Annotated in this window: 47 protein-coding genes, 2 pseudogenes and 1 riboswitch (1 of these 50 running past the window's edge); of the genes and pseudogenes, 32 read left to right on the top strand and 17 right to left on the bottom strand. The window is 75.2% G+C overall.

The features are described 5' to 3' along the window. From metE to FVA95_RS06725, 4 genes are all read left to right on the top strand, one after another. Positions 1–1,871 carry the 3' portion of a 5-methyltetrahydropteroyltriglutamate--homocysteine S-methyltransferase gene (gene metE / locus FVA95_RS06740; RefSeq protein WP_240051317.1) on the top strand. The gene continues 430 nt to the left of window position 1, outside the view, so only the last 1,871 of its 2,301 coding nucleotides appear in the window; its start codon lies off the left edge, out of view; the stop codon is at positions 1,869–1,871. A gap of 155 nt (positions 1,872–2,026) precedes the next feature. After that, positions 2,027–3,553 carry an ABC transporter substrate-binding protein gene (locus FVA95_RS06735; RefSeq protein WP_149663427.1) on the top strand — a complete coding sequence of 509 codons (1,527 nt, stop codon included), beginning with the start codon at positions 2,027–2,029 and terminating at the stop codon, positions 3,551–3,553. Continuing rightward, complete coding sequence (locus tag FVA95_RS06730; RefSeq protein ID WP_149663426.1) at positions 3,550–4,494, top strand: ABC transporter permease; 945 nt, start codon at positions 3,550–3,552, stop codon at positions 4,492–4,494. Before FVA95_RS06735 ends, FVA95_RS06730 begins: the two co-directional genes overlap by 4 nt. A gap of 8 nt (positions 4,495–4,502) precedes the next feature. Continuing rightward, the gene (locus FVA95_RS06725) at positions 4,503–5,303 is read left to right on the top strand and encodes an ABC transporter permease (protein ID WP_149663425.1); all 801 of its coding nucleotides are present in this window, start codon (positions 4,503–4,505) and stop codon (positions 5,301–5,303) included. Between the two features lie 2 nt (positions 5,304–5,305). Here FVA95_RS06725 and FVA95_RS30765 read toward each other — a convergent pair whose 3' ends face one another. Next, on the bottom strand, positions 5,306–5,443 hold the full coding sequence (locus tag FVA95_RS30765) for a hypothetical protein (RefSeq protein ID WP_161992217.1): 138 nt from the start codon (positions 5,441–5,443) through the stop codon (positions 5,306–5,308). A gap of 86 nt (positions 5,444–5,529) precedes the next feature. Here FVA95_RS30765 and FVA95_RS31360 point away from each other — a divergent pair, with 86 nt between their 5' ends. After that, on the top strand, positions 5,530–6,534 hold the full coding sequence (locus FVA95_RS31360; RefSeq protein WP_149663424.1) for a hypothetical protein: 1,005 nt from the start codon (positions 5,530–5,532) through the stop codon (positions 6,532–6,534). 6 nt (positions 6,535–6,540) lie between these two features. Here the strand turns inward: FVA95_RS31360 and FVA95_RS06715 are convergent, their stop codons facing one another. Beyond that, complete coding sequence (locus FVA95_RS06715; protein WP_161992216.1) at positions 6,541–7,218, bottom strand: TetR/AcrR family transcriptional regulator; 678 nt, start codon at positions 7,216–7,218, stop codon at positions 6,541–6,543. An 81-nt stretch (positions 7,219–7,299) separates the two neighbouring features. Here FVA95_RS06715 and FVA95_RS06710 point away from each other — a divergent pair, with 81 nt between their 5' ends. Genes FVA95_RS06710 through FVA95_RS06695 form a run of 4 tightly spaced genes read left to right on the top strand, consistent with a single transcriptional unit; the run spans position 7,300 to position 12,540 of the window. Next, positions 7,300–8,265, top strand: a complete 966-nt coding sequence (locus FVA95_RS06710) for an ABC transporter substrate-binding protein (protein WP_149663422.1) — start codon at positions 7,300–7,302, stop codon at positions 8,263–8,265. Further along, positions 8,262–10,061: an ABC transporter ATP-binding protein gene (locus FVA95_RS06705; RefSeq protein ID WP_149663421.1), complete on the top strand. Its 1,800-nt coding sequence runs from the start codon at positions 8,262–8,264 to the stop codon at positions 10,059–10,061. Before FVA95_RS06710 ends, FVA95_RS06705 begins: the two co-directional genes overlap by 4 nt. Beyond that, positions 10,058–11,695, top strand: a complete 1,638-nt coding sequence (locus FVA95_RS06700; protein WP_149663420.1) for an ABC transporter ATP-binding protein — start codon at positions 10,058–10,060, stop codon at positions 11,693–11,695. Before FVA95_RS06705 ends, FVA95_RS06700 begins: the two co-directional genes overlap by 4 nt. Next, a complete protein-coding gene (locus FVA95_RS06695; RefSeq protein ID WP_149663419.1) occupies positions 11,692–12,540 on the top strand; it encodes a siderophore-interacting protein in 849 nt (282 codons plus the stop codon). Before FVA95_RS06700 ends, FVA95_RS06695 begins: the two co-directional genes overlap by 4 nt. Here the strand turns inward: FVA95_RS06695 and FVA95_RS06690 are convergent. From FVA95_RS06690 to FVA95_RS06675, 4 genes are all read right to left on the bottom strand, one after another. Further along, complete coding sequence (locus FVA95_RS06690) at positions 12,530–13,678, bottom strand: HoxN/HupN/NixA family nickel/cobalt transporter (protein ID WP_149663418.1); 1,149 nt, start codon at positions 13,676–13,678, stop codon at positions 12,530–12,532. The two genes, FVA95_RS06695 and FVA95_RS06690, sit on opposite strands and share 11 nt — an antisense overlap. A 205-nt stretch (positions 13,679–13,883) precedes the next feature. After that, on the bottom strand, positions 13,884–14,972 hold the full coding sequence (locus FVA95_RS06685) for a ribonucleotide-diphosphate reductase subunit beta (protein WP_149663417.1): 1,089 nt from the start codon (positions 14,970–14,972) through the stop codon (positions 13,884–13,886). Beyond that, on the bottom strand, positions 14,969–17,863 hold the full coding sequence (locus FVA95_RS06680; RefSeq protein ID WP_149663416.1) for a ribonucleoside-diphosphate reductase subunit alpha: 2,895 nt from the start codon (positions 17,861–17,863) through the stop codon (positions 14,969–14,971). Before FVA95_RS06680 ends, FVA95_RS06685 begins: the two co-directional genes overlap by 4 nt. A 130-nt stretch (positions 17,864–17,993) precedes the next feature. Further along, positions 17,994–18,197: riboswitch (cobalamin riboswitch) on the bottom strand. Between the two features lie 75 nt (positions 18,198–18,272). Beyond that, positions 18,273–18,659, bottom strand: coding sequence for a hypothetical protein (locus tag FVA95_RS06675; RefSeq protein WP_149663415.1), 387 nt, complete (start codon positions 18,657–18,659; stop codon positions 18,273–18,275). A 169-nt stretch (positions 18,660–18,828) separates the two neighbouring features. Here FVA95_RS06675 and FVA95_RS06670 point away from each other — a divergent pair, with 169 nt between their 5' ends. Further along, positions 18,829–19,191 carry a four-helix bundle copper-binding protein gene (locus FVA95_RS06670; protein ID WP_149663414.1) on the top strand — a complete coding sequence of 121 codons (363 nt, stop codon included), beginning with the start codon at positions 18,829–18,831 and terminating at the stop codon, positions 19,189–19,191. Between the two features lie 94 nt (positions 19,192–19,285). Here FVA95_RS06670 and FVA95_RS06665 read toward each other — a convergent pair whose 3' ends face one another. Continuing rightward, positions 19,286–20,857 (bottom strand): ABC transporter substrate-binding protein, encoded by a 1,572-nt coding sequence (locus tag FVA95_RS06665; protein ID WP_149663413.1) that lies wholly within the window; start codon positions 20,855–20,857, stop codon positions 19,286–19,288. Positions 20,858–20,956: 99 nt separating this feature from the next. Next, on the bottom strand, positions 20,957–22,087 hold the full coding sequence (locus tag FVA95_RS06660) for a GNAT family N-acetyltransferase (RefSeq protein ID WP_149663412.1): 1,131 nt from the start codon (positions 22,085–22,087) through the stop codon (positions 20,957–20,959). A gap of 158 nt (positions 22,088–22,245) precedes the next feature. Here FVA95_RS06660 and mftA point away from each other — a divergent pair, with 158 nt between their 5' ends. From mftA to mftE, 5 genes are all read left to right on the top strand, one after another. After that, positions 22,246–22,332 (top strand): mycofactocin precursor MftA, encoded by an 87-nt coding sequence (gene mftA / locus FVA95_RS06655; RefSeq protein WP_149663444.1) that lies wholly within the window; start codon positions 22,246–22,248, stop codon positions 22,330–22,332. After that, positions 22,322–22,633, top strand: a complete 312-nt coding sequence (mftB, locus tag FVA95_RS06650) for a mycofactocin biosynthesis chaperone MftB (RefSeq protein ID WP_043280690.1) — start codon at positions 22,322–22,324, stop codon at positions 22,631–22,633. Before mftA ends, mftB begins: the two co-directional genes overlap by 11 nt. A 37-nt stretch (positions 22,634–22,670) precedes the next feature. Continuing rightward, positions 22,671–23,906, top strand: a complete 1,236-nt coding sequence (gene mftC / locus FVA95_RS06645; RefSeq protein ID WP_193564309.1) for a mycofactocin radical SAM maturase — start codon at positions 22,671–22,673, stop codon at positions 23,904–23,906. After that, positions 23,834–28,153, top strand: coding sequence for a mycofactocin system FadH/OYE family oxidoreductase 2 (locus tag FVA95_RS31925; RefSeq protein ID WP_205015776.1), 4,320 nt, complete (start codon positions 23,834–23,836; stop codon positions 28,151–28,153). The genes mftC and FVA95_RS31925 overlap by 73 nt, the downstream gene beginning before the upstream one ends. A 109-nt stretch (positions 28,154–28,262) precedes the next feature. Next, a complete protein-coding gene (mftE, locus tag FVA95_RS06625) occupies positions 28,263–28,985 on the top strand; it encodes a mycofactocin biosynthesis peptidyl-dipeptidase MftE (RefSeq protein ID WP_149663410.1) in 723 nt (240 codons plus the stop codon). A 7-nt stretch (positions 28,986–28,992) separates the two neighbouring features. Here mftE and FVA95_RS06620 read toward each other — a convergent pair whose 3' ends face one another. Then, positions 28,993–30,126 carry an alkaline phosphatase family protein gene (locus FVA95_RS06620; RefSeq protein ID WP_149663409.1) on the bottom strand — a complete coding sequence of 378 codons (1,134 nt, stop codon included), beginning with the start codon at positions 30,124–30,126 and terminating at the stop codon, positions 28,993–28,995. 97 nt (positions 30,127–30,223) lie between these two features. Between FVA95_RS06620 and mftF the strand changes: the two genes are divergently transcribed. The 7 genes and pseudogenes from mftF to FVA95_RS06585 all read left to right on the top strand — a co-directional run bounded on the left by mftF (position 30,224) and on the right by FVA95_RS06585 (position 38,151). Then, on the top strand, positions 30,224–31,717 hold the full coding sequence (mftF, locus tag FVA95_RS06615) for a mycofactocin biosynthesis glycosyltransferase MftF (protein WP_240051316.1): 1,494 nt from the start codon (positions 30,224–30,226) through the stop codon (positions 31,715–31,717). A 381-nt stretch (positions 31,718–32,098) separates the two neighbouring features. After that, the gene (locus FVA95_RS06610; RefSeq protein ID WP_149663407.1) at positions 32,099–32,617 is read left to right on the top strand and encodes a (2Fe-2S)-binding protein; all 519 of its coding nucleotides are present in this window, start codon (positions 32,099–32,101) and stop codon (positions 32,615–32,617) included. A 1-nt stretch (position 32,618) separates the two neighbouring features. Next, a pseudogene (locus FVA95_RS06605) lies at positions 32,619–35,102 on the top strand (xanthine dehydrogenase family protein molybdopterin-binding subunit). Beyond that, positions 35,099–35,950, top strand: a complete 852-nt coding sequence (locus tag FVA95_RS06600; protein ID WP_075309902.1) for a xanthine dehydrogenase family protein subunit M — start codon at positions 35,099–35,101, stop codon at positions 35,948–35,950. Before FVA95_RS06605 ends, FVA95_RS06600 begins: the two are co-directional and overlap by 4 nt. Before the next feature lie 84 nt (positions 35,951–36,034). After that, a complete protein-coding gene (locus FVA95_RS06595) occupies positions 36,035–36,754 on the top strand; it encodes an SRPBCC family protein (protein ID WP_149663406.1) in 720 nt (239 codons plus the stop codon). A 75-nt stretch (positions 36,755–36,829) separates the two neighbouring features. Further along, complete coding sequence (locus FVA95_RS06590) at positions 36,830–37,846, top strand: P1 family peptidase (protein WP_149663405.1); 1,017 nt, start codon at positions 36,830–36,832, stop codon at positions 37,844–37,846. Next, on the top strand, positions 37,843–38,151 hold the full coding sequence (locus FVA95_RS06585; protein WP_149663404.1) for a hypothetical protein: 309 nt from the start codon (positions 37,843–37,845) through the stop codon (positions 38,149–38,151). Before FVA95_RS06590 ends, FVA95_RS06585 begins: the two co-directional genes overlap by 4 nt. Before the next feature lie 140 nt (positions 38,152–38,291). On the opposite strand, the gene FVA95_RS06580 is transcribed toward FVA95_RS06585, so the two are convergent. Next, positions 38,292–38,813 (bottom strand): PepSY domain-containing protein, encoded by a 522-nt coding sequence (locus FVA95_RS06580; RefSeq protein ID WP_149663403.1) that lies wholly within the window; start codon positions 38,811–38,813, stop codon positions 38,292–38,294. Between the two features lie 146 nt (positions 38,814–38,959). Here FVA95_RS06580 and FVA95_RS06575 point away from each other — a divergent pair, with 146 nt between their 5' ends. The 4 genes and pseudogenes from FVA95_RS06575 to FVA95_RS06560 all read left to right on the top strand — a co-directional run bounded on the left by FVA95_RS06575 (position 38,960) and on the right by FVA95_RS06560 (position 47,007). Continuing rightward, positions 38,960–40,420, top strand: coding sequence for a hypothetical protein (locus FVA95_RS06575; protein ID WP_149663402.1), 1,461 nt, complete (start codon positions 38,960–38,962; stop codon positions 40,418–40,420). Then, positions 40,417–41,154: pseudogene (locus FVA95_RS06570) on the top strand (hypothetical protein); the annotation flags it as partial. The gene FVA95_RS06575 and the pseudogene FVA95_RS06570, both read left to right, overlap by 4 nt. Positions 41,155–41,476: 322 nt before the next feature. After that, complete coding sequence (locus tag FVA95_RS30760) at positions 41,477–45,985, top strand: hypothetical protein (RefSeq protein WP_161992215.1); 4,509 nt, start codon at positions 41,477–41,479, stop codon at positions 45,983–45,985. Further along, positions 45,982–47,007 carry a hypothetical protein gene (locus tag FVA95_RS06560; RefSeq protein ID WP_149663401.1) on the top strand — a complete coding sequence of 342 codons (1,026 nt, stop codon included), beginning with the start codon at positions 45,982–45,984 and terminating at the stop codon, positions 47,005–47,007. The genes FVA95_RS30760 and FVA95_RS06560 overlap by 4 nt, the downstream gene beginning before the upstream one ends. A gap of 78 nt (positions 47,008–47,085) precedes the next feature. On the opposite strand, the gene FVA95_RS06555 is transcribed toward FVA95_RS06560, so the two are convergent. Both FVA95_RS06555 and FVA95_RS06550 read right to left on the bottom strand, forming a co-directional pair. After that, on the bottom strand, positions 47,086–48,366 hold the full coding sequence (locus FVA95_RS06555; RefSeq protein WP_149663400.1) for a HAMP domain-containing sensor histidine kinase: 1,281 nt from the start codon (positions 48,364–48,366) through the stop codon (positions 47,086–47,088). Next, positions 48,366–49,076 (bottom strand): response regulator transcription factor, encoded by a 711-nt coding sequence (locus FVA95_RS06550; protein ID WP_149663399.1) that lies wholly within the window; start codon positions 49,074–49,076, stop codon positions 48,366–48,368. Before FVA95_RS06550 ends, FVA95_RS06555 begins: the two co-directional genes overlap by 1 nt. Before the next feature lie 104 nt (positions 49,077–49,180). On the opposite strand from FVA95_RS06550, the gene FVA95_RS31690 reads away from it, so the two are divergent. Continuing rightward, complete coding sequence (locus FVA95_RS31690; RefSeq protein ID WP_193564308.1) at positions 49,181–49,663, top strand: hypothetical protein; 483 nt, start codon at positions 49,181–49,183, stop codon at positions 49,661–49,663. A 54-nt stretch (positions 49,664–49,717) separates the two neighbouring features. On the opposite strand, the gene FVA95_RS06540 is transcribed toward FVA95_RS31690, so the two are convergent. The 3 genes from FVA95_RS06540 to FVA95_RS06530 form a co-directional block, all read right to left on the bottom strand. Then, the gene (locus tag FVA95_RS06540; protein ID WP_149663398.1) at positions 49,718–49,990 is read right to left on the bottom strand and encodes a MoaD/ThiS family protein; all 273 of its coding nucleotides are present in this window, start codon (positions 49,988–49,990) and stop codon (positions 49,718–49,720) included. Positions 49,991–49,992: 2 nt separating this feature from the next. Next, complete coding sequence (moaA, locus tag FVA95_RS06535; protein ID WP_149663397.1) at positions 49,993–51,117, bottom strand: GTP 3',8-cyclase MoaA; 1,125 nt, start codon at positions 51,115–51,117, stop codon at positions 49,993–49,995. A gap of 152 nt (positions 51,118–51,269) precedes the next feature. After that, positions 51,270–52,490, bottom strand: a complete 1,221-nt coding sequence (locus FVA95_RS06530; protein WP_149663396.1) for an acyl-CoA dehydrogenase family protein — start codon at positions 52,488–52,490, stop codon at positions 51,270–51,272. Between the two features lie 95 nt (positions 52,491–52,585). Here FVA95_RS06530 and FVA95_RS06525 point away from each other — a divergent pair, with 95 nt between their 5' ends. The 4 genes from FVA95_RS06525 (at position 52,586) to FVA95_RS06510 (ending at position 56,337) form a co-directional block, all read left to right on the top strand. Next, on the top strand, positions 52,586–52,990 hold the full coding sequence (locus FVA95_RS06525; RefSeq protein ID WP_020627631.1) for a molybdopterin-binding protein: 405 nt from the start codon (positions 52,586–52,588) through the stop codon (positions 52,988–52,990). Between the two features lie 95 nt (positions 52,991–53,085). After that, positions 53,086–53,859 carry an ABC transporter permease gene (locus FVA95_RS06520; RefSeq protein ID WP_149663442.1) on the top strand — a complete coding sequence of 258 codons (774 nt, stop codon included), beginning with the start codon at positions 53,086–53,088 and terminating at the stop codon, positions 53,857–53,859. After that, positions 53,856–54,971 carry a sulfate/molybdate ABC transporter ATP-binding protein gene (locus FVA95_RS06515; RefSeq protein ID WP_149663395.1) on the top strand — a complete coding sequence of 372 codons (1,116 nt, stop codon included), beginning with the start codon at positions 53,856–53,858 and terminating at the stop codon, positions 54,969–54,971. The genes FVA95_RS06520 and FVA95_RS06515 overlap by 4 nt, the downstream gene beginning before the upstream one ends. 175 nt (positions 54,972–55,146) lie before the next feature. Beyond that, on the top strand, positions 55,147–56,337 hold the full coding sequence (locus tag FVA95_RS06510; RefSeq protein WP_149663394.1) for a S8 family peptidase: 1,191 nt from the start codon (positions 55,147–55,149) through the stop codon (positions 56,335–56,337). A 7-nt stretch (positions 56,338–56,344) separates the two neighbouring features. Here the strand turns inward: FVA95_RS06510 and FVA95_RS06505 are convergent, their stop codons facing one another. After that, positions 56,345–57,007 (bottom strand): hypothetical protein, encoded by a 663-nt coding sequence (locus FVA95_RS06505; RefSeq protein WP_149663393.1) that lies wholly within the window; start codon positions 57,005–57,007, stop codon positions 56,345–56,347. A gap of 48 nt (positions 57,008–57,055) precedes the next feature. Here FVA95_RS06505 and FVA95_RS06500 point away from each other — a divergent pair, with 48 nt between their 5' ends. Continuing rightward, entirely contained in the window at positions 57,056–57,253 is a 198-nt protein-coding gene (locus tag FVA95_RS06500; protein WP_149663392.1) for a hypothetical protein, read from the top strand. A 26-nt stretch (positions 57,254–57,279) separates the two neighbouring features. Here the strand turns inward: FVA95_RS06500 and FVA95_RS06495 are convergent. Continuing rightward, positions 57,280–57,671, bottom strand: a 392-nt coding sequence (locus FVA95_RS06495; RefSeq protein ID WP_193564307.1) for a transposase, incomplete at its 5' end; no start/stop codon positions are given.

The raw sequence follows: 57,671 nt of genomic DNA, 5'->3' as shown, positions 1-57,671 counted from the left end.
TCGACGAGTTCCGTGAGGCCCTGCGCATCGGGATCACCACCCGCCCGGTGCTGGTCGGACCGGTGACCTTCCTGCTGCTGTCGAAACCGGCCGACGGCGCACCGGAGGGCTTCCGTCCGCTGGACCTGCTCGGGCCGCTCGTCGAGGTCTACCGAGACCTGCTCGCCGAGCTCGCCGAGGCAGGCGCGGAGTGGGTGCAGCTCGACGAGCCCGCCTTCGCCGCCGACCGGACGCCCGAGGAGATCGCGGCGCTGCGCCGGGCCTACGACCGGCTCGCCTCGGCGACCCGGCGGCCGAAGATCCTCGTCGCGTCGTACTTCGGGGAGCTGGGCCCGGCGCTGCCCGTGCTCGCCGCCACGGCCGTCGAGGGGCTGGCGCTCGACCTCGTCGCGGGGGATGCCGACCTCGATGCCCTCGACCCGGCGGTCCCCGGGCTGGACCGGAAGGTGGTGCTGGCCGGCGTCGTCGACGGACGCAACGTGTGGCGCACCGACCTGGACCGGGCGCTGGCGACGGCGCAGCGGCTGGTCGGCGTCGCGGGGCGGGTCGAGGTCTCCACGTCGTGCTCGCTGCTGCACGTCCCCTACGACCTGACCGTCGAGACGGCCCTGCCCGGCGACGTCGTCGACATGCTGGCGTTCGCCCGGCAGAAGGTCGAGGAGGTCGTGCTCCTCGGGCGCGCCCTGCACGAGGGACCGGACGCGGTCGCGGCGGAGTTCGAGGCCGCACGAGCGACCAGGAAGCGGGTCGCGGCCACCGCGCGCCGCGACGAGCGGGTGCGCTCCCGGCTCGACGCGCTCGGCCCCGACCACTACCGGCGCAGCCCCGGCGACGTCCGGGCGAAGGCCCAGCGCGAGGCGCTCGGCCTGCCCGTCGTGCCCACGACGACGATCGGCTCCTTCCCGCAGACCGCGCAGATCCGGCGCGACCGGGCCGCGCACCGCTCCGGCGCGATCGACACCGGCACCTACACCGAGCGGATGCGTCAGGAGATCGTCCGGGTGGTGCGGCTGCAGGAGGACATCGGGCTCGATGTCCTGGTGCACGGCGAGCCCGAGCGCAACGACATGGTCCAGTACTTCGCCGAGAACCTCGACGGATTCGCCACCACCGACCACGGCTGGGTGCAGTCCTACGGCTCACGCTGCGTGCGCCCGCCGATCCTGCACTCCGACGTGTCCCGGCCCCGGCCGATCACCGTCGGCTGGGCGGAGTTCGCGCAGTCGCTGTCCGAGGCGCCGGTCAAGGGGATGCTCACCGGGCCGGTCACCATCCTCGCCTGGTCGTTCGTGCGTGACGACCAGCCGCTGGGCGACACCGCCCGGCAGGTCGGGCTGGCCCTGCGCGACGAGGTCGTCGACCTGGAGGCGGCCGGGATCCGGATCGTCCAGGTCGACGAGCCCGCGCTGCGCGAGCTGCTGCCGCTGCACGAACGGGACCGGGCCGCCTACCTGGACTGGGCGGTGGACGCGTTCCGGCTGGCCGTCGGGGCCGTGGCCGACACCACCCAGATCCACACCCACCTCTGCTACTCCGAGTTCGGCGAGGTGGTGGGGGCGATCGACGGGCTCGACGCCGACGTCACCACGGTCGAGGCGGCCCGGTCGCGGATGGAGGTGCTGGCCGACCTCGGCCCGGGGGTCCCGCGCGGGCTCGGCCCGGGCGTCTACGACGTCCACTCGCCCGAGGTCCCCGCCACCGACGAGCTGGTCGACCAGCTCCACGCGGCCCTGCGCCACATCGGGCCCGACCGGCTGTGGGCCAACCCGGACTGCGGGCTCAAGACCCGCGCGGAACCCGAGACGGTCGCGGCGCTGACCAACCTGGTCGCCGCGGCCCGCCGCGTCCGTGAGGCGACCGCGACCGGCTGAGCCCGGTCCGCGCCGACCACCCGTCACGGGTGACGAGCGGGCCGTGCGTGCGGAGGTTCGGCACGGACGGTCCGCTCGTGCGGGGACTCGTGCGGGGACGAGGACGTTGCTCACGCCGCGTTGATTGAACAGGTGCTCAGATGTAGGCATACGGGGTGATCGCACGACAGATGGCCGCACTGCTCGCGGCCGCCGCCCTCCTGCTCGCCGGATGCGGCGCCGGCGGGAGCGGCGGCGCCGCGACCCCGGACCCGTCCGGCGAGCTGACCGTGGCCCTGCAGTTCCCGCCGCGCGCCGACTACGCCTTCGACGCCGACGACGGTGCCCGGTTGCAGTCCCTCGGCGTCGCGGAGACCCTGACCACCGTCGACGCCGACGCCCGGCCGGCGCCGATGCTCGCGACCGCGTGGCAGCAGCAGGGCAACGCCTGGCGGTTCACCCTGCGCCAGGGCGTGCGGTTCCACGACGGCTCCCCGCTCACCCCGGACGCCGTCGTCACCGCGCTGCGCTACGTCGCGGGCGTCGAGGCCCCGCCGCGGGCGATCCGCGGCATCGGCTTCGCCGTCGCCCCCGACGGCCCGGACGCCGTGCGCATCACCACCACCGAGCCCGACCCGGTCATGCCGCTGCGCCTGTCCAGCGGCAACCTCGGCATCCTCGCGCCCGCCGCGTACACCGGCGGCGGGGCGCCGGAGTACCTGCGCACCGCGACCGGCCCCTTCGTGCTGGAGTCCGTCAGCGGCACCGACTCCGCGCAGCTGGTCCGCAACGACGACTACTGGGGCGAGCCGGCGGGCGCCGCCCGGGTCACCGTCCGCTACGTCGAGGACCCGCAGGCCAGGGCGCTCGCGATCCAGTCCGGTGACGTCCAGTTCGCCGAGGGCCTGCCGCAGGCCCAGCTCGACCAGGTCCGCTCGGCCGGGGCCGAGGTCGTCGAGTACCCGAACGCGCGCACCGTGCCGCTGCAGCTCAACCAGTCCGCCAAGCCGTTCGACGACCTGCGGGTGCGCCAGGCCGTCACCGCGGCGATCGACCGCCCGGTGCTGGCCCGGCAGGTGCTCGCCGGTGGGGCCGCGCCCGCGGCCGACCTGTTCGGCGGGGCCGTCCCCTGGGGCGAGACCGCTCCGCCGCCGGGCGCCGACCTCGCCCGGGCCCGGCAGCTGCTCGCCGAGGCCGGCTACACCGAGCAGAACCCGCTGACCGTGCGGCTGTGGACCTTCCCGAACCGGCCCGAGCTGCCCGCACTGGCGAACGCGATCCAGGCGATGCTCGCCTCCGTCGGGGTGCGCGTCGAGATCACCGTCGGGAACTACGACGCCCAGGAGCCGAAGGTCCTCGCCGGTGACTACGACATGTTCCTCAACTCGCGCAGCTACCTGTCCGACTTCCCGGACGCGGCGAGCACGCTGACCTCGGACTACACCTGCGACGGCAGCTACGCGATCGACCAGTACTGCAGCCCCGCCTACGACGCTCTGGTCGCCCGGCTCAACTCCACCGTCGACCCGGCGGCCCGCCAGCAGATGTTCCGTGAGGCCGCGGCGATGCTGACCCGCGACGCCGTCGGCGTCATGGTCGTGCACCCGCTCAACACCGCCGTCCTGCGCGGGGCGACCGGCTTCGTCCCCGACCCGCTGCAGATTCGCCCGGTGCTGCCGCAGCTCACCCCGACCACGGGGTGATCGGGCTCCTGCTGCGCCGGCTCCTCGTCGTCGGGCCGGTGCTGCTGGCCGCGTCGGTGCTGGTGTTCGCGCTGCCGCGGCTGGTCGGCGTCGAGCCGGCGCGGGCGATCCTGCGTGCCCGCAGCGCCGAGGCGGTGCCGGACCCGGCGACCGAGGCGCGGCTGCGGTCCTCGCTCGGGCTGGACGCGCCGGTCACCGAGCAGTACCTGCGCTGGCTGGGCGGGGTGCTGCGCGGCGATCTCGGCTACGGCTACGTCGCACGGACCCCGGTCGCCGGCCAGATCGCCGACGCCGCGGTGGTCTCCGGGCTGCTCGCGGCGCTCGCCCTCGCCCTGGCCGCGGTCGTCGGCATCCCGGCCGGGGTGTACGCGGCGCGCCGTCCCGGCGGGGCGCTCGACCGGTTCCTCGGGTTGGGCACGGTCGCCGGGGTCGCGGTGCCGGAGTTCGTGCTCGCCCCCTGGCTGGTGCTGGTGTTCGCGGTGTGGGCCGGGGCGCTGCCCGCGCTCGGCTGGGGCGACCCCGCCCACCTGGTCCTGCCGGTGCTGACCCTGGCCGCCTACCCCGGGGCGCTCGCCGCCCAGCTCGTCCGCGCCGAGACCGCCGGGGTGCTGACCCGGCCGCACGTGCTCGTCGCGCGGGCCAAGGGTCTCGGTGAGCACCGGGTCCTGTGGCGGCACGGCGCCCGGCTCGCGACGACCTCGGTGACCGCGCTGGCCGGGATGTTCGTCGCCGGGCTGCTGGGCGGCTCGGTGGTGGTCGAGGTCGTGTTCGGCATCCCGGGGCTGGGGCGCCTGCTGCACCGGGCCGTCGTCGCGCAGGACCTGCCGGTGGTGCAGGCGGGCACGCTGCTCGTCGTCGCGGTCGCGGTGGTGGCGGGGGTGCTGGTGGAGGTGCTGGCGACGGCGCTGGACCCGGTGCTGCGCTCGGCGGGGGCGCGGTGAGGGCCCGGGTGCGGACCGCGTGGTGGGTCACGGCCGGGGTGGCCGCGCTGACCGTGCCGGTGCCGATGCTCGCTCCGGCGGGCCTGCTCTCGGTGCTCCTGCCCGACCCGGACGCCGTCGACTTCGCCGGGATGCTCGCCGGCCCGTCCGCGGCACACCCGCTGGGCACCGACCAGCTGGGCCGGGACCTGCTCGCGCGCACCGTCCACGGCGGACGGCTGACGGTCGGGCTGGCGCTGTCCGCGGTGCTGGTCACCGGGGTGGTCGGGGTCGCCGTCGGGTCGCTCGCCGCGGTCGCGGGCCCGGTCGGGCGGGCGGTGATGCGGGTGGTCGACGTCCTTGCCGCGATCCCGGTGGTGCTGTTCGGGCTGCTCGCCGCGGTCGCGCTGGGGCCGGGCGTCGGATCCCTGCTGGTGGCGGTCACGGTGATCGCCTGGACGCCGTTCGCCCGGCAGGCCCACCTGCTCGCCCTCGCCGAGCGCGAACGGGAGTACGTGACGGCGGCGGTCGCCCTCGGCGCGGGGCCCGGGCGGGTCCTGACCCGGCACGTCGCGCGGAACCTCGTCCCGCCGCTGGCCGCGCACGCCTGCGTCCGGTTCGCGAGCACCCTGCTCACCGTCTCCGGGTTGTCGTTCCTCGGGCTCGGTGTGCAGCCGCCGACCGCGGAGTGGGGCGCGATGGTGGCCGAGGGCCGCGAGTACCTGTTCGGTGCGCCGCAGGTGGTGCTCGTGCCCTCGCTGGCGGTCGTGCTGACGGCCGGGACGGCCCTGTGGTGGGGCCGCCGATGGGAACGGGTGGGTGCCCGGTGAGCTCAGGCTGCGTGCACCTGGCCGCGCCCGCCCGCCGGGTCGAGGGGCCTGCCCAGCTCGGGGAACCAGCGGAACGCCTCCGGCCTGCCCTCCCAGTCGCAGCCGGCGCACTCCTGGCCGTGGTGCGGGTGCTCGTCCATGATGCCTCCCGATCGTTGTTGCCATCACTGTGCGACAGGTCGTGTCGGGGTGTGAACCCTCCCGTCGGAGGGGCAGGGTGAGAGGCGTGGACGTGGACGACGTGGCCGGGGACGACGCGACCGGGCTGCTGGGTGCGTACCTGGCCGACCCGTACGCGGGCTGGAGCATGGGTGCGCCCGGCGCGATCGCCGAGTTCGTCCGGACCCCCGACGAGGCCGTCGTGCCGTCCGGGCCGGGTGCGGTCGTCACCGCCCGCGGCGGGATCCGGATCGCGGCGCACCCGGCGACCCGGCCGCTGGCCTACCGGACGCCGGTCGGCCCGCACGAGCACTGGAACCACGCGGTCGCGTTCTGCCTGCCCGCGGCCGCGGCGCGCGGGGCCGCGCGGACCTCGGTCACCGTGCTCGGCCCCGACCGTTGCGCGCTGCGACCGGCCGACCGCGACGCCGTGCTCGTCGATCTCGGGCTCGGTACGGCCACCGTGGACGCCTGCGTGCGCACGGCCGATCCCGACCTGCTCGGGGTGCTGCGTCGCGCCGAGGGCGGCCCGCTCGACGGCGCGCTGACCGCCGCACTGGTCGCGGCGGGCCCGCACCGCGTGTTCACCACCGCGCTCGGGCGGGTCGAGGTGTACGCCGCGATCCCACCGCCGGAGGGCCGCTCCCCGGACGGGCCGCACACCCACCTGCTCCCGCAGGTGCTGCGCGAGGGCCGCACGCACGCGGCGACCGTTCCCGTGCCCGCCGGTCACCTGCCCTGCGCCCACCTCTACCCGGCGCACCCGCTCACCGACCTGACCGGGCGGCCGATCCCGTTCGACCCGACCCGGGCGGCCTGCTTCGACCGGTTGCTGGAGCGTTTCGGCGACCCGGAGCAGCAGGCGGTCACCGCCGAGGTCGTCCGCTCGGTCGCCGCGGGCGAGCCGCCCGGCCCCCGTCCCGCGACGGCGCCGGCGCGCGCTGCGCAGGCCGTCGCACTGCGGGTGCTGGCCGTCGCCGGTGGGGCCGACCCGGCCGTGCTCGACGCCTGGCGCGGCCGGACCTCGGCCCGGGACCTGCTCGACCCGGAGGGCGACCGCAACGGCGGGTGAGACCGCTCAGCCGGCTCCGCCGTACCCGGGCCGCCCCGCGGCCCGGCGCAGCTCGACGCCGTCGAGGACCAGGGCGACCTTGTCCAGCACGTGCTCGCGCGGGTCGGCCATGATCGCCTCCAGTCTCGGGCGGAGCCCCTCCGCGACCGACTCGAGGTAGGCCCGCGCGGCCTCGGACAGGTCGCCCGGTCCGCCGTCGGGGCCGCGCACCCAGCGGGTCTGGGTCGCCCCGTCGGCGACGATGTCGAGCACGGCGTCGGCGATCCGCACCGCGGCCGCGGTGTCGAAGCCGCCGGTGTCCCGCAGCGTGCCGACGATCCGGTCCAGCCGGTCGCCGGCGACCGCGCCGAGGTCGGCCCCCACGTCCTGGACGAGTGCGGCGTAGCGCAGCAGCAGGTCGAACGCGAGTGCGGCCTCGGCCTCGAGGAACGCCCGCCAGCCGGCCGACGCCTCGGGCAGCGGGGTGCGGGCGAGCAGCAGGGCCAGTGCGGCGCCGGCGATCTCCTCCAGGCCGTCGACGTAGCGGTAGAGGGTGCCGGGCGCGACGCCGAGCCGATCGGCCACGGCGGCGACGGTCAGCCGGTCGACGCCGACCTCGACGGCCGCCTCGACGATCTCCTCGCGGGTCAGGCGTGGCTTGGGGCCCGGACGGTTGCCCGCCCGCGCGCCGGTGGTGGGGCTCACCCCGGGACCGTACGTCGGAGGGGATTGCGAACGCGATTCAGAGATGACTAAGGTTCGCCTAATCATACTGGAGGAGGCGGCGTGCGGATCCCATGGTCGGTGCTGGTCCTGGCCGGGTTGGTCGCGCTGTCCGGGTGCGCACCCGGGGCCACCGGAACGAGTGACCCGGCCGGGCCCGCGGGTGCGGCGTTCCCGGTGACGGTCCCGCACGGCCAGGGGGAGGCCGTGGTGCCCGCGCCCCCGCAGCGGGTCGTCGTCCTGGGGGCGGGCGATGCGCAGATCGCGAGCGCGCTGGGTGCCCCGGTCGTCGGGGCGGTGCGCAACCCCGCCGCGCCGGACGGGTCCTGGCGCGGGGTCGACCCGCCGCTGCCGGCCGGGGTGTCGACGCTCGACCCCCTCGCGCCCGATCTCGAGGCCGTCGCGGCGCTGCGGCCGGACCTCATCCTGATGACGACCGCGCAGCCGGGCTACGCGGCGGCCCATCCGCGGCTCGCGACGATCGCCCCGACGGTGTCGTACCGTCACGCCCTGCTGCAGGACGCCGGCGAGGACCTCACGCGGATGATCGGTGCCGCACTCGGCCGTGCCGACGCCGCCGAGGCGCTGATCGCCCGGTCCGACGCCGCCCTCGCCCGGTTCCGCGCGGAGCTGGGGCCGGACCGGCGCTACGTCTTCGGCCAGTACGCGGCCGGGACCACCTATCTGGTGACCGCCCCGGACGGCCCGTCGGTCCGGTTCTTCGAGCGGATCGGCCTCACCGTCCCACCGGCGGTGGCCGCGCTGCCGCCGTGGCAGGCCGGCATCGTGCAGCTCCCCGACGAGCAGCTCGGTCTGCTCGACGACGCCGACATCGTGCTGATCGGCGTGCCCACCGACGGCGAGGCCCGGGAGTTCACCGGCCGACCGCTCGTGGCGCGTGGCCCGCTGGTGCGCGAGGGCCGCCTGCACCTGCTGTCCGTCGCCGACTCCGCCCTGCTGCTGACGCCGAACCCGGCATCCACCCCTGCTCTGATCGAGACCCTGCGACCGCTGCTGGAGACGTCGTGACGGCAACCACCGACCAGGTCGCCGCACCGGCGACCGAACCCGACGCCCCGCCGTCGCGGCAGCGGGCCGAGGCCGCCGCGCTGACCGAGCTGCTGCGCCCAGTCGCCGGCCGGATCCGGGTCGCGCAGGTGCTCGGCGCACTCGGCGCCGCCGCCGGGCTCGTCCCCTTCGTCGCGCTGGCCGGGCTCGCCGACGCGCTGCTCGCACCCGGCCCGGTGGACCGGTCCGCCGTCGAGGCCGCGGTGTGGCTGGTCATCGCCGGACCCGGCGCCCGGGCCGGGCTGACCGGGCTGGCGCTCGCGATCACCCACGTCGCCGACGTCCGGCTGCAGGCGGTGCTGCGCCGCCGGATGACCGCCCACCTCGGGCGGGTGCCGCTGGGCTGGTTCTCCGAGCGCTCCTCGGGACTGGTGCGCAAGGCGGCCCAGGACGACGTGCACGACCTGCACCAGGTCGTCGCCCACCATCCCGTCGAGTGGGTCGCGGCCTGGGTCCTGCCGCTCGCCGGAGTCGGCTACCTGGCCTGGCTGGACTGGCGTCTCGCACTGCTCGCGCTGGTCACGGTGCCGTTCTACGCGGCCGCCTACGCCTGGATGATGCGCGGCTACGCCGCGAAGGTCGACCAGATGGCCGCCGGGAACGCCCGGATCAGCAGCGCGGTCGTCGAGTTCGTCTCCGGCATCGCGGTCGTCAAGACCTTCGGCCAGGCCCGGCGCGCGCACCGCGGCTACACCGAGGCCGCCCGCGACTTCGGCCGCTTCTACGCCGAGTGGGTCGGGCCGATGCTGCGGGTCGAGGCGTTCGCCGCGATGGCGCTCTCCGCCCCGGTGGTGCTGCTCGTGTCCTGCGCGGGCGTGCTGTGGTTCGTCGACGCCGGCTGGGTCACCCCGGTCGAGGCGATGACCGGGGTCCTGGTGTCGCTCGTCGTCCCGACCACGATCACCGCGCTCGGCTTCGGGGCGTCGAACCGGCGCACCGCCGCCGCGGCCGCGCGCCGCATCCACGAGCTGCTCGACACCCCGGTCCTGCCGGTCCCCGACACGCCGCGGGTGCCGTCCGGGCACCGGGTCGAGTTCGACGGGGTGCGGTTCGCCTACCCCGGCGGCGGCGAGGTGCTGCGCGGGATCGACCTGGACTGTCCGGAGGGGACGGTGACCGCACTGGTCGGGCCGTCCGGGGCGGGCAAGTCGACGCTGGCCACCCTGGTCGCCCGGTTCCACGACGTCACCGGCGGCGCGGTCCGGATCGGCGGCGTCGACGTCCGGGAGATCGCGCCCGAGGTGCTCTACCGCCACGTCGGCTTCGTCCTGCAGGACGTGCAGCTCGTGCACGGGAGCATCGCGGACAACGTCCGGCTGGGCCGACCCGACGCCCCCGACGAGGAGCTGCACGCCGCCTGCCGGGCCGCCCGGATCCACGAGCGCGTCCTGGCGCTGCCCCGCGGCTACGACTCCGTCGTCGGCGAGGACGCGCTGCTCTCCGGTGGCGAGGCACAGCGCGTGTCGATCGCCAGGGCCCTGCTCGCCGACACCCCGGTCCTGGTCCTCGACGAGGCGACCGCGTTCGCCGACCCGGAGTCCGAGGCCGACATCCAGGACGCGCTGTCGGAGCTGGCCCGCGGGCGGACGGTGATCGTCGTCGCGCACCGGCTCTCGACGGTCACCGGGGCCGACCGGATCGCCGTCGTCGACGGCGGGGTCGTGCGCGAGACCGGCACGCACACCGAGCTGCTGGCCCGCGGCGGCCGCTACGCCGCGATGTGGACCGCCCACCGGGTGGGGGAGGAGCTGTCGTGATCGGCGACCTGTTGCTGATCCTGGGGCCGGAACACCGGCGCAGGCTCTACGCCTACCTGGGATGGGTGAGCGCGTTCGGTGTCCTCCAGGGCATCGCGACGGTCCTGCTCGTGCCGTTCCTGGAGGCACTGTTCGCCGGGGACACCGGTGCCGCCCTGACCTGGGTGGGGGTGCTGGCGGTGGCCGTCGTGGCCGCCTGCGTCCTCTACTACGTGCAGGCGATGGCGGGCTTCGGCGTCGCCCTGGTCGTGCTGACGACGCTGCACGAACGCCTCGGGGACCACGTGTCCGCGCTCCCGCTGGGCTGGTTCTCCTCGGAACGGGTCGGCCGGCTGTCGCGGATCGCCACCGGTGGCACCACGATGATCGCGGGGCTGTTCGCGCACCTGCTGACACCGCTGGTCGTCGCGGTGGTGACGCCGGCGACGATCGTGCTGGTGATGCTGCTGTTCGACGTGCGGCTCGCGCTGGCCGCGCTGGTGTGCGTGCCGGTGCTCTGGCTGGCGTTCCGGGCGTCGGCGTCCTGGGTGGGGCGCGGCGACGCCCTCGACGACGCCGCCGCGGTGGCCGCGGGCAACCGGGTCGTGGAGTTCGCCAGGACCCAGCGGGTGCTGCGGGCGTTCGGTCGCGGCGCCGCCGGGCACCGGCCGCTGGAGGACGCGATCGACGCCCAGTACCGCGCGGGGCGGCGCTCGGTGTGGCTGGCGACGACGGGCATCGTGACCGGGGGGTTCGCGGTGCAGCTGACGTTCAGCGCGATCCTGCTGACCGGCGTGTACCTGGTGCTCGGCGGCACGCTCGACGCCCTCCGGATGGTGGCGCTGATCGCGCTGGCCGCCCGGTTCACCGGCCCGCTGGCCGAGGTCGGCGACTACGCCGGCGTCGTCCGGATCGCCCGCAACGACCTGGGCCGGCTGGTGGCGGTGCTGCGCGACGTCACGCTGCGGATCGCGCCGCGTGAGACGGTCGCGCTGGTCGGCGCGTCCGGGTCGGGCAAGACCACGGTGACCCGGCTGGTCGCGCGCTTCTGGGACGTCGACACCGGCACTGTGCGGGTGGGCGGTGCCGACGTCCGCGACCAGACCACCGAGGACCTGATGGCCCAGCTGGCGCTGGTCTTCCAGGACGTCTACCTCTTCGACGGGACGCTGGAGGCCAACGTCCGCCTCGGCCGCCCGGCCGCCACCGACGCCGAGGTCGCCGAGGCCGCCCGGCTGGCCGGGGTGACCGAGATCGTCGAGCGGCTCCCCGACGGCTGGGACACCCGGGTCGGGGAGGGCGGCACCTCGCTGTCGGGCGGGGAACGCCAGCGGGTGTCGGTCGCCCGCGCGCTGCTCAAGAACGCCGACATCGTGCTGCTCGACGAGGCCACCGCCGCGCTCGACCCGGAGAACGAGCGGTTCGTCACGGAGTCGATGCGGGTCCTCGCGCAGCGCAGCACCGTCCTGGTGATCGCGCACCGGCTGCCCACGGTGGTCGGCGCCGACCGGATCGTCGTGCTCGACGACGGCCGGGTCGCCGAGGTCGGCACGCACGCCGAGCTGCTGGCCCTGCAGGGCCGGTACGCCGCCTTCTGGAACTCCCGCCGCCGCGCCCGCGGCTGGCGGCTCGTCGGAACCGGGGAGCCCTCATGACCGCACCACTGCCGCCCTACGCGATCGCCCGGGTGAGCGGCGTCGAGCCGGTGACCCCGCGGATGCGCCGGATCACCCTCGACTCCGACGACCTCGTCGGCGTCGAGCAGATCGCCCCCGACCAGCAGGTGAAGCTGTTCTTCGCCCGCGACGGCGGCGTCCCCGAGATCCCGCCCGCCCCCGACGACGGCAGTGTCGCCGGCTGGTACGCCCGCTACCTGGCCGTGCCCGAACAGCGACGGCCGTGGATGCGCTCGTACACCGTGCGCTCCCTGGACCCCGACGCCGGCCGGATGGTCGTCGACTTCGTGCTGCACGGGGAGGGGGAGCCGGGTGGCGGGCACGCCGGCCCGGCGAGCCGCTGGGCGGCGCGGGCCGCGATCGGCGACCCGATCGGGGTGCTGGGCCCGGCCGTCGCGGGGTACCGCAGCCCGGACGGCGAGCCGGTGCGGCTGCTGGTCGGCGACGAGACCGCGCTTCCCGCGATCGGGGCGATCGTGGAGCAGCTCCCGGCCGGGACCCGGGCGGTCGCGGTCGTCGAGGTCGCCGGACCGGAGGAGGAGCAGCAGCTCCCCGGCGCCGACGTGCACTGGGTGCACCGTGGCGCGGGCACCCTGCTCGACGCGGTGCGCGCGGTGGAGTTCCCGGCGGAGCCGGTGTTCGCCTGGGTCGCCGGTGAGGCGTCCGCGGTGCGCGCGGTCCGCCGCCACCTGGTCGGCGAGCGCGGACTCGACAAGGCCCGGGTCGCGTTCACCGGGTACTGGCGGCGCGACCTGACCCAGGACGACGCGCCGACCGAACAGGACATGGCGGACGTGGCCGAGCAGATGCCCGTCACCTCCTGACGGCCTCCGCCCGCCCGTCGGCGGGCGCGGCGGCCCACCGCTGCTCGACCCGGCCGAACCGCCAGACCGCGAGCGCCACCAGCCAGGCGACGACGAACAGGCCGACGATGCCGTAGCCGGCCTCGTCGAGCGGGATGTCGGCGACCGCGACCAGCGGCGCGGACGTGGTCCCGGTCTCCTGCACCAGCACGCTCACGAGTTCGATGGTGCCGATGACCAGCGCGACGACGACGGACAGCGCCGTGATGGTGATGTTGTAGTAGACCTTGCGCACCGGCCGGGCGAAGGCCCAGCCGTAGGCGACGTTCATGAAGACGCCGTCGAGGGTGTCGAGCAGGCTCATCCCGGCCGCGAACAGCACCGGCAGCACGAGGATCGCGTAGAACGGCAGGGCGAACGCGGCGGCACCGCCGGCCAGCACGAGCAGCGTCACCTCGGTCGCGGTGTCGAAGCCGAGCCCGAACAGGAAGCCGATCGGGTAGATGTGCCACGGCGCGCGCACCGACCGGGCCAGCCCACCGAGGAAGCGGTTCATCAGGCCCCGCTTGGCGAGGTGCTCCTCCAGTTCGGCCTCGCTGTACTCGCCGCGCCGCATGCGCCGGAACACCCCGACGATTCCGACCAGCACGACCAGGTTGAGCAGCCCGATGATCCACAGGAACACCCCGGACACCGACGAGCCGATGATCCCGGTGACGGCGTGCAGGGTCGAGCCGTCGTCGCCGATCTGCCCGGCGAGCGCCCGGACCCCGAGCCCGAGCAGGAAGGTCAGCCCGAACACCACCGTCGAGTGGCCGAGGGAGAACCAGAACCCGACCGACAGCGGCTTGCGTCCGCCGTCGGCGAGCAGCTTGCGGGTGGTGTTGTCGATCGCGGCGATGTGGTCGGCGTCGAAGGCGTGCCGCAGGCCGAGCGTGTAGGCGAGCACGCCGATCCCGATGCCGAACACCCCGGAGGCCCCGAGGTCGTAGTGTGCCGGCGCGACGAGGACGACGAGCACGCCGAACCCGAGGACGTGCAGCAGCGCGATGAACCCGAGCATCCCGGCGAGCGACCGGCGGTCGTGGCGGTCGAGGGCGGCACGCCACCGGCGGGCGGGGGAGGGGGCCCCGGTGGGGACGGGCTGGGGGGCGGACATCGACGGACTCCCGGCGTCGGGGCCGCCCGGAGCGGGCGGCGCGATCGCGGTCACCGTGCGCCCGCCGCAGCCGCGGTGTCACGGCTGCTGCCGGTGATTGGCGACGCTGCTGCGGTGGTGCCCGGAAGATCCCTCACCTTTCGGAGAGGTCCGCCTGAACACGTGAGCGGACGGACCGGCGTCGGCCGGCCCGTCCGCTCCGCGGTCAGTCCCAGTCCAGCGAGCCGCCGGTGCGGTACTCGGTCACCCGCGTTTCGAAGAAGTTCTTCTCCTTGCGCAGGTCCATCGCCTCGCTCATCCACGGGAACGGGTTCTCCGGCTCCCCGAACAGCGGGGTGAGCCCGATCTGCTCGGCGCGCCGGTCGGTGATGAACCGCAGGTACCGCTCGCAGGACTCGGCGGTGAGCCCGAGCATCCCGCGGGGCATGGTGTCGCGGGCGTAGGCGACCTCCAGCTCGCAGGCCTCCCGCAGCATCGTCCGGATCTCCGCGACGAACTCCGCGGTCCACAGGTGCGGGTTCTCGATCTTGATCTGGTTGATGCAGTCGATGCCGAAGTTCAGGTGGATCGACTCGTCGCGCAGGATGTACTGGTACTGCTCGGCGATGCCCACCATCTTGTTGCGCCGGCCGAGCGCCAGGATCTGGGCGAACCCGGTGTAGAACCACATGCCCTCGAACACCACGTAGAAGGCGACCAGGTCGCGCAGGAAGGCGCGGTCGTTCTCCGGGGTGCCGGTGCGGAAGTCCGGATCGGACAGCGCCTGGGTGTAGCGCAGCGCCCAGGCGTCCTTCTCGGTGATCGACGGGACGGTCCGGTACGCGTTGAACAGCTCCCCCTCGTCGAGCCCGAGGGACTCGCACACGTACTGGAACGTGTGGGTGTGCACCGCCTCCTCGAACGACTGCCGCAGCAGGTACTGGCGGCACTCGGGGTTGGTGAGGTGGCGGTAGACGGCGAGCACGATGTTGTTCGCGACCAGCGACTCGGCGGTGGCGAAGAAGCCGAGGTTGCGGGTGAGCATCAGGCGCTCGTCGTCGGTGAGGCCGCCGGGGGAACGCCACAGCGCGATGTCGGCCTGCATGGCGACCTCGGTCGGCATCCAGTGGTTGGCACAGCCGGCCAGGTACTTCTCCCAGGCCCAGGTGTACTTGAGCGGCAGGAGCTGGTTGACGTCGGCACGTGCGTTGATCATGCGCTTGTCGTCGGCGTCGATCGGGGCGGCGCCGCGGGCGATCTCGCCGAGCCCGCTGGTGTCGGCGCCCGTGTGACGGTCGGTGGTCGGGGTGCTCACTGGCAGGCCTCGCAGTCGGGGTCGTCGACCGAGCAGGCGGCGCCCGGGTCGAGATCGGGGGCGGTGACGGGGACCGCGGGCACGGTCGCCGCGGGCGACGGCGCCGCGGACACGGTCGCTGCCGGGGCCGGGGCGGCCGCGGGCGTGCTGGGCACGCCGGTGAGCCGGCCGTCGGTGCCGGTGAGAGTGGACTTCTCGACGGCCGTCGCCGCGCGGGTGCGCAGGTAGTAGGTGGTCTTGAGTCCCGAACGCCAGGCCAGGCGGTAGAGCTCGTCCAGGGCGCGGCCGCTGGGGGAGGCCAGGTAGAGGTTCAGCGACTGGGCCTGGTCGAGCCACTTCTGCCGGCGCGACGCCGCGGCCACGAGCCGGCTCGGCTCGATCTCGAACGCGGTCGCGTAGAGCTCCTTCAGGTCGGCGGGGACCCGGTCGATCTCGGCCAGCGACCCGTCGAAGTACTTCAGGTCGGCGACCATCACCTCGTCCCACAGCCCGCGCTCCTTGAGGTCGCGGACCAGGTGCGGGTTGATCACGGTGAAGTCGCCGGACATGTTGGACTTCACGTAGAGGTTGAGGTGGATCGGCTCGATCGACTGCCCGACCCCGCAGATGTTCGAGATCGTCGCCGTCGGGGCGATCGCGAGCACGTTGGAGTTGCGCATCCCCTGGGTGCGGACCTTCTCCCGCAGCGTGTCCCAGTCCAGCGTGGACGACCGGTCGACGTCGAGCTCGCCCTCGCCGCGGGCCGCGGCCAGCAGGTCGAGCGAGTCCAGCGGCAGGATCCCGCGGCTCCACAGCGACCCGTCGAAGCTGGCGTAGCGGCCGCGCTCGACCGCCAGGTCCGACGACGCGGTGATCGCGTGGAAGCTCAGGAGCTCGGCCGAGGTGTCGGCGAACTCGACGGCCGCGTCGCTCGCGGGGGCGATGCGCTGGACGAACAGCGCGTCGGAGAAGCCCATCATGCCCAGGCCGACCGGGCGGTGGCGCAGGTTGGACCGGCGGGCCTCGGGGATCGTGTAGAAGTTGATGTCCACGACGTTGTCGAGCATCCGCACCGCGGTCGTCACGGTGCGGCGGAGCTTGTCCGCGTCGAGCCCGTCGCGCGTGACGTGCGCGGCGAGGTTCACCGAGCCGAGGTTGCAGACCGCGACCTCGCCCTCGTCGCCGGCGCGGGTGTTGAGGGTGATCTCGGTGCACAGGTTCGACGAGTGCACCACCCCCGCGTGCTGCTGCGGGCTGCGCAGGTTGCACGGGTCCTTGAACGTGATCCACGGGTGCCCGGTCTCGAACAGCATGGTCAGCATCCGCCGCCACAGCTCGACCGCGCGCACCGTGCGGTGCACCCGGATCTCGCCGCGCGCCGCGGCCGCCTCGTACTCGCGGTACCGCTCCGCGAACGCCGTGCCGTAGAGGTCGTGCAGGTCGGGCACCTCGTCCGGGGAGAACAGGGTCCACTCGGCGTCGGCCTGCACGCGGCGCAGGAACTCGTCGGGCACCCAGTTCGCGGTGTTCATGTCGTGGGTGCGGCGGCGGTCGTCGCCGGTGTTCTTGCGCAGGTCGAGGAACTCCTCGATGTCGACGTGCCAGGTCTCCAGGTAGGCGCACGCCGCGCCCTTGCGCTTGCCGCCCTGGTTCACCGCGACGGCCGTGTCCCCGGCGATCTTGAGGAACGGCACCACACCCTGGGAGACGCCGTTGGTGCCGCGGATGTGCGCACCGAGGCCGCGGACCGGGGTCCAGTCGTTGCCGAGCCCACCCGAGTACTTGGCCAGCAGCGCGTTGTTCCGGTACCCGCCGAAGATCGACTCTAGGTCGTCGTCGACGGTGGTGAGGAAGCACGACGACAGCTGCGGCCGGGTGGTGCCGGAGTTGAACAGCGTCGGGGTCGAGGCCATGAAGTCGAAGCTCGACAGGACCTCGTAGAACTCGATCGCCCGGGCCTCGCGGTCGATCTCGCGCACCGCCAGTCCCATCGCGACCCGCAGGAAGAACGCCTGCGGCAGCTCGAAGCGCACACCGCGCTCGTGCAGGAAGTAGCGGTCGTAGAGGGTCTGCAGGCCGAGGAAGCCGATCTGCAGGTCACGGTCCGGGCGGATGGCGTCGGTGACCCGGTCCAGGTCGAAGGTCGCGAGCTCGGGGTCGACCAGGCCGATCGCGATGGCGTGGCGCAGGTAGTCCTTCGTGTAGGACGTGTACCGCTCGGTCATCGTCGCGTGGTCCGGGGTCTCCCGGGTGCCCGCCAGGTGTGAGACGGCCTCGGCGCGGAGCCGGTCCAGCAGCAGCCGGGACGCCACCAGGGAGTACGCGGGCTCGCGCTCCACCAGGGTGCGGGCGGCCAGGACCAGGGCCTGGGCCAGCTCGTCGGCGGTGATGCCGTCGTAGACGGTGCGGTCCAGCTCGGCGAGCACCGGCTCCGGCGCGACGTCGGCGATGCCGTCGCACGCCTCGTCGAGCACCGCGGCGACCCGGTCGCGGTCCAGTGGGGTCCGGCTGCCGTCGGGCCCGGTGACGTGCACGACCGGTGCGTCCGACGCGCGGTCCCCGCCGTCGCGTGCCCGGGCCCGTGCCTGCTGCTCGCGGTAGAGCACGTAGGAACGGGCGACCTTGTGGTGGCCGCCGCGCATCAGGGCGAGCTCGACCTGGTCCTGGATCTGCTCGACGTGCACGGCGTGCGCCGGGTGCCGGGTCAGCGCCGCGACGACCTGGTCGGTCAGCCCGGCCACGAGGTGGTGCAGCCGCGACGACGTCGCGCCCGAGTCCCCCTCGACCGCCAGGAACGCCTTGGTCGTCGCCACCGAGATCTTCGTGGCGTCGAACCCGGTCTCGGAGCCGTCACGCCGGATGACGCGCAGGGCCGGGGGTGCTGTTGCCGGTGCAGCGGTGGAAGCCGTCACGGGCTCTCTCCTCGCGAGTCGCCGTCGCCTCCGGGGCGGGCGCGGTGCGAGGAGGCGGCGGGGTCCCGTGTCGTCGGCGGCCCACCGCACCCTGGCGCCGTCCCACGAGGCCCCGGAGCAGCGCGCACCGGTCGGTACGCGCACCGGTGGCAGGTCTTCGGACTCACGGGCGCACTGCTCACACCTACTGGCCGTCGCTTCCCGGGATCACTCCCAGTGCTGTTGACGGCGGTCGTTCCCGTTCACCGCTGCGGGGCAGTCCCGGATTCCCACCGGGTTCCCTCTTGCCTCACCGGCCCGGGCGGGCCGGTGAACCACCAGCGATCCGGACACTACATCTTGTGGGTGGAGCTACTCCATCCCCCCATCGGTGCGGATGCGATCCCCTCTCGGTGACCGGCGGTCCGGGTCAGCCCGCCGCCCGCCCCTCGGCCGTCGCCCGGGGGCCGGGGGTGAACACGTGCCCTGCGAGTGCGGGCGGGACGGCGGCGGGACCCGGCCCGCCGGCGCGCACCCAGGCCGCGACCGCGTCCGTGGTTGCGGCGTCCAGGACCGCACGGAGCCAGACCGGCCGGGCGCCCGCCCGGCGGGCCCCGGGCGCGGGGGCGACCACCAGGACGTCGGAGTCCGCGCACGGGCCCAGGCACTCGCTGGTGCGCAGCCGGGCGTGCCCGGCCAGGCCGTCGGTCAGCCGGTCGAGCAGTCGGTCGTGGTGGTCGCGGTCGAGGCCGGGGTGCTTGCGGCCGGAGCCGCAGCAGCACCCCCGGCAGGCGGTGACGGCGGGGAGGGCGGGCACGCCCCGACCCTACGTGACACCTGACGAACTGTTCAGGTGATCACGGCGACGACGGGTGTCCGGCGGTGTCGGCCCGGCGGACGGTCGTGGTGGACGAGGCGGGCGGGTAGGCAGGGCCCGCCGTGGGGTACTCCGCCGCCGACCGTTCCACCATCGAGAGGGAGATCCCGTGAGCCACCACGTCCTGGACGCCGCCGGCGTCACCACCCCGGCCGCCGTCGTCGAGAAGCTGCACGACGCCGCCCGCGCGAGCACCGCCTGCGCCTCGGCGATGGTCGCCTCCGGCGGGATGGAGACGGAGGTCCTGCTGGCGCTCGACGCCGCCGACCTCTGCACCGCCGCCGCGGCCGTGCTCGGCCGCCGCACCGGGGACAAGGCCGTCGGCGAGGCCGCCGCCTCGGCCGCCGCGCTGGCCTGCGAGGCGTCCGCCGCGGCCTGCGGCGCCCACGCCGACCACCACGAGCACTGTCGGCTGCACGCCGAGGTCACCCGCGAGACGGCGGCGCTGCTGCGCGAGCACGCCGGCGCCTGAGGTCCGGCGGGCCGTGCCGTGCCCCTGCCGTGGCCCGGCCGCGGCACGGCCCGTCCTGCGGCCGGGAGTGGTTCCGGGTCCCGCCCGCAGCGGGTCACCCCATCCGCAGCCGGTGGAACCGGGCCCAGGTGGCGGTGTCCGGCCGGGCGGGCTCGACGCCGGTCAGGTCGGCGGAGACGCCGACGTGCTCGTCGCCCGAGGACCAGACGGTCGAGCGGTCGCGCAGCAGGAGCTGGGCGCGTCGCAGGGCCTCGACCCGGTGTGCCTCGTCGGGCACCCCGCGCGCGGTGGCGAGCAGGGCACGCACGTCGGCCCGTCCCGCCGCGGCCGGTGCGTCGTCGCCGCCCGCGGTCGCGACGGGCGGGGCGTCGTCGGCGGAGGCCGCGGCCGCGCGCAGGTACAGCGGGAGCGGGGTCGCCGCGGCCCGGCGGAACCGGATGCCCGGGGTCGGGACGGCGTCGGGCGGGTCCGGCTCGCGTGGTGTGCAGGTCAGCCCGATCTCGGTGAGCTGTTCCACGACGGTATCGGCGGCCGGGCGCGACATCGGGTCGAACGGGTCGAACAGCAGCGGCACCTCCAGCCGGTCCGCGCCCGCCGCTGCGACGAGCTCCCGCGCGCGGGCGACGTCGCGTTCCGCCGGCGCGAACCCGGCCGGGTGGTACGCCAGGCCCGGGCCGAACAGGTCGTCGCCCGGCTCGGCGAGGTCGAGCAGCACCTCGCGGACGAGCTCGGTCCGGTCGATCCCGAGCCGGACCGCCTCGGCCAGCCGGGGGTCGCCGAACACGTCGCCGAACACCCCGGCGGTCGTGCCGCCCACCGCACCGGTGCCGGGGGCCGACCCGGCCGGGCCGATGTCGAGGAAGCGGGTCGCCGAGCCCGGCGCGGACACCACCGTCGTGCCGACCCGCCCGAGCAGCCGCCGTGCGCTGTGCGGGAACAGGTCGTGCGCCCAGTGCACGTAGCCGTCCACCAGGGACTGGTAGCGATTCTCCTCGTCGTCGTCCACCACGAACTCCACGGCGGGCGAGCGCGCAGCGCCCAGCCAGTGGCCGTCGTGCCGGTAGAGCGCGTCCGGGGACCCGGGCAGCCAGCGGAACGCGCCGGTGCCCACCGGCGGGGTGCCGCGGCCGTCGCGCACGATGCCGGTGCCCGGCGCGCCCAGGACGAGGCCGAACAGGAAGTCCGGGGCGCCGAGCACCAGCTCCACCTCCGACGCCGAGACCGCCCGGCTGGCGGCGAGGTCGAGCCCGGCCAGCAGCGGTGCCGCCGTCGCCCCGGTGGCGGGATCGGTGATCCGACGCAGCGACGCCAAGACGTCGGTCGAGGTCAGCGGGCGCCCGTCGTGGGCGGGGGCGTCGCGCAGCCGGATCCGCCATCTCGTCCCCGTCCGGTCCGGCGCCGCCGACGCGGCCAGGTGCGGCCGTGGGGTCATGTCCTGGTCCCAGACCAGCAGCGTGTCCGCGACGGCCGCCGCCCGCGCCCGGTCCACCGGCCGCCACACCACGTGCGGGTCCGGGACGCCGAGCGGACCGTCACCGGCGAACGCGGCCACCAACCGAGGGGCGGTGGTGTCGGCCGGGGCCCCGCACGCGGCCAGCGCCGGAATCCCCGCCAGCGCCGCGGTCGCACCGGCGGCCCGCAGGAACGATCGACGGCTCAACTGCACGACCACAGGGTGCCCGGTGCGGTCGCGGCCGAGGCGGCCGGGACGGACCTCCGCACGTGCCGGGCCGGCTCGCGACAGGGCGTGCCCGATCCGGAGGGGTCACCGGCGCGGGCCGGCGGCCTCGACGTGGGTGCTGACCGGCGTGAACCCGCTGCGCCGGTACCAGGCCCGCGGCCAGTCGTCGACGTCGGCACCCAGTGCGAGCAGGTCGCAGCCGTGCTCGGCGGCGAGCTCGCGGGAGCGGGCCAGCAGCGCCCGGCCGTGCCCCCGGCCGCGGTGGGCCCGGTCGGTCTCCAGGGCGTCGAGCCAGGCCGTCGCACCGTCGCGGCGCAGCGTCGCGACCGCCACCACCCGGTCGTCGACGACGACGGCGAGCCGGTGCAGGGCCAGCACCCGGTCGTCGCCGGTGTCACGGTCGACCAGCTGGTCGAGGTCCTCGGGGCCGGTGCCGGGCAGGTCCCGGGCCCAGGAGGCGCGCCGGAACCCGCGGAGCTCGTGGTGGTCCAGCTCGGTGACCGTCGCCGCGTCCGGGGTCGCGCCGGTCGTGGTGGGGGCGGTCATGGCCTCGTTCGCCGCGACCGACCACCCGGCGGCGCGCAGGCCGTCGGCCAGCTCGTCCGCGCCCGGGCCCCACAGCAGCGCGTTCGGGTGCAGGCCGTGCGCGGTGAGCGCCCGGTCGGCCTCGGCGAGCACGGTGGCCGGATCCGTCCGGTCCGGACGGTCGAGCAGCAGCCGGTTGTGCATCCGCGACACCGGCCAGGCGTCGGTCCGGACCGCGACGCCGCCGGTCACGGGCTCCTCCGCGCTCGCGCCGCGGCGCAGCATCGACGGCTCGAACCCCATCGCCCGCGCCGCCGCGCCGGGCTCGGGGACCTCCGGTGCGGCGAAGCCGTCCGGGCCGGGCCGGTAGGGCAGCACCATCAGCACCGCCGACGCCGGCACCGCCCCGTAGGCGTGCGGGAACCGCATCGACGCCGGGTCGGTCGGCACGCCCGGCTCCCACCGGACGTCGATCCCGGCGCCGTCGATCCGGGCCGGGTCGAGGACGAGCAGGACCAGGTCCGACCGGCCCGCGAACAGGCGCTGCGCGGGCAGGGCGACCTGGCCGGGCGTCGACAGGTGCACGAACCCGACCTCGTCGAGGGAGGGGGGAGCCACGGCTCCGGTGTCGAGCCACCTCCGCCACTCACCCGGGGTGCAGAGGTGCAGCAGGACCGTCCCGACCGTCATGGGAGACAGCCTGCCCGCCCGTCCGAACGGACGGGCGTGGATGTCGAGTATTGATTTCCGGCACCGGGTGCCAATAGCGTCCGATCCGCTGCCACCGCCGGCCGGCGGGGCGGTTCACCACCTCTCTCGCCGAGAGTCGGATCCAGCGGAGGTTGCGCATGAGTGAGCACCAGAACGAGGACGCCCTGACCGAGGAGACCCTCGTCGAGGAGATCTCCATCGACGGCATGTGCGGTGTCTACTAAGCCCCTCGACACCACGGTTCCGGACGGTGCCGCGGGGGCTTTCGACCCCGCGGCACCGTACCGGCTCAGCGAGAGCGTCTCGCTGCGTCCGGAGCCCTTCGGCGCCCTGGTGTACGACTTCGTGACCCGCAAGCTGTCCTTCCTCAAGACGCCCCAGCTGGTCTCGGTCGTACGAGACCTGGAGAACCAGCCGGACGCCCGGTCGGCCGTCGTGGCCGCCGACGTCCCCGAGGCGCAGCACGACGCCTACCTGCGTGCCCTCGCCGGACTGCTGAAGTCCCGCACGATCGTCGCCCGCTAGTCCCGCCCGCCCCGCCGACCACCACAGTGAGGTGCCCGTGAAGCTGGTCGACCACTTCCAGTACGGCCTGAACTCGCCCATCTGCCTGACCTGGGAGCTCACCTACGCGTGCAACCTCGCGTGCGTGCACTGCCTGTCCAGCTCGGGGCGGCGCGACCCGCGCGAGCTGAGCACCGCCGAGGCCAAGGCCGTCATCGACGAGCTGCAGCGCATGCAGGTCTTCTACATCAACATCGGTGGCGGCGAGCCGACCGTGCGCCCGGACTTCTGGGAGCTGCTGGACTACGCCATCGCCCACGACGTCGGCGTCAAGTTCTCCACCAACGGCGTCAAGCTCGACAAGGCCCGTGCCGCGCAGCTCGCCGCGACCGACTACGTCGACATCCAGATCTCGATGGACGGCGCGACGGCCGAGGTCAACGACTACGTGCGCGGCCCCGGCTCGTTCGACACCGCGATCACCGCGCTGGAGAACCTCGCCGAGGCGGGCTTCAAGCACCCCAAGATCTCGGTCGTGATGACCCGCGAGAACGTCGACCAGCTCGACGAGTTCAAGGCCATCGCCGACAAGTACGGCGCCCAGCTGCGCATCACCCGGCTCCGCCCGTCCGGCCGCGGTGCCGATGTCTGGGACGAGCTGCACCCGACCCAGGCCCAGCAGAAGCAGCTCTACGACTGGCTGGTCGCGAACGGCGACCAGGTCCTGACCGGCGACTCGTTCTTCCACCTGTCGGCCTACGGCGAGGCCCTGCCCGGGCTGAACCTGTGCGGCGCGGGCCGCGTGGTCTGCCTGATCGACCCGGTCGGCGACGTCTACGCCTGCCCGTTCGCGATCCACGAGAACTTCCTGGCGGGCAACGTCCGCGACGAGGGCGGCTTCAAGGAGGTATGGGAGCACTCCGAGCTGTTCACCGAGCTGCGCCAGCCGCAGACCGGCGGGGCGTGCGCGTCGTGCTCGCACTACGACTCCTGCCAGGGCGGCTGCATGGCGGCGAAGTTCTTCACCGGCCTGCCGCTCGACGGCCCGGACCCGGAATGCGTGCAGGGCTACGGCGAGGCGATGCTGGCCGCGCGCTCCTCCGACGCGGTGATCCCGAAGTCCGACGTGGACCACTCGCGTTCCGCGCCGCGCAACTCCCGCGCGCCCAAGCAGCCGACGATGCTCTCGCTCACCCCGCCGCCGCGCCGGCCGGACCGGGCGTGCGACGAGAACCCGCTCGCCGGGTTCGCGCCGGACGCCGTGCCCGCGGCGCAGCCGGTCGCGACCCGCTGACCACGGACCTGCTGCTGACGGGGCCCGTCGACCTCCGTGGTCGGCGGGCCCCGTCGCGTGTGCTGTTCGGGCCGCACGAGACCAACCTCGGGAACGCGGCCCGGGAGATCACCGACGGGCACGTCGCCTACTACGCCGCCCGGGCAGCGGGGGGCGCCGGGATCGTCGTGACCGAGCCGGCGTCGGTGCACGCCTCGGACCATCCCTACGCCTATGCCCCCGCCGCGTTCCCGCCCGCCGCCCCTGTCGCGTCGCTCGGCTCCGCAGGGACGTCGGCACGCGTCGAGATGCAGCCCAGCGGGAATCGTGGGTCTCCTGAGCCCGCTGAGCTGCATCTCGGCGACCGGGACGGCGCGCGGGTGCCCGCTGCGGCAGGGTGGGCGGCGGTCGTCGCGGCGTGCCGGCCGCACGGGACGCTCGTGCTCGCCGGGCTCGCGCACGCCGGTGGGCAGGGCAGCTCCGCGCACTCCGGGCACCCGCTGTGGGCGCCGTCGTCGGTCCCCGACGTCGTGTCCCGTGAGGTCCCGGTCGCGATGGGGGCCGCGGAGATCGACGCAGTGGTCCGCGGGTTCGCCGATGCGGCCCGCGCGGCTGTGGACAGCGGTGTGGACGGTGTGGAGATCTCCGCCGGACAGCACTCGCTGCTGCGCCAGTTCTGCTCCGGCCTGACCAACCACCGCGACGACGCGTACGGCCGCGACCGTGCCCTGCTGCTGCGCGAGGTCCTCGACGCCGTGCGGGCCGCGATCGGACCGGACCCCCTGCTGGCGGTGCGGCTGTGCGTGGACGAGCTCGCACCCTGGGCCGGTGTCACCGGTGACGACGGCCTCGCCATCGCCCGGGCCGTCGCCGACCGGGTGGACCTGCTCGTCCCGGTCGTCGGGAGCGCGTTGTCGGTCGCCGCGACCCGGCCGGACCTGCACACGCCCGAGGCGTTCCTCCGGGGCCGGTGCGGCGGGCTGCGGCGCGCCGTCGCCGGGGCGACGACGGTCGTCCTGGCCGGCAGCGTCGCCACCCCGGCGCTCGCCGAGGAGGCGCTGAGCAGCGGCGACGCCGATATCGTCGAGATGACGAGAGCGCAGATCGCGGACCCGCGGCTCGTCGCGCTGGCCCGGGCCGGGACACCGGAGCGGATCCGGCCGTGCCTGCTCACCAACTCCCTCGCCGCGGCTCGGGACCCGCGCAACCCGGTGGTCGGCGACGAGCTGGAGCCCCGGTCGGGCCACGAACGGACCGACCCGGACCCGGACCCGGACACCGTCCCGCCGCGTTCCGCGGAACGCGGCGTGGCACCCCGGCGGGCGGTGCTCGTCGTCGGGGGCGGGCCCGCGGGGCTCGAAGCAGCCCGGACGCTGGCACTGCGCGGACATCCGGTCACGCTGCACGAGCGCGCCGACCGGCTCGGCGGCCTGCTGCCCGCGGCGGCGGTGCTGCCCGGCCGGGACCGGCTCGCGCTCGCGGCGCCGTGGTGGGCCACGGAGCTCGACCGGCTCGGCGTCGACGTCCGGCTGGGGTCCGAGGTGGACGCCGCGACGCTCGTCGCCGCCCGGGAGCGGGGTGTGGCGGTGGTGCTCGCGACCGGGTCCCGGTCGTCGCCACCGGTGGTCGACGCGGACGTCCCGGTGCTCGCCGCGGCGGAGCTCTGCGCGGGGGTGGCGCGGTCAGCCGGTGTCGTCGCGGTGCTCGTCGTCGACCCGCTCGGGGACTGGACCGGGCCGGGGGTCGCGGAGCTGCTCGCCGGAGCCGGGTACCGGGTGGTGCTGTCCACCCCGGACGCCGTCGCCGGGCACCAGCTCGGCCGCTGCGGGGACATGGCCGCGGCGAACGCGCGGCTGGAACGGGCGGGGGTCCGGCGGGCGCTGTTCACCCGGCCGGGAGCGGTGCGCGGCGGCGTCGCGGAGCTGGTGGACGTCCACACCGCAGCGGTGACGACCGTGCCGTGCGCGGCCGTCGTAGACTGCGGACCGCGGCTGCCGCAGGACGCGCTCCCGGCGCTGCCCGGCTGTCACCTCGCGGGGGACCGGGTCGCGCCGCGGACGCTCGCCGAGGCGGTGTGGGAGGGGCGGCGGGCTGCGTTCGCCCTCGTGGAGGCAGAGGCGGACGCGACGGCGGGACGCACGGCCCGCGCCGTGACCGGTCCTGAGCCCGGACCCGGCTCGGGCGCCGGGGCACGTGACACGATCGGGCCCGCCGGGGTCGCCGGGGACACGCCGCCGGAATCCGCGGACAGGGAACTCCCGCCGCCCCGGCTCGGCGACCCCCTGCGCCTCGGCCGCTCCACGCTGCGCAACCGGATCGTCGTCACCGCCCACCTCACCGGCTTCGCGGAGGGCGGCATGCCGACCGACCGGCACACCGCCTACTACGCGGCCCGAGCCGCGGGCGGCGCCGGACTGGTGATCACCGAGGAGCACGCCGTCCACCCGTCGGACCGGCCGTACGAGCGGCTGATCCGCGGTCACGACCCGGCCGTGCTGCCCGGCTACCGCGCACTCACCGACGCGGTGCACGCCCACGGCGCGCTCGTGCTCGCCCAGCTCAACCACAACGGTGCGCAAGGGTCGGGGATGTACTCGCGCGCGGCCGTCGTCGGGCCGTCGGCGCTGCCCGACCCGATGTTCCGGGAGGTCCCCGCCGAGCTCGACGCCGCCGGGATCGGGGAGATCGTCGCCGCGTTCGCCGACGTCGCCGCGCGCTGCGTCGCCGGCGGGTTCGACGGCGTCGAGCTCCAGTGCTCGCACGCCTCGCTGCTGCGGCTGTTCCTCTCCCCGGCCACCAACCACCGCACCGACGCCTGGGGTCGCGACCGGGCGAAGCTGGTGCTCGACGTCGTCGCCGCCGTCCGCGCCGCGATCGGCCCGGACCCGGTGCTGGGCCTGCGGATCGGGGTCGACGAGCGCATCGAGGGCGGCATCACCCCGGCCGACGGCGCCGACCTCGCCCGCCGGCTCGCCGCGACCGGACAGGTCGACCACCTCAACACCTCGATCGGGGTCGCCACCTCGACGCTGCACCTCATCGAGCCCTCCATGCACACCCCGCCGGGCTACGCCGGGCACCTCGCCGCGACCCTGCGCCGCACCGTCCGGGCCGCCGGGGCGGACCTCCCGGTGATCGGGGTCGGCCGGTTCACCACACCCGAGCAGGCCGCCGCGGACCTCGCACGCGGCGAGTGCGACCTCGTCGGCGTCGTCCGCGGGCAGATCGCCGACCCCGGCTTCGCGACCAAGGCCCTCACCGGGCGCCCGGTGCGCCGCTGCGTCGGGTGCAACCAGGACTGCATCGGCCGGGTCGGGCTGAACCTGCCGCTGGGCTGCGCGGTCAACCCGGCCGCGGGACGTGAGCGGCTCGTCCCGCTCGCCCGGTCCGCCGCCCCCGGACCGGGGCGGGTGCTCGTCGTCGGGGCCGGGCCTGCCGGGCTCGCCGCGGCGGCGTCGCTCGCCGGACGTGGGCACCGGGTGCTGCTCGCCGAACGCGCGGGCACCCCCGGTGGGCAGCTCGCCCTCGCGGCGACGGCGCCCGGGCGGGCCGAGCTCGGCCACGTCGTCGCCGACCTCCTGCGCGAGGTGCACGCGGCCGGGGTCGAGGTCCGGTACGGCACGACCGTCGACCGCGGTCTCGTCGACGAGCTGGACCCCGCTGCGGTCGTCGTCGCCACCGGGTCGGTGCCCGCCACCCCGCCGTGGGACCCCGAGCGGCTGACCGTCCCCGTCGACGACGTGCTGGCCGGGGTGCGCCTGCCCGCGGGCCCGGTGCTCGTCGTCGACGAGCTCGGGTTCCACCAGGCCACCTCGGTCGCCGAGCTGCTCGCGGCCCGCGGGCACGCCGTCGAGGTCGTGACCCCGGCGCTCGTCGTCGGGCAGGACCTCGGGCTCACCCTGGACCGCGAGGGGTTCCGCCGCCGCGCGCACGCCGCCGGGATCCGCTGCAGCACCGACCGGGCCGTGCTCGGGGTGCTGCGCAGGGGTGAGCAGAGCGCAGGGGGGCCGGGCTGCGCAGGGGGACCGGTCTGCACGGTGGAGCTGCTGCACCACCCGACCGGTCGCGCCGAGCGTCGTGAGGTCGGCGCCGTCGTCGCCGCGACGGCCACCGTCCCCGTCACCCGCCTCTGGACCGCACTGGCCGACGGACCGTGGCCGGTGCACCGCATCGGCGACGCCCTGGCCCCGCGCCGGTTCGACGCCGCGATCCGCGAGGGGACGCTGCTCGACCTGCAGCCGTCGCCGGTCCCTGCTGTCGTCCCGTGACCACCGGCCCCGGCGCGCCGGCCGAGCGGCCTCCGGGCCGCCGGGTGGCGTCGTCGTCGCGGGTGACCGCGCCGCACCGGACCGGGGCCCGACCGGGCAGGCTGGGACCGTGCTGCTCGCGGATCTCACCTGGCCCGACCTCGACCCGGCCGCGGCGTACACGTTGGTCGTGCCGGTCGGCTCCACCGAGCAGCACGGCCCGCACCTGCCGCTGGGCACCGACACCGCCGTCGCCTCGGCGGTCGCCGCGGCGCTGCACGACGCCGACCCGGGACTGGTCCTCGCCCCCGCGCTGCCCTACGGCGCCGCGGGCGAGCACGAGGGTTTCCCGGGCACCGTGTCGATCGGGGAGGACGCACTGCGCACCGTGCTCGTCGAGTACGGCCGCTCGGCGTGCCGGTGGGCGTCGAGACTGGTGCTGCTCAACGGGCACGGCGGCAACGTCGCCGCGTTGCGGTCCGCGGTGACCCTGCTGCGCCACGAGGGCCGCGACGCCGGCTGGCTGTCCTGCGTCGCCGACGTCCCCGGCGTACCGCTGGACGCCCACGCCGGGCGCTACGAGACCTCGCTGCTCACCCACCTGAACCCCGGGACGGTCCGCGCCGACCGCGCCGAGGCGGGCGACACCCGGCCGCTGCGCGAGGTCATCGGGGAGCTGCGGGCCGGGGGGATCGCCGCGGTCAGCCCGAACGGCGTGCTCGGCGACCCGGCCGGGGCGTCGGCCGAGGAGGGGCTGCGGCTGCTCGCGGCGATCACCGCGACGGCGTCGGCGGCCGTCACCGCCTGGGACCCCGATCCCGGCACCGGGCGTCTCCGCCCGCCGCGGGCGTAGCGCGGGGTCACGCCGCGGCGTGCACCAGCAGGGGCACCAGCTGCTCGGCGGTGGTGAACGAGCCGTGCTGGCCGGGGAACGTCGACAGGAACGGCTCGACCTCGGTCCGGACCAGCGCGGACGTCCCGTGCATCGCGACGACGACGTCGCCGATCCGGTCGAGCACCCGGTCGGCGACCGGGCCGAACCAACCCCGGGCCACCGCCTCCTCCCGGGTGACGACGGACGCGTCGTCGCCGAGCACTGCCCGCCAGGCGGCGAGCACGTCGGCCGTCGCACCGGGTGCGGTGTAGACGTGCCGGGCGCGCGGGTCCCCGCCGAGCAGCGCCACGCCGTCGGTCAGCGCCGGGGTGGTGTCGGCGTCGACGGTCCGGTCGACTGTGACCATGCCGTGGTCGCCGGTGACGGCCAGCAGCGTGCCCGCGGGCAGCTCGGCCAGGAGCATCCCGAGCAGCGCGTCGACCTGGCGCAGCTGCCAGCGCCACGCCGGAGTCCCCGGACCGTACAGGTGGCCGACCTTGTCGAGGTCGGCGTGGTAGCCGTAGACCAGCCGGGGCCCCTGCCCCTCGACGCCGGCGAGGATCTCGACGGCCAGGTCGCCCAGCGCGGCGACCCCGCGGTACTCGCCGCCGCGCAGTCCGGACCGGGTCAGCCCGGACGTCCGGAACTCCAGCGGCGACACCGACCGCACCGCGACGCCCGCCGCCGCGGCGCGCTCCAGCACCGTCGGTTCCGGCTGCACCCGCTCCGGGACGAGCGTCGTCCTCAGATCCCGGCGGCCCGAGGACCAGCCCAGCGCGTCGAGCAGCTCCCCGTCGACGCGGAACCGCAGGCCCAGGGTGCCGTGCGCGCCCGGGGGCAGCCCGGTGCCGAGCGAGGTCAGGCTGATCGGCGTCGTCGAGGGGAAGCCGACGGCCAGCGGCCCGGCGTCGGTGAGCCCGGCCAGCACCGGCGCGTCGTCGGCGTGGGCGTGCAGCAGCTCGTGGCCGAGGCCGTCGACCAGCAGCAGCACCGCTGCCCCGGCCTGCGGGAGCACGAACGCGGGCGGCCGCTCGTCGAGCGGGACGCCGATCGCGTGCATCAGGGCGGGCAGGACGTCGGCCAGCGTCGCCGAGCCGTAGCGGGGGAGGACCTCGGACATGCCCGGGAGTCTGCCCCGGCCGGGCCCGGGCGGACCACGCCGATCGGGCAGGTGCGGGTGTCGACCCGCCACGGCCGGGGATGGAAGGCTCCCCGAGGTGACCGCCGCCCGGACCGACCCCGACCGCCCGTCCACCGGGGAACCGGCCGGCCCGGCGGACCGCAGGCTCCCGGACGGCTTCCGGGTCTTGCTCGACCGGCGCACCCGACGGCTCGACGGCGGGACGGCCCTGCTCGGCGGCGCCCCGCCCCGGCTGGTGCACCTGTCCGCGCGGGCCCGCGCGCTGCTGCCCACCCCCGGGCGCCCGCTGGTCGTCACCGGCCCCACCGAACGGTCCCTGGCCCGCACCCTCCTCGACGCCGGGCTCGCCCACCCCCTACCCGACGCACCGGCCGGGATCACCCCGGCCGAGGTCACCGTCGTCGTCCCGGTGAAGGACCGGCCGCTGGACCGGCTCCTCGCCGCGCTGGCCGGGACCGGGGTGGCCGGCCCGATCGTCGTCGACGACGGGTCCGCCGACCCGGCACCGCTGCGCCGCGCCGTCGAGCGGGCCGGGGGGACCGTGCTGCGGCACGCCACCCCGCGCGGACCGGCAGCCGCCCGCAACGCCGGCCTGGCCGCCGCGACCACCCCGTTCGTGGTGTTCCTCGACTCCGACGTCGTCCCCGAACCCGGCTGGCTGCCCCCGCTGCTCGCCCACCTCGCCGACCCCGCGGTCGGCCTCGTCGCACCGCGGATCGTGGCGCTGGACCCGGAGCGGGGCGGTGGGCTGCGCGGCGCCGTCGGGCGCTACGAGGCGGTGCGCTCGTCGCTGGACCTGGGCCCCGACCCGGCGCTGGTCGTGCCGCGGTCCCGGGTCGCCTACGTGCCGAGCGCGGCGATGCTCGTCCGGGTGTCGGCGGTCGGCCCGGTCGCGTTCGATCCGCGGATGCACGTCGCCGAGGACGTCGACCTCGTCCTGCGCCTGCACGACGTCGGCTGGGCGATGCGCTTCGAGCCCGTCTCCCGCGTCGCCCACGACCACCGCACGCACCCCGGGGAGTGGTTGCGGCGCAAGGCGTTCTACGGCACCGGGGCGGCGCCGCTGGCGCGCAGGCACCCCGGCGCGGTCCCGCCGGTGATCCTCTCGCCGTGGACGGCGGCGGTCTGCCTGCTCCTGCTCGTCCAGCGACGGGGGGCGACGGCGCTCGCCGCCGTCGTCACCGGAGCCGCGACCGAACGGCTGTCCCGCGCGCTGCCCCGGCTCGAGCGGCCGCGGCGCGGTGCGGCGCTGCTCACCGCGCTCGGCCTGTCCGGGGCACTGTGGCAGACGGCGTCGGCGCTGACCCGGCACTTCTGGCCGGTCGCCGCCCTCGGCTGCCTGGTGTCGCGCCGGGCCCGCCGCGCGGTCGTCGTGGCGGCGCTGGCGGAGGGGCTGGCCGACTGGTGGCGCCACCGCGACCGCGACCCGCGGGTCCGCACCGGGCCCCTGCTGCACCTGCTGGCGCACCGGCTCGACGACCTCGCCTACGGGGCCGGGCTGTGGCGGGGGGCGGTCGAGCACCGCACGACCGCCCCGCTGCGGCCGACCGGTCCTGGCGTTCGACGCTGACACAGGTTAGGCTTCCCTGACCTGCGACGTGGAACCACTCCGTCCGGGCTGGTCCGAACGGGTGATTCGTGTTGCGTCACGGATCCGTTTCTGCGGGCGGCTCGCGCCTGCGTTCTCCGCGCCTGCGGTTGCGCACGACAGGCCGTCGCCGTGACGTCGGCGACACGCCATCCGACCTCCGCTCCGCCCGCTCCGGGCTCCTTGCACCCCAGGAAGATCGGGAGTGTGATGTGGGCGCTGCCACACGAGACGTGCGGCAACTTTTCCGGGCGCGCCGGCGTGGTCGCGAGTCAGGCGACGGCGAACGGCGTTCCTCGGGCGAAATCCCCGGTCAGACCCCGCGCTTCAGCGTGCGTGGTCGCGTACGAGGAGTGAGAGTTCATGACAGAGGTCCGGGTCACCGTCGACGGCGTGAACTACGCCGACGACGTCGAGCCCCGCATGTTGCTCGCGCAGTACCTGAGGGAGACGCTGGGCAAGACGGGGACGCTGATCGGCTGCGACACCAGCAACTGCGGTGCCTGCACGGTTCATCTCAACGGACAGAGCGTGAAGTCCTGTTCGGTGCTCGCGGTCCAGGCCGACGGTGCCGAGGTCACCACCATCGAGGGCCTCGCCCGCGACGGTCAGCTGCACCCGGTGCAGGAGGCCTTCCGCGAGTGCCACGGCCTGCAGTGCGGGTACTGCACGCCGGGAATGATCATGGCTGCGGTGGACCTGCTCGGGGACAACCCCGACCCGTCCGAGCAGGAGGTCCGGGAGGGCATCGAGGGCAACCTCTGCCGCTGCACGGGCTACCAGAACATCGTGCGCGCCGTGCAGACCGCGGCGAAGAACATGAAGCCGGGAGCCGCTGCTCAGCCCTCCGGCCAGGCCGCCCCGGTTGCGGGAGGTAACTGACGTGACGACGACCGCCGAACCCACCACGACCGGCGAGATCGGCAAGGCACGGGTCCGCAAGGAGGACCAGCGCCTCATCACCGGCCGGTCCCGCTACACCGACTCCATCACCCCGCCGGGGACCGTCCACATCGCCATCGTCCGGTCGACGATCGCGCGGGCGACCATCACCTCGATCGACAAGTCCGAGGCCGAGAAGGCCCCGGGTGTGTTCGGCGTCTACACCGCGGCCGACCTCGGTGCGGAGGAGGTCGGCATGCCCTGCGCGTGGCCGATCACCCCGGACCAGAAGGCCCCGCAGCGCCCGGTGCTCGCCGTCGGCCGCGTCAACTTCTCCGGTGAGGGTGTCGCCGTCGTCGTCGCCCGGTCGGCCGCCGCCGCGCGCGACGCCGCCGAGCTCGTCGAGGTCGACTACGAGCCGCTCGAGCCGGTCCTCGACATGGAGGCCGCCGCGCAGGACGGCGCCGAGCTCGTCCACCCGGACCTCGGCACCAACGTCTCCGCGACCTGGGTGTTCGACTCCGCTGCGGCCGGCACCGGTGCCGACGTGGCCGAGGCCATCAAGGCCGCCGAGGCCGACAGCGACTCCGTCGTCGTCCGCCGCCGCTTCCGCCAGCAGCGCCTGATCCCCGCGTTCATGGAGCCCCGCTCCTGCGTCGTGGACCCGACCGGCGAGCAGCTGACGATCTGGGCCGCGACCCAGGTGCCGCACATCCTGCGCACCATGACCACGGTGACCCTCGGGGTGCCGGAGTCCAAGCTGCGCGTCATCGCCCCCGACGTGGGCGGCGGCTTCGGCGGCAAGATCGGTGTGCTGCCCGAGGAGATGCTCTGCGTCCTGCTGGCGCAGAAGCTGGGCAAGCCGGTCAAGTGGACCGAGACCCGCAGCGAGTGCATGCTCACCGCGCACCACGCCCGGGACCAGATCCAGGACCTCGTGATGACCGCCAAGAAGGACGGCACCATCACCGGGTTCGACGTCCACCTCTACGCCGACATGGGCGCCTACCTGGGCCTGGTCGGGCCGGGTGTGCCGATCCTCGGTGCGTTCATGTTCAACGCGATCTACAAGATCCCCGCGCTGAAGTTCACCTGCTCCAACGTCTTCACCAACAAGACGCTGACCGACGCCTACCGCGGTGCCGGCCGTCCCGAGGCGACCTTCGCCGTCGAGCGCATGCTCGACGAGCTGGCCGTCGAGCTCGGCCGCGACCCGATGGAGCTGCGCGAGCAGAACTGGATCAAGCACGAGGAGTTCCCGTTCACGACGGTCGTGGGCCTGACCTACGACACCGGCAACTACGAGCAGGCCACCCAGCGCGCGATGGAGCTGTTCGACTATGCCGGTCTGCGCCGTGAGCAGGAGGAGCGTCGCAAGAACAACGACCCGGTCCAGCTGGGCATCGGCATCTCGACCTTCACCGAGATGTGCGGTCTCGCCCCGTCCCGTGTGCTCGGCTCGCTGGACTACGGCGCCGGCGGCTGGGAGGCCGCGAGCATCCGGATGCTCGCCACCGGCAAGGTCGAGGTCACCACCGGTGCCTCCGCCCACGGCTAGGGCCACGAGACGGCGTTCTCGCAGATCGTCGCGGACAAGCTGGGCGTCGCGTTCGAGGACGTCGAGATCCTGCACGGCGACACCCAGGTGGCGCCGAAGGGCCTCGACACCTACGGCTCGCGCTCCCTGGTCGTCGGCGGTGTCGCGATCGTCAACGCCGCGGACAAGGTCATCGAGAAGGCGAAGAAGATCGCCGCGCACCTGCTCGAGGCCTCCGAGGACGACCTGGAGTTCGCGAACGGCCAGTTCACGGTCAAGGGCACCGACAAGGGCAAGGCCATCCAGGAGATCGCGTTCGCCGCGTTCATGGCGCACGACTACCCGGAGGGCATGGAGCCGTCGCTGGACTCCGACGCCGTGTTCGACCCGGAGAACTTCTCCTATCCGCACGGCACGCACCTGGCGGCCATCGAGGTCGACACCGACACCGGCCGGGTCACGCTGCGCAAGTACGTCTGCGTCGACGACATCGGCAACGTCATCAACCCGCTGATCGTCGAGGGGCAGGTGCACGGCGGTCTCGCCCAGGGCATCGCGCAGGCCCTGTTCGAGGAGGCGAACTACGACGACCAGGGCACCCTGGTCAACGCCACGTTCGTCGACTACACGATCCCGTCCGCGGCGGACCTGCCGAGCTTCACCACCGAGACGGTCTCCACCCCGGCGACGTCCAACCCGCTCGGTGTGAAGGGCGTCGGCGAGGCGGGCACCATCGCCTCGACCCCGGCCATCCTCAACGGTGTGCTGGACGCGGTGCGCCACCTCGGCGTCGACGAGATCGAGATGCCGACCACCTCGCAGCGCGTGTGGCGCGCCCTGCAGGTCGCCAAGGGCAGGAACCCGCAGGAGACCCCGAGCGACGTCCACGCGCCCGGCGCCGGCCTCGGTTCCATCGACCCGAACAACCCCAAGGGAGAGGTCCAGTGATCCCGGCGAAGTTCGACTACGTCCGGCCCTCCTCGGTCGAGGAGGCCGTGACGGCCCTGCAGTCGGCCGGTGAGGACGCCAAGATCCTCGCGGGCGGCCAGAGCCTGCTGCCGGTGCTGCGTCTACGGATGGCCGCGCCGAGCACGATCATCGACCTCGGGGGCATCCCCGAGCTCAAGCGGATCGGCGAGGACGACCAGTACGTCATGGTCGGCGCGATGGCCACCCACCACGAGGTCATGCGCAACGACCTGGTGAACACCCACGTCGAGCTGATCGCCCGGGCCACCGAGACCGTCGCGGACCCCCAGGTCCGCCACCGCGGCACGCTGGGCGGTGCGCTCGCGCACGCCGACCCGGCCGGTGACCTCGGTGCGGCCGCGCTGGCCCTGGACGCCGAGTTCGTCATCCTCGGCTCCGGCGGGACCCGCCTGGTCACGGCGAAGGACTTCTTCCAGGACTACTTCACGACCGCCATCGGCGAGGGCGAGATCCTCACCATGATCCGGTTCCCGAAGTACACCGGCTGGAAGAGCCACTACGAGAAGTTCAACCGGGTCGCCCAGGCGTGGTCGATGGTCGCCGTCGCCGTCGCGCTGAAGGTGGACGGCGGGACCATCACCGAGGCCCGCGTCGGACTCACCAACATGGGCAGCACGCCGATCCGGGCGACCGGTGTCGAGCAGGCCCTGGTGGGCAAGTCCGCCGGTCCGGACGTCGCGAAGGCCGCGGCGGAGCACGCCCTGGAGGGCACCTCCGCTCCGAGTGACGCCGACGCCGCCGCCGACTACCGTGAGCACCTGGCGAAGGTGCTCACCGGTCGTGCGGTGCTGGCCGCCGCCGGCTGACGAACCAGAAGCACGCCGACGCCGGCGCCGGTTCCGGGGTTCCCGGACCGGCGCCGGTTTCGTTCGAGGAGGCTTGGAAGACACATGCAGCTGGAGAACAAGTTCACGATCGCCGCGCCGATCGAGGACGCCTGGAAGGCGCTCAACGACCCGGAGCTCATCGCGCCGTGCTTCCCCGGGGCGACCCTCACCGAGTACGAGGGCGACTCGTTCCAGGGCACCGTCAAGGTCAAGCTCGGCCCGATCTCGCTCACCTACAAGGGCAAGGGCACCTACATCGAGCGGGACGACGCCAACCACAAGGTCGTCATCGACGCGTCCGGCCGCGACGCCCGCGGCAACGGCACCGCCAAGGCCATCGTGACCGGCACGATGGTCGCCGACGGGCCGGACAAGACCTCGGTCACGATGGTCACCGACATGACCGTCACCGGTCGTCCGGCGCAGTTCGGCCGGGGGGTCATCTCCGACGTCGCCGACAAGATCATCGGCCAGTTCTCGAGCTGCGTCGCGGACAAGCTGACCGGGCACGGCGGGGCGTCGTCCAACGGTGCCGGCCCGAAGCACGCGGCCGACGAGACCAGCCCGATCCCGGCGGTACCGCCGGCTCCGGGTGAGCAGGCCGCTCCCACGCCGGTGAAGCGCACCTACCAGCCGCAGAGCAGCCCGGTCGAGGCCATCGACCTGCTCGACTCGGCGGGTGCCCCGGTGCTCAAGCGCCTCGCGCCCGTGCTGGGCGGCATCGGTGCGCTCGTGCTGCTGTTCGTGCTGGTCAAGCGCCTGCGCGGCGACTCGAAGGGCTGAGTCCCCGCACGTCGCGACGGGCCGGTACCGCGTTCCGCGGTGCCGGCCCGTGGCGTTGCGGGGCAGGATGGTGCGGTGCGAGCGGGTGAGCGGAACGGGCTGACCGACGTCGAGGGCCTGCGGGTCGGGCACGCGGCGGTGAGCGGGCCGGGCGCCCGCAGCGGGACGACGGTGGTGCTGGCCCCGCCGGGCGGCGCGGTCGCGGGTGTCGACGTGCGCGGCGCCGCGCCCGGCACCCGGGAGACCGACCTGCTCGACCCGGTCGCGACGGTCCAGCGGGTGCACGCCGTCACCCTGTCCGGGGGCAGCGCGTTCGGTCTCGACGCCGCCTCCGGGGTGATGGCCCGGCTGGAGCGCGACGGCGAGGGCTTCCCCGTGCCCGGCGCCGTCGTGCCGATCGTGCCGGCCGCGGTGGTGTTCGACCTCGGCCGCGGTGGCGACGCCCGTGTCCGCCCGACCGCTGACACCGGCGCGGCCGCCTACGACGACGCGCACGCCGGTCCGGTCGTCCAGGGCTCGGTCGGGGCGGGCACCGGCGCGGTGTCCGGTGGGTTGCGCGGCGGCGTCGGCTCGGCGTCGGCGGTACTGACCGAGGGCTCCGCCGCCGGGACGACGGTCGCGGCGCTGGTCGTGCTCAACTCGGCCGGTGCGGCGGCGGACCCGGCCACCGGTGCGGTGTACGGCGCCCGGCACGGTCTTCCCGGCGAGTTCACCGTCGGGGTGGCTCCGGCCCTCGCCCCGCCGGAGCGGCTCGCGGAGCTGTACGCGGGACACGTGAACCCGCTGGGAACGGCGACGACGTTGGTCGTCGTCGGCACCGACGCCGCCCTGGACAAGGTCGGCTGCACCCGGCTGGCCACGATGGCGCACGACGGCCTGGCCCGGTCGATCTCCCCGGTGCACACGATCCGCGACGGCGACTGCGCGTTCGCGCTGGCCACGGGAACGCGGGCCGTGCCGGACGCGGCCGGGGTGTTCGCGCTGCAGGCGGCCGCGGCGGAGGTGACGGCGCGGGCCGTGGCGCACGCCCTGCTCGCGGCGGAGGCGGCGCCGGGCCGGCCGTCGTACTCGTCGCTCGTGGAGGGTCGGTGAGCGCGCCGAACCCGTGGCTGGGACGCCCGCGTGCGCCGCGCCCGCCGCCCGCGCCGGACCCGGACGCCGTGCGTCTGGTGGGGCTGCCCCGGCGGCGGGCCGCGGCCCGGGCGGTGAACGACGTGGTGCGGGGCGTGGACGTGCGCGCGTTCGGCGACGGCTGGACCGTGTCGTTCCTCAGCGGCTACTACACGCTGTGCCACACACTCGACGAGCTGCTCGACGCCGTCGCCCCGTCCGGGGAGCGGGAGCTGCTGCGGGCGACCGTGCTGGCCGCGGCCGACGGGAGCGCGGGCCGGGACTGACCGGCCCGGCGCTCGGACGCCGCCGCCCCGGCCGGCGGTGCGGTCGGGACGGCGGCTCCGTGCCGTGCCGTGCGCGGTCGGGACGGCGGCGTCGCGCCGGATGCGGTCGGGACAGCGGCCTCGCGCCGGGCGCGGCCGGGTCAGTCGTCGTCGCGGTCGTCGTTCCGGTGGTCGTCTCGGTGGTCGTCCCGGTCGTCCGCGTGGTCGTCGGCCTGGTCGTCGCGGTCGTGGTCGAGGACCTGGCCGGTGGCGGCGTCGATGTCGATGTCGTGCTCGATGGTGCCGTTCAGGACCTCGACCTCCCAGTGGTCCCGGTCGTCGTCGCCGGCGTCGCGGTCGTCGTCCCGGTCGTCCCGGTCGTCGCTGTCGAACTCGACCTTCGTGACACGACCCCCGCCCGCGGCGGCCAGGGCGGCACGCTCGGCGGCGGCGCGGTCGACCGCGGGCGCGGGGGGCGCAGGAGCGGCGGTCGTCGGCGCGGAGGCGTCGGTGCGGGGCAGCTCCGGGGGCAGCAGGTCGGCGGTGCGCGCGATCGCGGTGCCGGTCGGGACGACGGCGAGCTCGTCGGGGGCACCGCCCGCCCCGAATGCGAGGGCGGTGCCCCCGCCGACGAGCAGGAGGCCGGTGGCGGCGACGGCGGCAACGGTGAGCGGGGTACGCACGATGATCTTCCTCCGGGGGTTTCGGCTGGTCCGGGTCGGTGCGACCCGGTGACGGTGGGAACTGTGCCGTCGCCGGCCCCAAGGTCGCGCTGCGTGAGCCCTAAGGCGGCGTTAGGGCCCGGAGCGGTCGAACTACAGTCGTCGGGGTGTCGACCATCAGCCCGGACGAGGGAGTGGCGCGCCGGCTGAAGGCCCTGGCCTGCACGGCGCCGCTGCACGACCTCGACGCCCGCAAGGGGCGGCTCGACTGGGACGCGACCGGCTACCAGATGGCCGAGATCGGGCTGCAGGCGATCGACCAGGTCACCCTGGCCATGGACTTCGACCACGGTGCGGACCACGCGGAGGTCGTCCGGCGGCTGCTGCCGTTCGTCGGCGCGCAGGTGCCGGGGGCGCCGCGGTCGGAGTACGTCCGCGTCGCACAGTGGGTGATCGACAACCTGATCAACGTGGGGTCGATCGACCGCGGGTTCGCCGTGGAGTACGGCACGACCGACGACGAGGGGCGCTACGTGCGTCGCCGGTTCGACTTCAAGCTGCTCGTCGAGGTCGCCGCCCCGGACGGCGGGATCTACCTGCGTGCCTCCGACGAGGCGATCAACGTGCTGGTCGGGGCACTGGACACCGACGTCGAGTCGGCCCAGGAGGCCGCCGAGACGAAGCTGGAGACGCTGATCGTCCGCGGTCGTCTCGGCGACGCCCGGCTGGCGGCCGAGCAGGCCCGCTACCGGACCGTGCAGTACGCGGAGTCGTTGCGGCGCAAGCTGGAGGCCACCCGCCGCGACGTCCGGTCGGTGGACTGGCTGGACGCGGTCCCGCAGCTGCTCGACGAGGCCCTGACCCACATCGAGGCCCGCTACCGCGCCGAGACGATGATCAAGGCGAACATCGCCGACGCCCGCGACGAGGCCACCGAGCCGGGGCGCCGCCGGCAGGCCGCGGAGCTGGTGACCGTCGTCGACGACTGCATCCAGCGGCACACCCAGCTGCAGGCGCGGTTGCAGGAGGCGGGGGCCGCGTTCCGCGCCGAGCAGGATCGCCAGCAGTTCTCCGGGAAGCCGAAGCGGGCCGCCGTCGACGTGTTCGGGCAGCTCCTGCGGCCGTCGCTGGCGCTGACCGTCGAGGCGGCGCACGACCCGGTGACCGGCTACTTCGCGGCCGGGGCCGGTGTGCGCAACCCGTCGGTGCCGAGCCTGGGTGGGCTGGTCGAGACGCTGCTGACGCCGCCGAGCGACCGGGACCCGTTCGGCGCCGAGGTGCCCGAGCCGGAGCTCGCCCCGCAGCCGCGCGAGCGGTCCGGGGTGGAGACCTGGGCTGCCGCCGACGCGGTGCTGCCCGACGAGATCGAGCACCCTGTGCGGCTGTCCGCGGCGCTCGCGGCGGCCCGCGCTGCCGGGGCGGACCTGCCGCAGCTGGTCGCGCTGCGGGCGGTGCACGCCGTCGGGACGGCGGTGGCCACGGCCCGGACCCAGGGTGACCCGTCGGTGCTGGTCGCCGTCGACGACGGGACGGTCCTCGACGACCCCGAGTTCGGCGGCGCCGACCTGCTGCTGGCGCGGGCCGGTGTGCAGGGCGGACAGACGAACCGACGGACGGCGCAGACATGAGTGACACCGAGACCGCGGCCCGCCTGGTCGGCTACGGCATGCGACCCAAGGCGCTGCCCGGACGCGACCCCGACTACGCCGACCTGGTCCGCCGCTACCGGGAGGACGACGAGTTCCGCACGACCGTGCAGCGCGTCGCCTCCGGCCTCGGCCTGGTCGTGCTCGCCGTCGACACCGGCCCGGGCATCGTCCTCGCCGCCACCGAGGGCTCGGTCTTCGAGATCCGGATGGACGAGTACGCCCGCCGCACCGCGCTGGCCAACCGGGGCGCGGACAAGGTCCTGCACGGCATCGCGCACCTCGCCGTCGCCGCGCTGGCCTTTCCCCGCCCCGACGACCTCGGCGACGACTCCTACGTCGGCCGGGTCTCGGTGGAGCTCGTCGACGGCGCCGTCCGCGAGGCCTGCCGGGTGCTGAACGAGCGAGCCGCGGGTCCCGTCGACCCCGAGTCCGACGCCCCGCAGCTCGAGGAGGTCTGGCGGGTCTGGCAGCGCCGCCCGGAGGCCACCGCGACCAAGGACGGCCGGGTCGGGGAGTCCACCACCCGCGGGATCGTCGGCAAGGCCCTGCGGTTCCTCGCCGACCAGGGCTTCCTCGTGCCGGTCGGTGCGGAGGGCGCCTACCGGACGACGCCGCGCTACCAGGTGCAGGTGCGGGAGCTCGCCGCCCAGCGGGCCTTCGACGAGCTGCTGGCCCTGAACGTCCTGCCCGCCGCGACCGCCGCCGGGACCCTGGTGACCGAGCACGATGGTGTGTTCGACCCATCGGGCGCCGGTGCGGAGGGCACGGCCGTTCCGGAGGGCACGGGCGTTCCGGGTGCCGGGGGAGACGGCGCGCCGGTGGATGGAGGACCGGCCGGGGCCGGTTCGGGGGGTGCCGGTGCGGAACTCGCCTACCCGATAAGCGAATCCGCACCGGAGGGGGTCCCGGTCGGGGACACGCATGCCGGCCCGACAGCGCAGCCCGGCCCGACGGAACAGCCCGGCGCGACGGACGAGCCCGGCCCGACGGAGCGGGCGGACGCTCCGGCGACCGACGATCCCACGGAGGAGCGCGATGTATGAGCTGACCCGCGTCCGCCTGTTCTCCGTCGGGCCGACCGCCGCGCGCTACCAGGACGTCGCGCTCGACCTGCGGGGCGTCGGCGCCCCGGTGAAGGTCGCCGTGCAGGAGGACCTGTTCGCCCCGGACGCGCTGGACCGCACGACGCCGCGGCGGCCGTCGCCGGCGTCGGTGCTGTTCCTGGAGAACGGCGGCGGCAAGTCCGTCCTGCTCAAGCTGATCTTCTCGGTGCTGCTGCCGGGGCGGCGTCAGGTCGTCGGCACCACCAGCACCACGGTGCTGGAGAACTTCGTGCTCGCCGAGGACGTGGCGCACGTCGTCTGCGAGTGGATGCACGTCGGCACCGGGCGGCTCCTGGTCACCGGGAAGGTGTCGGAGTGGCGCGGGCACGTCGCTTCCACCGATCCGGAGAAGCTGGCCGACGCGTGGTACTCCTTCCGGCCGGTTCCCGGGATGGGGCTCGACGACCTGCCGTTCACCCACGACGGCCGCCGGGTCACCCTGGCGGCGTTCCGGGAGCGTCTGCAGACCGCGCACCGTGAGCACCCCGACGCCGAGCTCGCCTGGGAGACCGGGCACCGGGACTGGACGCGTCATCTCGTCGACGTCGGGCTGGACCCGGAGCTGTTCCGCTACCAGCGCGCCATGAACGCCGGTGAGGGCGAGGCCGCCGAGGCGTTCTCGTTCTCCTCCGACGAGGCGTTCGTCGACTTCCTCCTGCGTGCGGTGCTCGACCCGGCCGAGCCGCAGAACGTCGCCGAGCTCGTCGCCGGGTACGCCGACCGGCTCGCCCAGCGCGAGGAGCTGGAGACCGAGCGGGAGTTCGTCGACGGCACGCTGTCCCGGCTGGAGCCGATGGTCGACGCCGAGGCCACCGCGACCGCGGCCCGCGACGCCGAGACCGCCGCGCGCGCCGAGCTGGCGGCGACCGCGTCGCGGATCGCGGCCCGTCGGGTCGCCGAGGAGGCCCGCTCGGTGACCGCCGCCGAGGAGGCCGCCGGCGCCGTCGAGGCCGAGCAGTCCGCGGCCCGTGCGGCGGAGCGGCTGCAGGACACCGTCGGTGAGCTGCGCAGGCTCACCGCGGTGCTCGCCGTCGAGGCCGCGGAGCGGACCGCGGCCGAGGCGACCCGCGAGCGCGACGACGCGTCGGCGGTGTCGATGGCCCGCGACGCCGTCGAACCGGTGCTGGCGCACCGCGTCGCCGCCGCCGAGGCCGCGCGGCTGCGTGCCCGCGTCGAGGAGGAGGAGCAGAAGTCCCGGCCCGCGCTCGCGGCCCGGCAGGACGCGGCCCGCGCCCTCGCCGCCGCGCTGGCCCGCGTCGCCGCGGAGGCCGACGCCGCCGCCGACGACGCGGAGACCCGCCGCGCCGACGCCGAGGAACGCGCGGCGGCCGCCCGTCGCGAGCAGGTCACCCGCACCGCCGACGCCGCCCGTGCCGAGAGCGCGGCCGGCGCCGCCCGCGAGGCCCTCGACGAGCTCGACACCCGGGTCGCGGCCGCCGTCGACGCGGGGCACCTGAAGGCGGGCTCGACCGCCGCCGACGTCGAGGACTCCGCGGCGGCTGCCCGGATCGACGCCGAGCGGTGCGCCGCCGCGCTCGTCGACGCCGACACCGCCGCCGCGGCGATCCGCGAGGAGCGCCGGGCCGCCGAGACCCGCCGCACCGCGGCGCAGGACGCGGCGGCCGCCGCCCGCGCCGACGCCGCGACCGCCGAGGCCGCGCGATCCGCGGCGCAGGCCGACGCCGTCGCGCTCGCCGGGGAGACCCGGCCCGCGGAGCTGCTCGGGCTCGACGAGATCCGCCCGGACACCGACGCGGGCCTCGTCGTCGACACCCTGACCACCGCGATCCGCGGCGCCGAGCGGGAACGGACGACCCTGCACGGCGACCAGCGCCGTGACGAACGCGCGCTCGCCGCGCTCGGCGACGGCGGCCTGCTGCCCGACCCGCCCGAGATCGAGGACGTCCTCGCGGTGCTGGAGTCCGCCGGGATCACGGCCTGGTCCGGGCGTCGCTACCTGGCGAAGCTGCCCGCCCTCGACCGGGAGACCGTGCTGGCGCGGCTGCCGCACCTGGCCGGCGGAGTACTGCTCAACGACGCGCGCGACGCCGAGCGGGCCCGCACCCGGCTGGACGCGGCGCGGCTGCTGCCGGCCTGCCTGGTCGCGGTCGGCACCACCGCCGCGCTGCGCCCCGACGCCGACCCGGCGCCCGGGATCGACTTCGTCGTGCCGCCCAACCCGGCCCTGCACGACGAGGAGGCCGCCGAGCAGGTCCGGGTCCGCCTCGTCGCCGAGACCACCGAGCGCGCCGCCCGGCTGGCCGAGCTGGAGACCGTCCTCGACGACGACCGCAGGCTGCGGGACCGGTTCGCCGCGCTGCGCGACCGGCGTCCCACCCTCGCCGACCTCACCGAGGCCGCCGAGATCGCCGAGGCCGCACGGGCCGCGGCCGTCGCCGAGCACGAGGCGACCCGCGCCGCGGTCGAGGATCTCGACGAGCGCGCCGACCGGCTCGCCGCCGACCGGCCCGGCCTGGAACGGACCGCCGGGGACACGCGTCGCCGGGCGGACGCGCTGGCCGCGCTGCGCACCGAGCTCGCCCGCCGGGCGACGCACGAGGAGCGGATCCGCACCGGGGAGGCCGACGCCGCGCGGGCCCGTGAGGAGGCCGACGCCGCCGGGACCACCGCCGACCGCGCCGCTCGCGAGGCCGCCGACGCCCAGCAGACCCGCGATCGGCAGCGCGGCATCGGCACCACCCTGCGCGACGAGGCCGCGGCGCTCCCGGTCTCCATCGAGGAGATCGGCGACCCGGACGCGGAGCCGGACGGGATCCCCGAGGGATCGCTGGCCGAGCTGCGTGAGGAGTTCCAGCGGGCCCGCGACGCCTACGCCTCTGCCGCCGTCGACACCGACCTGCACGGTGCGCTGGAGCGGGCCGAGGCCGACGCGCGGGAGCGCCGGGTCGCCGTCGACGGGCTGCCGCGCACCGTCGTCGAGGCCGCGACGGCGTTCCTGCACACCCCCGACGGCGCCGACGCCGCCAGCCGTCGCGCCGCCGCGGAGCAGGCCAGGGCCGCCTACGACGAGGCCGAACGCCGCCGCGCCGACGCCGCGACGGAGCTGGCCGTCGCCCGTCGCGAGCTGGAGCGGTTCACCGGCGGCGAGCGGCCGATCGACCCGTACGACGCGCCCCGCGACGCCGAGCACGGCCGTGAGCTGGTCGCCCGCGCCGCGGCGGACCTGGACGCGGCGGGCACGGAGCTGGAACGCCGTCGCCGGGCCCGGACCGCCGCCGAGGACGCCCACCGCACCGCCACCGACCTCGCCCGCGGGTTCGGGCTGGTCGTGTCCTCGTTGGACGAGACGCCCGAGCCGTCCGGGGTGCCGTTCGACGGCGACGTCGAAGCCGCCCAGGCCGCGCTCAAGCGCCACCAGAACGCCGTCCGGGACGCGGCGGGGGAGCGGACGCGCGCCGAGAAGAAGGTCCGCGAGGGGGTCGACGCCGTCGCCCGCTTCGCGCAGGACCCGCGGTTCGCGACCCTCACCTCCCCCGTGCACCGCCACATCGCCGGCGTCGACCGGTCGGAGATGCCGGGCCTCGCCGCGGAGTGGATCGCGGCGCTGCGCCCGCGGCTGCGGTCCCTCGACGACGACCTCGGCAACATCGAGCGGCACCGCTCCGGGATCGTCACCCGGCTGTCCGGGATGGTCGGCGAGGCGCTGCGGACGGTGCGCCTCGCCCAGCGACTGTCCCAGCTGCCCGAGGGCCTCGGCGACTGGTCGGGCCAGCAGTTCCTGCGGATCCGGTTCGAGGAGCTGCCCGACGTGGCGCTGCGCCACGAGCTCGGCGCCGTCGTCGACCGCACCGCCACCGGCATGGCGGGCGGCAAGGCCAAGGACCGGCGCGACGGCATGTCCATGCTGCTGCGCGGGGTCAGGGCGGCGATGCCGAAGGGCGTCCGGGTCGAGATGCTCAAGCCCGACGCCGTGCTGCGCACCGAGCGGCTGCGCGTCTCCGCGATCAAGGACGTGTTCTCCGGCGGACAGCAGCTGACCGCGGCGATCGTCCTGTACTGCACGATGGCGGCGCTGCGGGCGCACCAGCGCGGGCAGGGCAGGCGGGCGCACGCGGGCGTGCTGTTCCTCGACAACCCGATCGGGCGCGCGTCGGCGGGCTACCTGCTGGAGCTGCAGTTCGGCGTCGCGCAGGCCCTCGGCGTGCAGCTGGTCTACACGACCGGGCTGTTCGACGCGGGTGCGCTGTCGTCGTTCCCGCTGCTCGTGCGGCTGCGCAACGACGCCGACCTGCGCGCAGGACGCAAGTACCTGTCCGTCGACGAGCGGGTCACCCGGTCGGTGCCCGACGCCGACGCCCCCGGCGGCCGGATCACCGCGGCGCGGGTCTACCGACGCCCCGAGGCCGCGGTCCCCGCCGGCGCAGGCAACAACGGCGCAGGCAACAACGGTGCAGGCGACGGCGCGGGATCGGCAGGATGACCGTGCCCGGGGACGCAGGGGCTGCGCCCGGGCCGGTCGCGGAACGGCTCGCGGAGCTGCTGCGGGCCTCCGGGCGGACCCGGATCCCGCGCTCGGCGGTGCGCGCGGCCTTCCTGCGGGCCGACCCCACGATGGTCGGCAGCGTCGACGCCCGGCGGAACCTGGCCGCGGTCCTGGCGGAGCTGACCGCCGCCGGGGTGATCGAACCGACCGGCCGCACCGACGACGGGAGCCCGCCGCTGCCGAACTCGGTCAAGCTGCTGCGTGCCGCCCCGGCCCCGGCGCCGCAGGACCGCACCCCGTGGCACGCCGAGCTGTCCTGGGCGTCGGGCCTGTCCCGGCCGTCGCCGACGCTGCTGCAGGTCAACGAATGGCTGTTCCGGAACGCGGCGCGGGCGGTCGAGGTCCCGCTGCGGGAGCGCGCACTGGAGATCACCGGCGACGAGAAGGCATTCGACGGCCGCCTGCCCGGCGCGCTCTCCCTGGAGACCCTGCGGGCGCGTCGGGTCGTCCCGCCGCTGCACCGCGAGCCGCTGCCCGGGGGTGGGCCGGTGCTGCTCGTCGTCGACAACGTCGACACCATGGACTCGCTGCTCCGGGCGCTGCGACCCGAGCCGGGTGCGGTCGGCGGGGTCGCCTGGGGGGCCGGGGACGCGTTCACCGCGTCGGTGCTCGCGCTGCGGGAGGCCCCGCCGTCGGAGGTCCGGTACTCCGCGATCCGGTACTTCGGCGATCTCGACGCGGCGGGGCTGCGGATCCCGCGCCGCGCGGGCGAGCTGGCCGTCGCCGAGGGGCTGCCGCCGGTGCGGCCCGCGACCGGGCTGTACCGGGCGCTGCTGGAGCACGGCCGTCCGGCGGCCGCGTCGAGCGTCGACCATGCCGACGTCGAGTGGCTCGATCCCGCGCTGCGCGGCCCCGTCCGCGACCTGTTCGCGGCAGGGGCACGCCTGGCCCAGGAAGCCATCGGCGCCACCCACCTGGCCGCCACCCCGACCTGGCGCACCGGGCTCGCCCCCGACTGAGCGCTCCCACACGGGTTCCTATGTCCCACACGGGATCCGAACCCGTGCGGGACGCACGACCCCGTGTGGGAGCGGGGATCAGAGGGGTGGTGGGGCGAGGGTCAGGTCCACTCGGAGGCCGTTGGCGGGGGGTGAGGTCACGGTCAGGGAGCCGCCGGCCTGTTCGGCGGTGCGTCGGGCGATGTCGAGGCCCAGGCCGGTCGAGCCGCCGCCGCTGACCCCGCGCGAGGTGGGGTCGGTGCCCGGTGGGAGGCCGGGGCCGTCGTCGTGCACGACGATCCGGGCGCCCCCGCCCGAGCGGGCCGTCAGCTCCACGCCGAAGGCCGTCCCGTCCGGGGTGTGCGCGAACACGTTGCCCAGCAGCGCGTCCACACACGCCTCCAGGTCACCCGGCGCGCAGGCCACGGGCAGCGGGCCGTCGGCCAGGTGCAGGGTCACCGAGCGGTCGGTGTCCTCGGCCAGCACCCGCCAGAACTCCACCCGCTCCCGGACGACGGCCGCCGCGTCCGTGCTGCGGGCCGTGCCGCCGCCGCGTCGCCGGGCCTGCTCGATCGCGCCGGTGACCGCCCGCGCGACGCCGTCGACCCCGGCCGAGATGCGGGCGACGTCGCCCGGGTCGTGCAGGGCCTCGGCGTCCAGGCGCAGCGCGGTGAGCGGGGTGCGGACCCGGTGCGCGAGGTCCGCGACGTTCTCCCGCTCCTCGCGCAGCAGCTCCGAGATCCGCCCGGCCAGCCCGTTCAGCGCCCCCGCGACGACGCCGAGCTCGGCCGGGGCGCCGGGGTCGGCGCGCGCGGACAGGTCCCCGGCCGCGAGCCGCTCCGACACCCCGGACAGGTCGGTGGCGGCGTCGACGAGGGTGCGGGCCAGCCGGTCCGCGACCAGCAGCCCGCCGGCGAGCAGCACCAGCGAGAGCCCGCCCAGCAGCAGCCAGGATCGGGTCACACCGCGGGTGAGCTCGGCGTCGGGGACGAACACCCGGATCGCGGCGTTGCCGCCCGCGGCGCCGGTCACCGCGAACACCAGCTCGCGCCCGCCGGGCGCCTCGGTCGACGCGCTCGTCCCGAGCAGCCCCAGCCGGACCACCGGGCTGCGTGGTGCGGGCGCGCCGAGGACGGTGCCGTCGGGCAGGAACACCGAGACGTCGGAGGCGTCGCGGCCGTCGGCGTTCTGGACGGCGGGGGCCAGCACCGACCGGTCGCCGCCCGCGACGGCCGGGGTCAGCACCTGGGCCTGGACGGTCGCGGCGGACACCGCCGAGCTCTCCGCGACCGAGCGGATCAGCGTCGCGAGCGGGATCGCGAACGCGACGAGCACCAGCAGCACGGTCGCCCCGACGAGGACGAGGATGCGCCGCCGCATCAGGCGGTGCCCGGCCCGGTTCCCGACGGCGCCGACGGCGCGGACAGCCGGATCCCGACGCCGCGCACCGAGTGCAGGTAGCGCGGGGCCTGCGCGGTCTCGCCGAGCTTGCGGCGCAGCCACGACAGGTGCACGTCGACGGTCTTGTCGGCGCCGCCGTAGGGCTGCTGCCACACCTCGGTCATCAGCTCCCGCTTGCCGACGACCTGGTCGGCGCGGGCGGCGAGGTGGTGCAGCAGGTCGAACTCGCGCGGGGTCAGCTCCAGCTCGGTGCCGTCGAGCACCGCGCGCCGCGACCGCGGGTCCACCGACAGCCCGCCGACGACGACCGTCGTGTCGCCGGTCCCGTCGCCGAGCCGGCGCAGCACCGCGCGGATCCGGGCGTCGAGCTGGGCGGCGGCGAACGGCTTGACCAGGTAGTCGTCGGCGCCCGCGTCGAGCACGGAGACGATCTCGGTCTCGTCGTCGCGGGCGGTCGCGACGATCACCGGCACCGTGCTGGCGCCGCGCAGCATGCGCAGCATGGTGGTGCCGTCCATGTCGGGCAGGCCGAGGTCGAGCACCACGAGGTCGGGCCGCTTCCCGACGGCGTGCTCCAGCCCCGCCATCGCGGTCGGCGCGGAGTCGACGGCGTGCCCCCGCTCGGTCAGCCCGCGGATGAGGGCACCGCGGATGCCGGGGTCGTCCTCGACGATCAGGATCTGGGCCACGGGGGGAGAACCTATCCGTCGTGACCACGCCCGCGGTGGGTCGCAGCCGTCGCTTGTGTCCCGTTTAGGGATCCGTTAACCGGGGTCCGAGGCATGCTGTGCGCGTGGAACGACCGACGCGCCCCGTCCTGCAGATCGCGCTCTGGACCGCCGCGGCCGCCGGCGCCCTGCTCCTGGGCCTGACGGCCGTCGGGAGCATCGGCAGCGACCTCGCGGGCACCCAGACACAGCCGCTGAGCGCCGAGCAGGTGGACGCCCGGCTGGCCCAGCACTCCGCCACCGCCGCAGCCATCCCCACCGCCCCTGCCGCACCGGCACCCGCACCGGCCCCGACGACGGTGCCGGTCGCCGCCCCGCCCGCGGTGGTGCAGGCCGGGGCCGCGGGGAACGTCCTGGCCCGCTGTGAGGGCGCGACCCCGCGGATCGTCTCGGTCAACCCCGCGCAGGGCTGGGAGCGCGAGGACGACAAGGACATCGGCCCGGCCGAGGTCGTCTTCGACGGCGACGACGTACCCGACGTCCGGGTCACCCTGAGCTGCGCCGGCGGGGTGCCGACCGGCCGGGTCGCGGCCGTCCCCGAGGACTGAGCGAGCCCGGGGGACGCTTGCGGGGGACGCCGAGACCCGCGGGACGCGGCGGGCTCAGCCGCCGGCGAACGGCGGGAGCACGTCGAGGGTGGCCGCCCCGCCCACCACGGCGGAGCGGTCGCGCACCGCCACCTCGTCGAGCAGGAAGCTGCAGCGCAGCAGGACCCGCTCCAGCTCCGGGCCGTGCGCGGTGCCGAGCGCGGCGACGGCGTCGGCCACCGTCGCGCCGGCGGGCAGCTCCACGGCCTCCTCGCCGGTCCCCGCGGCGGCCTTGGCCGCGGCGAAGTACCGGACGGTGAGGGTCCTGGTCTCCAGGGACAGGGTCATGGTCATCCTCCGATCGCGCTCATCGGGCGCGCAGGCTGCAGGAATCCGGGGTCGTCGATGCCGTGGCTGGCCTTCTTGCCCCACATCGCGTCGCGCCAGACGTCGGCGATCTCGGCGTCGGTCGCGCCGCCGCGGAGCATGGCGCGCAGGTCGGTCTCGCCGGTGGCGAACAGACAGGTGCGGACCTGGCCGTCGGCGGTGAGCCGGGTCCGGTCGCAGGCCCCGCAGAACGGGCGGGTCACCGAGGCGATCACACCGACGGTGGCCGGGCCCCCGGCGGTGCCGATGCTCGTTCCGTCCAGCCTGCTCTCGGTGCCGATGCTCGTTCCGTCCAGCCTGCTCTCGACCACGAACTTCTCGGCGGGCGCCCCGCCGCGGTCCTCGTCGGACGGGGTGAGCACGAAGCGCTCCTCGAGCCGCGCCAGGATCTCGTCGGCGGTGATCATCTCGGTGCGACGCCAGCCGTGCTGGGCATCGAGCGGCATCTGCTCGATGAACCGCAGCTGGTAGCCGTGGGCCAGCGCGAACTCCAGCAGGTCCGCGGCCTCGTCGTCGTTGACACCGCGCAGCAGCACCGCGTTGATCTTCACCGGGGCCAGGCCCGCGGCCTGCGCGGCCGCCATCCCGTCGATGACGTCCGACAGCCGGTCGCGCCGGGTGATCTGCGCGAACCGCTCCGGGCGCAGGGTGTCCATCGAGACGTTGAGCCGGTTCACCCCGGCCGCCGCGAGGGCCTCGGCGCGACGGGCGAGCCCGATCCCGTTGGTCGTCAGCGAGATGTCCGGGCGGGGCTCCAGCGCCGATGCGGCGGCGAAGATGTCCTCCAGGCCCTTGCGCAGCAGCGGCTCGCCGCCGGTGAACCGCAGCTCCTCGACACCGAGGTCCCGCACGGCGAGCGCGATCAGCCGGTTCAGCTCCGCGTCGGTCAGCTGCTCGGAGCGCGGCATCCAGTCCAGGCCCTCGGCGGGCATGCAGTAGGTGCAGCGCAGGTTGCAGCGGTCGGTGAGCGAGATCCGCAGGTCGGTCGCGACCCGTCCGAACCCGTCGACGAGACGGGGGTCGGCCGGGCGGGACGGGTCCCGGGACGTGCCGCCCCGCAGCGACGGCAGGCCGAGCTGGGTGGTCATGGGCCCGAGGCTAGCCGTCGACGGCAGCGCTCGCCCAGAGCGGGTTTCCGCAGCTCAGACCGGTTTTCCGCACCCGCGGACGTGGCCGCGGCCACGCCGTCGCAGGTGCGGAACTAGTCACCGTGTACCTAGTCGAAAGAACAGGGACACGGTTACGTCCGGTGGGCCTTCAGCTCCTGCCGGGCGACGGAGCGGACGTGCACCTCGTCCGGTCCGTCGGCGAAGCGCAGGGCGCGCGCCCAGGCGTAGAAGTAGGCCAGCGGGGTGTCGTCGCTCATCGCCGCGCCGCCGTGTACCTGCATCGCCCGGTCGATCACCGTGCAGGCCATCCGGGGCACCACGACCTTGATCGACGCGATCTCGGTCGCCGCACCCTTGGCGCCGTGCGCGTCGATCAGCCAGGCCGTCTTCAGGGTGAGCAGCCGGGCCTGCTCGATCTCCATCCGGGACAGCGCGATCTGCTCGCGCACCACGCCCTGGTCGGCCAGCGGCCCGCCGAAGGCCACCCGGGACCGTGCACGCTCGGTCATCAGGTGCAGGGCACGCTCGGCCATGCCGATCAGCCGCATGCAGTGGTGGATCCGGCCGGGGCCGAGGCGGGCCTGGGCGATCGCGAAGCCGCCGCCCTCCTCGCCGAGCAGGTTCGACGCCGGCACCCGCACGCCGTCGAACCGCAGCTCGGAGTGCCCGTGCTGGTCCTGGTAGCCGAAGGTCGGCAGGTGCCGCTCGATGGTGAGGCCCGGGGTGTCGCGCGGGACCAGGATCATCGACTGGCGGCGGTGGTTCGACACGGTGTCGTCGTCGTCCGCGGCGGTCTTGCCCATGACGATGAAGATCCGGCAGCGCTCGTCGGCGGCCCCGGAGATCCACCACTTGCGGCCGTCGATGACGTAGTCGTCGCCGTCGCGCCGGATCCGGGTCTGGATGTTGGTGGCGTCGGAGGAGGCGACGTCCGGCTCGGTCATCGCGAACGCCGAGCGGATCTCGCCCGCCAGCAGCGGTTCCAGCCACTCCTGCTTCTGCGCGGGGGTGCCGAACAGGTGCAGGGTCTCCATGTTCCCGGTGTCGGGGGCCTGGCAGTTGATGACCTCGGGGGCGATCACCGGCGACCAGCCGGACACCTCGGCGACCGCGGCGTAGTCAACGTTGGACAGGCCCGAGACGTCGGGCAGGAACAGGTTCCACAGGCCCCGCTCGCGGGCCTCGGTCTTCAGCTCCTCCACCACCGGTGGCAGGTCCCATTCCTGCGGCGTGCCGCGCCGCTGCGCACGGAAGGCGTCGTAGGCGGCCTCGGACGGCAGGATGCGCTCGTCGAGGAAGGCGCGCATGCGCCCGGTGTAGTCGGCGGCCACGGCGCTGGGTGCGAAGTCCACGCGCAGGATCAGACCACACGCCGTCGTCGGGTGGCAGGTCGTGCGTCGACGGTCCGCCGTGGCCTCGCCGCAGGCGCGACCCTAGTATCGCGACCGTGCCGCACTTCAGGATCTCCGAGGCCGCCCGACTGCTCGGCGTCAGCGACGACACCGTCCGCCGCTGGGTGGACGCGGGGACGCTGCCGGTGCAGGCCGACGCGTCGAACCGCAAGGTCATCGACGGTGCCGCGCTCGCCGCGTTCGCCCGCGACCACGCGACCGCCCCGCCGGACCCCTCGGTGGTGCAGCGCTCGGCCCGCAACCGGATGGTCGGCCTGGTCACCTCGGTGCTGGCCGACACGGTGATGGCCCAGGTGGAGATGCAGTGCGGGCCGCACCGCGTGGTGTCGCTGATGAGCAGCGAGGCCGTGCGCGAGCTCGGTCTCGAGCCCGGTGCGCTCGCCGTGGCGGTGATCAAGTCGACGAACGTGGTGGTGGAGACGCCGGGCGGACACCTGTGATCCCGGGGGCCGGCACCGCCCCCGCGCCGGCCCCGACCCGGCGACGTGAGGGCGTGGCCGACCGCCACGGCACCGGCGTCGGCCTGCCGGTCTGGATGTGGGTCCCGGCCGGCATCGGCTTCGCCGTGATCGCGCTGCCGGTGCTCGGCCTGCTCTGGGAGGCCGACTGGGCCGAGACCCCCCGCCTGCTCACCAGCGAGGCCGCGCTGTCGGCGCTGCGCCTGTCGCTGCTGACCGCGGCGACCTCCACGACGCTCTGCCTGCTGCTCGGCGGGCCGCTCGCGGTGGTCCTGGCCCGCGGCCGGATCAACCGGCTGCCCCGCCTGATGCGCGGGATCCGCTCGGTCGTGCTGCTCCCGCTGGTGTTGCCGCCGGTCGTCGGCGGACTCTCGCTGCTGTTCCTGCTCGGTGCCAACGGCCTGGTCGGGCAGGGGCTGGACACCGCGTTCGGGATCTTCATCCCGTTCTCGACGGCTGCCGTGGTCCTGGCCCAGACCTTCGTCGCGATGCCGTTCCTGATCGTGTCGCTGGAGGGTGCGCTGCGGACCGCGGGGGAGCGCTACGAGGCGACGGCGGCCACCCTCGGCGCGTCGCCGGGGCTGGCGTTCCGCCGGGTCACCGTGCCGCTGGTGCTGCCCGGCCTGGCGTCCGGGCTGGTCCTGGCCTTCGCCCGCTGCATGGGTGAGTTCGGTGCGACGATCGCGTTCGCCGGCAGTCTGGAGGGCACCACCCGGACCCTGCCGCTGCTGGTCTACCTGCAGGGCGAGACCGACGTCGCGGGGACAGTCGCGCTGTCGCTGCTGCTGGTGGTCGTGTCGCTGGTGGTGATCGTCGTCGGGCGACCGCGGGGTCTGGACGGCCGCGGATGAGCAGGGGCGGCGACACGGTGGAGCTCGGTGTGGACATGAGGGCGCGGCTGGACCGGGACGGGTTCGCCCTGGACCTGGAGCTGTCGGTCGCCGCGGGCGAGGTGCTCGCGGTGCTCGGCCCGAACGGGGCGGGCAAGTCCACGATGCTCGGCATCCTGTCCGGGCTGCTGCGTCCGGACGCCGGGCACCTGCGCGTCGACGGCCGGACGCTGCTCGACACCGCCGACGGGACCTTCGTGCCGCCGCACCGGCGCGGCGTCGGGCTGCTGGCCCAGGAACCGCTGCTGTTCCCGCACCTGTCGGCGCTGGCGAACGTCGCGTTCGGGCCGCGGGCCCAGGGCACGCCCCGCGCCGCGGCCGAGTCCCGGGCCCGTGACCTGCTCGACGCCGTCGGTGTCGGCGGGCTCGCAGCCCGCCGCCCGGCGCAGCTCTCCGGCGGACAGCAGCAGCGGGTCGCGCTGGCCCGCGCGCTGGCCCCCCGCCCGGGGCTGTTGCTGCTCGACGAGCCGCTCGCCGCCCTCGACGTCGACGCCACCCCCGCCATGCGCACCCTGCTGCGCCGGGTCATCGCCGACGGCAAGCAGACCGCCCTGCTGGTCACCCACGACGCGCTCGACGCGCTCGTGCTCGCCGACCGTGTCGTCGTGCTGGACCGGGGCCGGATCGTCGAGTCCGGTCCCGTCCGGGACGTCCTGGCCCGTCCGCGGAGCGCGTTCTCCGCCCGGATCGCGGGGCTGGACCTGGTACCGGGCACCGCAGAGGGCTCGGGGGTGCGCACCGCCGACGGGACCGAGATCCAGGGCCGCGCGGTCGAGGTCGCCGCAGGCGAGCCCGCGGTCGCGGTGTTCCCGCCGTCGGCGGTGGCGGTGCACGGCAGCAGGCCCGGGGGCAGTCCGCGCAACGTCTTCCCGGTCCGGATCGCCGCGCTGGAACCGCGTGGGGACACCGTGCGGCTGCGTGCCGCACCCGTCGCCGGGGGGCCGGACTGGGTGTCCGGGCTGGCCGCCGACGTCACCCCCGCCGCCGTCGCCGAACTGGGTGTCGAACCCGGGCAGGAAGTGTGGTTCGCGGTGAAGGCGGCCGAGGTCGCCGTGCACGGCCGGCACGCCTGAGAGCCGCGACCGATCCGCTGATCGCGCAGCTTGGCCCCCTGCCGGCCCCCGGTCGGCAGGCGTCCCCGGCACCCCCGGTGCCCAAACGCTCCGTCACTCGGGTGGTCCCATGTGTCACCCGGACCACCATCGTGTCTCTCGCATCAGGCGTCACAGACGCATAGCGTCGCTTTCCGTGAGCCCCCTGCGTCCCCGCGCCGCCCGACTGGTCACTGCCGGTGTCCTGGCGGTCGCACTCGGTGTTCCTCTCGCGCCGACGGCGTCCGCCGCCGAGACGGCGGCGTCGGCGCCTGCCGGATACCTGGTGCAGACGGCGACCGACGGACAGACCCGGGCCGCCGCCGAGTCCGTCGGCGTCGAGCCCACGGTCACCTTCGACAGCGTGGTGCACGGCTTCGCCGCGGACCTCACCCCCGCTCAGGCGACCGAGCTGCGCGACCGTCCCGGCGTCGTCGGGGTGGAGGAGGACCGCACGATCTCCCCGCTCGACCCGCAGGCCGTCCACCAGGACGCGCCGGTCGTCCCGCTCGCCACTGCCGAACAGGCGCCGGGCAACTGGGGGCTCGACCGCATCGACCAGCCGAACCTGCCGTTGGACGGGCAGTACCGGCACACCGCGACCGGCGCCGGGGTGGACGTGTTCGTCCTCGACACCGGCGTCGACGCGAGCCACCCGCAGTTCGGTGGCCGGGCGAAGCTCGAGCTCAACACCATCGACCGGACCGACACCGACTGCGACGGGCACGGCACCGTCGTCGCGGGGATCGCCGCGTCGACGGACTACGGCGTGGCGCCGGGCGCGAACGTGCGCGCGGTGAAGGTGCTCGACTGCAACGGCACCGGGACGCTGTCGTCGCTGATCGCCGGTCTGGACTGGGTGTCGAAGAACAAGCGCGGCCCCGCGGTCGCGGTGATGTCGTGGAGCTACGGCGGCTCGCCGATGCTCCAGCAGGCAGTCCAGCGCATGATCGACTCCGGGGTGTTCGCGGCGTCCTCGGCGGGCAACACCGGCGGCGACGACTGCACCGCGCTGCCCCGCGCGATCGACGACGTGCTGGTCGTCGCGAACTCGACGATCGACGACAAGCGCGCCTCGAACTCCTCGACCGGCCGCTGCGTCGCGCTCTACGCGCCGGGCACCCGGATCGTGGCGCCGGTCCCCGGTGGCGGCACCGCCTCCTACAGCGGGACCTCGATGGCCGCGCCGTTCGCGGCCGGGGTGGCGGCGCTCTACAAGCAGGCCCGCGGTGACGCCCCGGCCACCACCGTCAAGAAGTGGATCGTCGACAACGCGGTGCCGGGGAAGATCGACGGTGGCGACACCGGCGGCACCCCGAACCGGCTGCTGCAGACCGGCGGGCTCTAGCTCCCCGTCAGCCCCGGGCCTCGTCGGCCCACTCCCACAGCTCGTACGCGGGCTGGTCGAGCAGGTCGTTCAGCTCGGCCGGGTCGTTCGACGGGGCCGCGACCCACACCGTCCGGTCGGTCCACAGCCACGCGAGGCGAGGTCCGCGGTTCGCGGAGAGGTCGGGCGCACCGTCCCGCGCCGGACGGCGGTCCAGCAGCCCGTCCCAGCCGTCCGGGCCCGCCTCGTCGAGTGCGTCGAGCACGGTCCCGCTGGTCACCGGCTCGCCCCGGTCGGCGACCGACGCCGCGATCCGGTCCGGGTCCACCACCCCGTCCGGCAGCACCGCGGCCGCGACCAGCACGTCCACCACCCGGTCCAGCCGCTCCCGGCCCTCCGCCGACAGCGCGGGCACCACCCGCACCGCGTCCGGCAGCGTCGAGGTCGCACCACCCGCGCCGGGTACCACGACCTCTGTCGCCGGCACCGCGGGCGCGAACTCGGCCTGTCGCGCGAGCCGCCACGACCGCCGGGCCAGGAACCCGAACACCGTGACGGCCACCGCGGCCGCCACGAACGGGATCGCCCGCCCGGCCTGCACGCCGGCCACGACGAACCAGCCGCCGACCACCACCGCGCCCGCCGCCGAGATCGCTGCGGAGACCCGGTCGACCGTGCCAGGGCGTGCCATGTCCGCAGGATAGGCGCGACCCCCGGTGACCCCGATAGCGTCCGGCGCATGCCCGGCACGCCCCCCGCCGACCTCGCGTCCCTCGCTCGTCGCTACCTCGCCCCCGCCACCGCCGAGTGCCCCACGTTCGTCGAGGACACCGAGTGGGAGCCGATCGTCGACGGCGTCGACTACTTCGCCCGGCTGCGGGACCTGTTCGACCGGGCGGGGCCCGGCGACACGGTGCTGGTCACCGGGGGTCTGTAACGAGAACGGTGGTTCCGGCGATGTTGTCAGTAGTGCTCGGCGCCCGGCCAGCGGTCACCGAAAGTGATGGCGAAGGCGTTGAGGACTGGCTTCCAGCGCATCATCCATCGGGTGTGGCCTCGTCCGGTCGGGTCGAGGCTGCGGGTGACAAGGTACAGACATTTCATCGCGGCCTGCTCGCTGGGGAAATGCCCTCGCGCTCGGACTGCTCGCCGGTAGCGGGCGTTCAACGATTCGATCGCGTTCGTCGTACAGATCACCCTCCGGACCTCGATGTCGTAGTCGAGGAACGGCATGAACTCGGTCCAGGCGTTACGCCACAAACGTATCATCGCCGGATAGGCTCGCCCCCACTCGTCATCGAGATCATCCAGCGCGGCTGCAGCGGCATCGGCGGTGGACGCGGTGTAAATAGCTC

Source organism: Pseudonocardia sp. EV170527-09 (assembly GCF_008369905.1).
Taxonomy (GTDB): Bacteria; Actinomycetota; Actinomycetes; order Mycobacteriales; family Pseudonocardiaceae; genus Pseudonocardia.
Note: the sequence above shows the minus strand (reverse complement) of the source record. Positions and strands in the feature narration are given on the sequence as shown.

What these genes read in the sequence shown, in the direction of transcription:
- FVA95_RS30765 (WP_161992217.1), bottom strand. Translation starts at nt 5,443, where the DNA reads ATGGACGAGCACCCGCACCACGGCCAGGAGTGCGCCGGCTGCGACTGG.
- moaA (WP_149663397.1), bottom strand. Translation starts at nt 51,117, where the DNA reads ATGACCACCCAGCTCGGCCTGCCGTCGCTGCGGGGCGGCACGTCCCGG.
- FVA95_RS06595 (WP_149663406.1), top strand. Translation starts at nt 36,035, where the DNA reads ATGCAGCTGGAGAACAAGTTCACGATCGCCGCGCCGATCGAGGACGCC.
- FVA95_RS06660 (WP_149663412.1), bottom strand. Translation starts at nt 22,087, where the DNA reads ATGACGGTCGGGACGGTCCTGCTGCACCTCTGCACCCCGGGTGAGTGG.
- FVA95_RS06555 (WP_149663400.1), bottom strand. Translation starts at nt 48,366, where the DNA reads ATGCGGCGGCGCATCCTCGTCCTCGTCGGGGCGACCGTGCTGCTGGTG.
- FVA95_RS06515 (WP_149663395.1), top strand. Translation starts at nt 53,856, where the DNA reads ATGAGCAGGGGCGGCGACACGGTGGAGCTCGGTGTGGACATGAGGGCG.
- FVA95_RS06610 (WP_149663407.1), top strand. Translation starts at nt 32,099, where the DNA reads ATGACAGAGGTCCGGGTCACCGTCGACGGCGTGAACTACGCCGACGAC.
- FVA95_RS06695 (WP_149663419.1), top strand. Translation starts at nt 11,692, where the DNA reads ATGACCGCACCACTGCCGCCCTACGCGATCGCCCGGGTGAGCGGCGTC.
- mftA (WP_149663444.1), top strand. Translation starts at nt 22,246, where the DNA reads ATGAGTGAGCACCAGAACGAGGACGCCCTGACCGAGGAGACCCTCGTC.
- FVA95_RS06520 (WP_149663442.1), top strand. Translation starts at nt 53,086, where the DNA reads ATGTGGGTCCCGGCCGGCATCGGCTTCGCCGTGATCGCGCTGCCGGTG.
- FVA95_RS06500 (WP_149663392.1), top strand. Translation starts at nt 57,056, where the DNA reads ATGCCCGGCACGCCCCCCGCCGACCTCGCGTCCCTCGCTCGTCGCTAC.
- FVA95_RS06560 (WP_149663401.1), top strand. Translation starts at nt 45,982, where the DNA reads ATGACCGTGCCCGGGGACGCAGGGGCTGCGCCCGGGCCGGTCGCGGAA.
- FVA95_RS06505 (WP_149663393.1), bottom strand. Translation starts at nt 57,007, where the DNA reads ATGGCACGCCCTGGCACGGTCGACCGGGTCTCCGCAGCGATCTCGGCG.
- FVA95_RS30760 (WP_161992215.1), top strand. Translation starts at nt 41,477, where the DNA reads ATGTATGAGCTGACCCGCGTCCGCCTGTTCTCCGTCGGGCCGACCGCC.
- FVA95_RS06540 (WP_149663398.1), bottom strand. Translation starts at nt 49,990, where the DNA reads ATGACCCTGTCCCTGGAGACCAGGACCCTCACCGTCCGGTACTTCGCC.
- FVA95_RS06620 (WP_149663409.1), bottom strand. Translation starts at nt 30,126, where the DNA reads ATGTCCGAGGTCCTCCCCCGCTACGGCTCGGCGACGCTGGCCGACGTC.
- FVA95_RS06690 (WP_149663418.1), bottom strand. Translation starts at nt 13,678, where the DNA reads ATGTCCGCCCCCCAGCCCGTCCCCACCGGGGCCCCCTCCCCCGCCCGC.